This is a genomic window from Pseudomonas sp. BJa5, assembly GCF_030272875.2.
Lineage (GTDB): Bacteria > Pseudomonadota > Gammaproteobacteria > Pseudomonadales > Pseudomonadaceae > Aquipseudomonas.
Map to the genome: position 1 here is coordinate 166,540 of NZ_JALRNG020000002.1, position 55,644 is coordinate 222,183.

Annotated in this window: 53 protein-coding genes (1 of these 53 only partly in view); 28 read left to right on the forward strand and 25 right to left on the reverse strand. The window is 65.3% G+C overall.

The genetic code is table 11. The annotated features are described in order from the left end of the window. Positions 1-606 carry the 3' portion of a glutathione S-transferase family protein gene (locus tag M2D63_RS01985; RefSeq protein WP_285861073.1) on the forward strand. It extends 18 nt beyond the left edge of the window, so only the last 606 of its 624 coding nucleotides appear in the window; its start codon lies beyond the left edge, outside the window; its stop codon occupies positions 604-606. Positions 607-610: 4 nt separating this feature from the next. On the opposite strand, the gene ampC is transcribed toward M2D63_RS01985, so the two are convergent. Both ampC and M2D63_RS01995 read right to left on the reverse strand, forming a co-directional pair. After that, positions 611-1,744 carry a class C beta-lactamase gene (ampC, locus tag M2D63_RS01990; RefSeq protein ID WP_405308923.1) on the reverse strand — a complete coding sequence of 378 codons (1,134 nt, stop codon included), beginning with the start codon at positions 1,742-1,744 and terminating at the stop codon, positions 611-613. 19 nt (positions 1,745-1,763) lie between these two features. Beyond that, on the reverse strand, positions 1,764-2,606 hold the full coding sequence (locus M2D63_RS01995) for a helix-turn-helix domain-containing protein (protein WP_285861075.1): 843 nt from the start codon (positions 2,604-2,606) through the stop codon (positions 1,764-1,766). Positions 2,607-2,685: 79 nt separating this feature from the next. On the opposite strand from M2D63_RS01995, the gene M2D63_RS02000 reads away from it, so the two are divergent. After that, on the forward strand, positions 2,686-3,678 hold the full coding sequence (locus M2D63_RS02000; RefSeq protein ID WP_285861076.1) for a bile acid:sodium symporter family protein: 993 nt from the start codon (positions 2,686-2,688) through the stop codon (positions 3,676-3,678). A 96-nt stretch (positions 3,679-3,774) separates the two neighbouring features. Then, positions 3,775-4,917, forward strand: a complete 1,143-nt coding sequence (locus M2D63_RS02005; RefSeq protein WP_285861077.1) for a DUF1624 domain-containing protein — start codon at positions 3,775-3,777, stop codon at positions 4,915-4,917. 6 nt (positions 4,918-4,923) lie between these two features. Here the strand turns inward: M2D63_RS02005 and M2D63_RS02010 are convergent, their stop codons facing one another. Continuing rightward, positions 4,924-5,649, reverse strand: a complete 726-nt coding sequence (locus tag M2D63_RS02010; protein WP_285861078.1) for a thioredoxin family protein — start codon at positions 5,647-5,649, stop codon at positions 4,924-4,926. Positions 5,650-5,912: 263 nt separating this feature from the next. Here M2D63_RS02010 and galU point away from each other — a divergent pair, with 263 nt between their 5' ends. The 4 genes from galU (at position 5,913) to ahpF (ending at position 10,654) form a co-directional block, all read left to right on the forward strand. Next, on the forward strand, positions 5,913-6,752 hold the full coding sequence (gene galU, locus M2D63_RS02015; RefSeq protein ID WP_010223914.1) for a UTP--glucose-1-phosphate uridylyltransferase GalU: 840 nt from the start codon (positions 5,913-5,915) through the stop codon (positions 6,750-6,752). A gap of 95 nt (positions 6,753-6,847) precedes the next feature. After that, positions 6,848-8,203 carry a glutathione-disulfide reductase gene (gene gorA / locus M2D63_RS02020; protein ID WP_285861082.1) on the forward strand — a complete coding sequence of 452 codons (1,356 nt, stop codon included), beginning with the start codon at positions 6,848-6,850 and terminating at the stop codon, positions 8,201-8,203. 203 nt (positions 8,204-8,406) lie between these two features. Next, complete coding sequence (ahpC, locus tag M2D63_RS02025) at positions 8,407-8,970, forward strand: alkyl hydroperoxide reductase subunit C (RefSeq protein ID WP_038612379.1); 564 nt, start codon at positions 8,407-8,409, stop codon at positions 8,968-8,970. A gap of 121 nt (positions 8,971-9,091) precedes the next feature. Beyond that, positions 9,092-10,654, forward strand: a complete 1,563-nt coding sequence (gene ahpF, locus M2D63_RS02030) for an alkyl hydroperoxide reductase subunit F (protein ID WP_285861087.1) — start codon at positions 9,092-9,094, stop codon at positions 10,652-10,654. A gap of 74 nt (positions 10,655-10,728) precedes the next feature. Here ahpF and M2D63_RS02035 read toward each other — a convergent pair whose 3' ends face one another. The 5 genes from M2D63_RS02035 to M2D63_RS02055 all read right to left on the reverse strand — a co-directional run bounded on the left by M2D63_RS02035 (position 10,729) and on the right by M2D63_RS02055 (position 14,142). After that, positions 10,729-11,559: an AraC family transcriptional regulator gene (locus M2D63_RS02035; protein ID WP_285861088.1), complete on the reverse strand. Its 831-nt coding sequence runs from the start codon at positions 11,557-11,559 to the stop codon at positions 10,729-10,731. Continuing rightward, complete coding sequence (locus tag M2D63_RS02040; protein ID WP_285861089.1) at positions 11,556-11,879, reverse strand: AzlD domain-containing protein; 324 nt, start codon at positions 11,877-11,879, stop codon at positions 11,556-11,558. Before M2D63_RS02040 ends, M2D63_RS02035 begins: the two co-directional genes overlap by 4 nt. Beyond that, the gene (locus M2D63_RS02045) at positions 11,876-12,574 is read right to left on the reverse strand and encodes an AzlC family ABC transporter permease (protein WP_285861134.1); all 699 of its coding nucleotides are present in this window, start codon (positions 12,572-12,574) and stop codon (positions 11,876-11,878) included. Before M2D63_RS02045 ends, M2D63_RS02040 begins: the two co-directional genes overlap by 4 nt. A gap of 104 nt (positions 12,575-12,678) precedes the next feature. Then, positions 12,679-13,401, reverse strand: a complete 723-nt coding sequence (locus M2D63_RS02050) for a sel1 repeat family protein (RefSeq protein ID WP_405308925.1) — start codon at positions 13,399-13,401, stop codon at positions 12,679-12,681. Positions 13,402-13,524: 123 nt separating this feature from the next. Then, positions 13,525-14,142, reverse strand: coding sequence for a LysE family translocator (locus M2D63_RS02055; protein WP_285861090.1), 618 nt, complete (start codon positions 14,140-14,142; stop codon positions 13,525-13,527). 111 nt (positions 14,143-14,253) lie between these two features. Here M2D63_RS02055 and M2D63_RS02060 point away from each other — a divergent pair, with 111 nt between their 5' ends. Both M2D63_RS02060 and M2D63_RS02065 read left to right on the forward strand, forming a co-directional pair. Then, positions 14,254-15,174, forward strand: a complete 921-nt coding sequence (locus M2D63_RS02060; RefSeq protein ID WP_285861092.1) for a LysR substrate-binding domain-containing protein — start codon at positions 14,254-14,256, stop codon at positions 15,172-15,174. Next, complete coding sequence (locus tag M2D63_RS02065; protein WP_285861093.1) at positions 15,167-17,554, forward strand: DNA polymerase II; 2,388 nt, start codon at positions 15,167-15,169, stop codon at positions 17,552-17,554. The genes M2D63_RS02060 and M2D63_RS02065 overlap by 8 nt, the downstream gene beginning before the upstream one ends. Positions 17,555-17,658: 104 nt before the next feature. Here M2D63_RS02065 and M2D63_RS02070 read toward each other — a convergent pair whose 3' ends face one another. Then, positions 17,659-18,159, reverse strand: coding sequence for a DUF1772 domain-containing protein (locus M2D63_RS02070; protein WP_285861094.1), 501 nt, complete (start codon positions 18,157-18,159; stop codon positions 17,659-17,661). Between the two features lie 174 nt (positions 18,160-18,333). On the opposite strand from M2D63_RS02070, the gene M2D63_RS02075 reads away from it, so the two are divergent. After that, entirely contained in the window at positions 18,334-18,888 is a 555-nt protein-coding gene (locus M2D63_RS02075; protein ID WP_285861096.1) for a DUF4174 domain-containing protein, read from the forward strand. Between the two features lie 6 nt (positions 18,889-18,894). Here M2D63_RS02075 and M2D63_RS02080 read toward each other — a convergent pair whose 3' ends face one another. The 6 genes from M2D63_RS02080 to M2D63_RS02105 form a co-directional block, all read right to left on the reverse strand. Further along, complete coding sequence (locus tag M2D63_RS02080) at positions 18,895-19,998, reverse strand: polyamine ABC transporter substrate-binding protein (protein WP_285861097.1); 1,104 nt, start codon at positions 19,996-19,998, stop codon at positions 18,895-18,897. A gap of 34 nt (positions 19,999-20,032) precedes the next feature. Beyond that, on the reverse strand, positions 20,033-20,848 hold the full coding sequence (locus M2D63_RS02085) for a carbon-nitrogen hydrolase family protein (protein ID WP_285861099.1): 816 nt from the start codon (positions 20,846-20,848) through the stop codon (positions 20,033-20,035). Between the two features lie 97 nt (positions 20,849-20,945). Beyond that, the gene (locus M2D63_RS02090) at positions 20,946-22,109 is read right to left on the reverse strand and encodes a Gfo/Idh/MocA family protein (RefSeq protein ID WP_285861100.1); all 1,164 of its coding nucleotides are present in this window, start codon (positions 22,107-22,109) and stop codon (positions 20,946-20,948) included. Next, positions 22,106-22,561, reverse strand: a complete 456-nt coding sequence (gene aroQ / locus M2D63_RS02095; RefSeq protein ID WP_285861102.1) for a type II 3-dehydroquinate dehydratase — start codon at positions 22,559-22,561, stop codon at positions 22,106-22,108. Before aroQ ends, M2D63_RS02090 begins: the two co-directional genes overlap by 4 nt. Continuing rightward, a complete protein-coding gene (locus M2D63_RS02100) occupies positions 22,558-23,952 on the reverse strand; it encodes an MFS transporter (RefSeq protein WP_285861104.1) in 1,395 nt (464 codons plus the stop codon). Before M2D63_RS02100 ends, aroQ begins: the two co-directional genes overlap by 4 nt. Positions 23,953-23,994: 42 nt before the next feature. Beyond that, entirely contained in the window at positions 23,995-25,047 is a 1,053-nt protein-coding gene (locus M2D63_RS02105) for a Gfo/Idh/MocA family protein (RefSeq protein WP_285861105.1), read from the reverse strand. A 91-nt stretch (positions 25,048-25,138) separates the two neighbouring features. Between M2D63_RS02105 and M2D63_RS02110 the strand changes: the two genes are divergently transcribed. Continuing rightward, the gene (locus M2D63_RS02110; protein WP_285861106.1) at positions 25,139-26,083 is read left to right on the forward strand and encodes a LysR family transcriptional regulator; all 945 of its coding nucleotides are present in this window, start codon (positions 25,139-25,141) and stop codon (positions 26,081-26,083) included. Between the two features lie 129 nt (positions 26,084-26,212). Further along, on the forward strand, positions 26,213-26,977 hold the full coding sequence (gene tam / locus M2D63_RS02115; protein ID WP_285861107.1) for a trans-aconitate 2-methyltransferase: 765 nt from the start codon (positions 26,213-26,215) through the stop codon (positions 26,975-26,977). 3 nt (positions 26,978-26,980) lie between these two features. Here the strand turns inward: tam and M2D63_RS02120 are convergent, their stop codons facing one another. From M2D63_RS02120 to hydA, 4 genes are all read right to left on the reverse strand, one after another. Beyond that, a complete protein-coding gene (locus M2D63_RS02120; protein WP_285861136.1) occupies positions 26,981-27,358 on the reverse strand; it encodes a DUF2784 domain-containing protein in 378 nt (125 codons plus the stop codon). Between the two features lie 117 nt (positions 27,359-27,475). Next, the gene (gene preA / locus M2D63_RS02125; RefSeq protein ID WP_285861109.1) at positions 27,476-28,750 is read right to left on the reverse strand and encodes an NAD-dependent dihydropyrimidine dehydrogenase subunit PreA; all 1,275 of its coding nucleotides are present in this window, start codon (positions 28,748-28,750) and stop codon (positions 27,476-27,478) included. Beyond that, a complete protein-coding gene (locus tag M2D63_RS02130; protein ID WP_285861110.1) occupies positions 28,751-30,118 on the reverse strand; it encodes an NAD(P)-dependent oxidoreductase in 1,368 nt (455 codons plus the stop codon). Between the two features lie 93 nt (positions 30,119-30,211). Beyond that, positions 30,212-31,657, reverse strand: a complete 1,446-nt coding sequence (gene hydA, locus M2D63_RS02135; protein ID WP_285861111.1) for a dihydropyrimidinase — start codon at positions 31,655-31,657, stop codon at positions 30,212-30,214. A gap of 348 nt (positions 31,658-32,005) precedes the next feature. Between hydA and M2D63_RS02140 the strand changes: the two genes are divergently transcribed. Then, positions 32,006-33,493, forward strand: coding sequence for an NCS1 family nucleobase:cation symporter-1 (locus M2D63_RS02140; RefSeq protein ID WP_285861112.1), 1,488 nt, complete (start codon positions 32,006-32,008; stop codon positions 33,491-33,493). A 43-nt stretch (positions 33,494-33,536) separates the two neighbouring features. After that, entirely contained in the window at positions 33,537-34,820 is a 1,284-nt protein-coding gene (locus M2D63_RS02145) for a Zn-dependent hydrolase (protein ID WP_285861113.1), read from the forward strand. 85 nt (positions 34,821-34,905) lie between these two features. On the opposite strand, the gene M2D63_RS02150 is transcribed toward M2D63_RS02145, so the two are convergent. Then, complete coding sequence (locus tag M2D63_RS02150) at positions 34,906-35,775, reverse strand: LysR family transcriptional regulator (RefSeq protein ID WP_285861114.1); 870 nt, start codon at positions 35,773-35,775, stop codon at positions 34,906-34,908. Positions 35,776-36,055: 280 nt separating this feature from the next. On the opposite strand from M2D63_RS02150, the gene M2D63_RS02155 reads away from it, so the two are divergent. The 4 genes from M2D63_RS02155 (at position 36,056) to M2D63_RS02170 (ending at position 41,686) form a co-directional block, all read left to right on the forward strand. Further along, entirely contained in the window at positions 36,056-37,372 is a 1,317-nt protein-coding gene (locus tag M2D63_RS02155) for an MFS transporter (protein ID WP_285861115.1), read from the forward strand. Between the two features lie 22 nt (positions 37,373-37,394). Beyond that, entirely contained in the window at positions 37,395-38,786 is a 1,392-nt protein-coding gene (locus tag M2D63_RS02160; protein WP_285861116.1) for an FAD-dependent oxidoreductase, read from the forward strand. Positions 38,787-38,878: 92 nt separating this feature from the next. Then, positions 38,879-39,592 carry a YebC/PmpR family DNA-binding transcriptional regulator gene (locus M2D63_RS02165; RefSeq protein WP_285861117.1) on the forward strand — a complete coding sequence of 238 codons (714 nt, stop codon included), beginning with the start codon at positions 38,879-38,881 and terminating at the stop codon, positions 39,590-39,592. A gap of 204 nt (positions 39,593-39,796) precedes the next feature. Continuing rightward, a complete protein-coding gene (locus tag M2D63_RS02170) occupies positions 39,797-41,686 on the forward strand; it encodes a propionyl-CoA synthetase (RefSeq protein WP_285861118.1) in 1,890 nt (629 codons plus the stop codon). A 21-nt stretch (positions 41,687-41,707) separates the two neighbouring features. Here M2D63_RS02170 and zapE read toward each other — a convergent pair whose 3' ends face one another. Continuing rightward, positions 41,708-42,811 carry a cell division protein ZapE gene (gene zapE / locus M2D63_RS02175; RefSeq protein WP_405308927.1) on the reverse strand — a complete coding sequence of 368 codons (1,104 nt, stop codon included), beginning with the start codon at positions 42,809-42,811 and terminating at the stop codon, positions 41,708-41,710. A 238-nt stretch (positions 42,812-43,049) separates the two neighbouring features. Here zapE and M2D63_RS02180 point away from each other — a divergent pair, with 238 nt between their 5' ends. From M2D63_RS02180 to M2D63_RS02210, 7 genes are all read left to right on the forward strand, one after another. Beyond that, positions 43,050-43,538: a spore coat U domain-containing protein gene (locus tag M2D63_RS02180; protein WP_285861138.1), complete on the forward strand. Its 489-nt coding sequence runs from the start codon at positions 43,050-43,052 to the stop codon at positions 43,536-43,538. 36 nt (positions 43,539-43,574) lie between these two features. Beyond that, positions 43,575-44,105 carry a spore coat U domain-containing protein gene (locus M2D63_RS02185; RefSeq protein ID WP_285861119.1) on the forward strand — a complete coding sequence of 177 codons (531 nt, stop codon included), beginning with the start codon at positions 43,575-43,577 and terminating at the stop codon, positions 44,103-44,105. Between the two features lie 15 nt (positions 44,106-44,120). Further along, positions 44,121-44,654 (forward strand): spore coat U domain-containing protein, encoded by a 534-nt coding sequence (locus M2D63_RS02190; protein ID WP_285861120.1) that lies wholly within the window; start codon positions 44,121-44,123, stop codon positions 44,652-44,654. Positions 44,655-44,657: 3 nt separating this feature from the next. After that, the gene (locus M2D63_RS02195; RefSeq protein WP_285861121.1) at positions 44,658-45,161 is read left to right on the forward strand and encodes a spore coat U domain-containing protein; all 504 of its coding nucleotides are present in this window, start codon (positions 44,658-44,660) and stop codon (positions 45,159-45,161) included. A gap of 40 nt (positions 45,162-45,201) precedes the next feature. Continuing rightward, the gene (locus M2D63_RS02200; RefSeq protein ID WP_285861122.1) at positions 45,202-45,993 is read left to right on the forward strand and encodes a molecular chaperone; all 792 of its coding nucleotides are present in this window, start codon (positions 45,202-45,204) and stop codon (positions 45,991-45,993) included. A gap of 119 nt (positions 45,994-46,112) precedes the next feature. Next, complete coding sequence (locus tag M2D63_RS02205; RefSeq protein ID WP_285861139.1) at positions 46,113-48,407, forward strand: fimbria/pilus outer membrane usher protein; 2,295 nt, start codon at positions 46,113-46,115, stop codon at positions 48,405-48,407. Continuing rightward, positions 48,404-49,369 (forward strand): spore coat U domain-containing protein, encoded by a 966-nt coding sequence (locus M2D63_RS02210; protein WP_285861123.1) that lies wholly within the window; start codon positions 48,404-48,406, stop codon positions 49,367-49,369. The genes M2D63_RS02205 and M2D63_RS02210 overlap by 4 nt, the downstream gene beginning before the upstream one ends. An 87-nt stretch (positions 49,370-49,456) precedes the next feature. Here M2D63_RS02210 and M2D63_RS02215 read toward each other — a convergent pair whose 3' ends face one another. After that, entirely contained in the window at positions 49,457-49,909 is a 453-nt protein-coding gene (locus tag M2D63_RS02215; RefSeq protein WP_405308919.1) for a hypothetical protein, read from the reverse strand. Positions 49,910-49,983: 74 nt separating this feature from the next. On the opposite strand from M2D63_RS02215, the gene M2D63_RS02220 reads away from it, so the two are divergent. Next, positions 49,984-50,271 carry a hypothetical protein gene (locus M2D63_RS02220; protein WP_285861125.1) on the forward strand — a complete coding sequence of 96 codons (288 nt, stop codon included), beginning with the start codon at positions 49,984-49,986 and terminating at the stop codon, positions 50,269-50,271. Between the two features lie 15 nt (positions 50,272-50,286). Here M2D63_RS02220 and M2D63_RS02225 read toward each other — a convergent pair whose 3' ends face one another. Next, a complete protein-coding gene (locus tag M2D63_RS02225; RefSeq protein WP_285861126.1) occupies positions 50,287-50,778 on the reverse strand; it encodes a DUF2938 family protein in 492 nt (163 codons plus the stop codon). Between the two features lie 66 nt (positions 50,779-50,844). Between M2D63_RS02225 and M2D63_RS02230 the strand changes: the two genes are divergently transcribed. After that, positions 50,845-51,486 (forward strand): metalloregulator ArsR/SmtB family transcription factor, encoded by a 642-nt coding sequence (locus M2D63_RS02230; protein WP_285861127.1) that lies wholly within the window; start codon positions 50,845-50,847, stop codon positions 51,484-51,486. Between the two features lies 1 nt (position 51,487). Here the strand turns inward: M2D63_RS02230 and M2D63_RS02235 are convergent, their stop codons facing one another. Further along, positions 51,488-52,738, reverse strand: coding sequence for an aspartate aminotransferase family protein (locus M2D63_RS02235; RefSeq protein ID WP_285861128.1), 1,251 nt, complete (start codon positions 52,736-52,738; stop codon positions 51,488-51,490). A 101-nt stretch (positions 52,739-52,839) separates the two neighbouring features. Beyond that, complete coding sequence (locus M2D63_RS02240; RefSeq protein ID WP_285861129.1) at positions 52,840-53,736, reverse strand: LysR substrate-binding domain-containing protein; 897 nt, start codon at positions 53,734-53,736, stop codon at positions 52,840-52,842. A gap of 335 nt (positions 53,737-54,071) precedes the next feature. Here M2D63_RS02240 and M2D63_RS02245 point away from each other — a divergent pair, with 335 nt between their 5' ends. Continuing rightward, a complete protein-coding gene (locus tag M2D63_RS02245) occupies positions 54,072-55,484 on the forward strand; it encodes an amino acid permease (RefSeq protein WP_285861130.1) in 1,413 nt (470 codons plus the stop codon). The last annotated feature ends 160 nt before the right edge of the window (positions 55,485-55,644 follow it).

A 55,644-nucleotide genomic window follows, 5' to 3' on the forward strand; every position in this document is an offset into this window, starting at 1 on the left:
AAGGCTTCATCGATCAACGTGCGCAAGGTGCTGTGGACCTGCGCTGAACTGGACCTGCCATTTGCACGGGAAGACTGGGGCTCGGGCTTTCAGTCTACCCACAGCGAGGCCTTCCTGGCACTGAACCCCAATGCCATGGTGCCGGTGATCCAGGATGGCGACTTCGTGCTGTGGGAGTCCAACAGCATCATCCGCTACCTGGCCTCGCGCTATGGCGACGAGCAGCTCTACCCGTCGGCGCCTCAGGCCCGGGCACGGGTGGATCAATGGATGGACTGGCAGGCCACCGACCTCAACGATGCCTGGCGCTATGCGTTTCTTTCGCTGGTACGCCAGTCTCCTGCGCACCAGGACCCGCAAGCCCTGGCCGCCGCCTGTGCCAACTGGGCGCGGAACATGACCATCCTTGAGCGCCAGCTGGAGCGTACCGGCGCCTATGTCAGCGGCGCCGCCTTCTCGCTGTCCGACATTCCCATCGGCCTGTCGGTCAACCGCTGGATGCAGACACCGCTAAAGCGCCCCGAGCTGCCAGCGGTTCATGCCTACTACGAGCGCCTGAACGAACGCGAGGGCTACCGCCTGTACGGGCGCAACGGCACGCCGTAAGGCCTCACTGGTCGAGTGCGGTGAACAGCGCGTGGGCCGCTTTCACCCGCTCGTCATTGGGGTAGTTCTTGTTCGCCAGCAGCACGATGCCGATACGTTTGGACGGCACGAAGGCCACGTAGGCGCCAAAGCCATTGGTCGAGCCGGTCTTGTTCAGCAGGGTGTCCGGCGGCAGGCGGGTCGGCTTGAGCCAGGTCACCGGATGTGGCTTGAGGGCCATGGCGGTCGAGTTGCCCTTGAGCAGGTGTCGCAGGCTGGTCGGGTAGCGATAAGTTTCCCAGCCCAGGCCCTGGGTCATCTCGCCGACCCGGTAATAGCCGGTCTGGGTCAGGGCGATGGCGCGCTGCAGGTCGATGCTCAGCGACTGCGGCTGCATCTGCAGTTCCACGAAGTGCAGCAGGTCGCTGGCCGTGGTTTTCACCCCGTAGGCCTCGGCATCCAGCGGCCCGGGGCCGACCCGTACCGCCTGGTTACCCTTGGTATAGCCTTGGGCGTAGTGCCCTTCCTGCTCGGCCGGTACTTGCAGGTAGGTGTGTTGCAGGCCCAATTGCGGCAGCAACTCGTCGGTCATCACCTCGGTGAAGGGTTTACCCAGGCTCTTGGCCGCCAGGTAGCCGAACAGGCCGAGGCTCGGGTTGGAATACAGCCGGTGGGTGCCGGGGGCGTAGTCAGGTTTCCACTGGGCGTAATAACGGATGACGTCTTTCTCGTCCTTGACCTTGTCGGGGAACTGCAAGGGCAGGCCGCCGGCGCTGTAGGTGCCGAGGTTGAGCAGGGTGATGCCTTCGAACGCGCTGCCCTTGAGGGCCGGCCAGTGCTTGCTGGCCACATCGCCCAGGTTGAGCTTGCGGTGGGCCTGGGCGAAACCTGCCAGGGTGGCGGTGAAGGTCTTGCTCACCGAGCCGATCTCGAACAGGGTGTCGGCGTCCACCGGCTGGTTGGCCTGTATCGAGGCGACGCCGTAGTTGAACACATACTGCTTGCCGTCGACCGACAGGGCGACCGCCATGCCGGGAATGGCCTGCTGCTGCATCAGCGGACGGATCGTGGCCTCGACGCTGGCGGCGACCTGTTCGTCGGTGAGCGGGGCGGCCAGGCTCTGGCCGGCGCCGATCATCAGGGCGAGCCCCGCCACCATCGCGGGCGTGATGCTGCTGTCAGGGTGATTCATCAAACAAGCTTCCATGTGTATTGATCTGATTGAGCGGCTGGCGAAACAACGCCCCGGGCGGCACGCCGAACTGCTTACCGAACGCGGCGATGAAGGCCGACAGCGATTCGTAGCCGCAGGCCAGGGCTACGTCGGTGACACGCTCGCCACGCTCCAGCGCGGGCAGTGCGCTCAACAGGCGCATGCGCTGGCGCCAGAGGCGAAAGCTCAAGCCGGTTTCGCGCAGGAACAAACGGCTCAAGGTCTTTTCCGAGACGCCCTGCTGAGCGGCCCAGTCACTCAGGCGGGTGTCGGCGTCCGGTTGCGCCTGCAACTGCCGGCACAGTTCGCGCAGGCGCTCGTCGAGGGGCAGGGGCAGCATCAACTGCTGCTGCGCCGCCTGTGCCAGTTGGTCGAGCAGCACCTGCACCAGGCGCCCGTCGGCGCCCAGGGGATCGTAATGCACCGGCCCTTCGCTGAAGGTGCGGATCAGCTCGCGCAGCAGCGGGGTAATCGCGATCACCTGGCACTCGGCGGGCGACCAGAGGGCCGGCGGCCGTTCCAGGTAGAGGCTGCGCAGGCAGGTCTGGCCAGGGCAACTGACCCGGTGGCGGACCTGCGCCGGGATCCACACCGCGCGCTGCGGTGGCACCAGGTAGAAACCGGCGTCGGTATGCACCTCCAGCACCCCGTCGATGGCATAGGACAACTGCCCCCAGGGATGGGCGTGGCGGTAGCCCAGGACGATGTTGGGCAGGGCCTGGAGGTGGCCGTAGACCGGGCGCGGCAGCTGGGTCAACTGCTCCAGGGCCTGGGGCTCGGGCAGGGTGGGTTGTCCGTTTGGCGACACTGGCGGGGTGCTGGCGTTAGTGACAAAGGTGCGCAGACCTTATCGTCTGCCTCGCCACCTTAACAAGTCGGAATTGACCATGAAGTACCTGCGGATGCTGTTCGACAACTTCACCCTGGCCCTGCTCGGGGTGATCCTCGTCGCCACCGTGCTGCCCTGCGAAGGCGACGGCGCCCGGGTGTTCGGCGGGCTGACCAACCTGGCCATCGGCCTGTTGTTCTTCCTGCACGGCGCCAAGCTGTCGCGCGAGGCGGTGGTGGCCGGGGCCGGACACTGGCGCCTGCACCTGCTGGTGTTCACCTGCACCTTCGTGATGTTTCCGCTGCTGGGCCTGGCGCTCAAGCCGCTGTTCCTGCCACTGATCGGCGATGAGTTGTACCTGGGTGTGCTCTATCTCTGCGCCTTGCCGGCCACGGTGCAATCGGCCATTGCCTTCACCTCGCTAGCGCGCGGTAACGTGCCGGCGGCGATCTGCAGCGCGGCGGCGTCGAGCCTGCTGGGCATCGTCCTGACGCCCTTGCTGGTGGTGTTGCTGATGGGCGTGGAGGGCGACAGCGGCTCGAGCCTGGACGCGGTATTGAAAATTGTCCTGCAACTGCTGGTGCCCTTTGTCGCCGGGCAACTGGCGCGGCGCTGGATCGGCCACTGGGTGGCGCGCAATGCCCGCTGGCTGAAGTTCGTCGACCAGGGCTCGATCCTGCTGGTGGTCTACAGCGCCTTCAGCGATGCAGTGGTCAGCGGCCTGTGGCACGCGGTGGCGCCGCCGCGGCTGGCGGCCCTGGTGCTGGTCTGCTGTGTGTTGCTGGCGCTGGTGCTGGGAGGTACGGCGAGCCTGGGGCGACGATTGGGTTTCGACCTCGAAGACCGTATCACCATCCTGTTCGCCGGCTCGAAAAAGAGCATGGCCACCGGCGTGCCGATGGCCCAGGTGCTGTTCGTCGGCGGCGGCATCGGGGCGATGATCCTGCCGTTGATGATCTTCCACCAGATCCAGTTGATGGTCTGCGCGGTGCTGGCCCAGCGCTACGCGGCCCGTACGCAGGCGTCGGCGCTGGGAGCAGATCCCTTTTGAGCGGCAGTTGTGTGCGGGATTCGCCAGCCAATGCCTTGCGGGGATACGGCGGAACAACGGTATAATGTAATATTATATCGTAATAATAGGTGTTACATGCCGCCAGCCAGTGCCCGCCTGCAGTCCATCGACGCCCTGCGCGGGCTGGTGATGCTGTTCATGCTGCTCGACCATGTGCGCGAGACCTTCTTCCTCCATCGCCAGGTCGGCGACCCGATGGAGGCTGCGAACGTCGCTCCCGAGCTGTTCTTCACCCGGCTACTCAGCGCCCTGTGCGCGCCGGTATTCATCTTCCTGACCGGTTTGTCGGCCTGGCTCTACAGCCAGAAACACAGCCGCGCCGACACCTCGCGGTTCCTGCTGAAACGCGGCCTGTTCCTGGTGCTGCTGGAGCTGACCCTGGTCAACCTGGCCTGGAACGGCACCTTGTTAGCGCAAACGCTGTGGTTGCAGGTGATCTGGTGCATCGGCCTGTGCATGATCGTCCTGGCGGCGGCCCTGCACCTGCCGCGCGGGCTGTTGCTGGGGCTGGGGGCGTTGATCGTCGGCGGGCACAACCTGCTCGATCCGCTGGTGCTGGGCCCCGGTTCGCCCTGGTTCACTCCCTGGGCGATCCTGCACCAGCGCGATTTCATTGAACTGGGCGAGGTTACCCGGGCGCGCACCACCTACCCGGTGCTGCCGTGGATCGGGGTGATCCTGCTGGGCTGGGGCGTGGGGCCCTGGTTCGCCCAGGGCGTGCCGGCCAGGCGGCGTGTGCGGCGCTTGCTGGGCTGGGGCGGCGGCCTGCTGCTGGCGTTCGTCGGCCTGCGCTACCTCAATGGCTACGGCGAGCAACCCTGGGTGGCCATGGGCGATGCGCTGCGTACCACCATGAGTTTTCTCAGTGCGCGCAAATACCCACCCTCGCTGTTGTTCCTGCTGCCGACCCTGGGCCTGGGCCTGGTGTTGCTGGCCGTGCTCGAGCGCCAGCAGGCGCGGCGCTGGGTGCCGGTACTGGCGCTGTTCGGGGCGGCGCCGATGTTCTTCTACCTGCTGCACCTGTATGTGCTCAAGGCGCTGTACCTGGCGGCCGTGGCGGTGTGGGGCCTGAACCAGGGACAGTACTTCGGCTTTGAAGGGGTCGGCGGCGTATGGCTGTGCAGCCTGGCCCTGGCGTTGCTGCTGTATGTCCCGACGCGCTGGTTCGCGGCGCTGAAACAGCGGCGTCGGGATATCGCCTGGCTCAAGTACTTCTGAGCCGGGTCATTCGTGGCAGCAGTGCTTGGCGGCTTCGGCGCCCTCGTAGCGGTCGTGATGGCGAACCCAGTCCATGGTGCCTTCCTCGTTGCGGCCCTTGGGCATCAGGTCGAGGAAGTTGTAGGCGCCGACCAGGATGTCCAGGCCTCGGGCATAGCTTGAGTAGGTGTGGAAGATCGTGCCGCCCGCATCGCGATAGAACACGCTCAGGCCCGGCAGCTCGGTCTCGTTGCCGGCATAGGGCTCGTAGTTGTACTGGTTGATGCCCTCGGCGCCGGCGCTGACGCCGAACTCCTGGTTGAAGCTGCTGGCGTGGGACGAGACCCAGGGGAAGGTCCAGCCCATGCGTTGCTTGAACGCCTGGAACTGGGCGAAGGGCGCGTGGGACACGGCCACCAGCGAGACATCGTGATGGGCCAGGTGCAGGTTGGCGCCGTCGAAATGGTCGGCCAGGAACGAACAGCCGCTGCAGCCTTCGCTCCAGCCGTCGCCGAACATGAAGTGGTAGACCAGCAGTTGGCTGCGTCCGGCGAACAGGTCGGCCAGGCTCAGGCGGCCCTGGGGGCCTTCGAAGCTGTAGGCCTGGTCGATACGCACCCAGGGCAGGGCGCGGCGGGCCCTGGCGAGTTCGTCGCGCTGGTGGGTCAGGGCCTTTTCGTGCAGCAGCAACTGGCGGCGGGCGCTGAGCCATTCGCTGCGCGAGACCACCTGCGGGTTGTGATAGTTGTCCATGGGTACGCTCCGGTGGGGGGAATGTACGGATGGTCGATTGCCGGCGCAGGGTTTCGACAGCGCAGGTGAATCGGGCGATGAACGGTGCCGGTTTGCGCCTGCAGGCGGTCGCGCCGCCGGCATATTTTGCGATTCTGGGGAACTAACTACACTAGGATTTCTCTATGATGGCATCGGCCAGCCAGCGGGGGGCATTGTAAGGTGACCGCCGCCTGATTAGACTGCGCCGAATTTCGTACGCAAAGCCCTTGTTAAGGACGTATATGATCAAGAAATGCTTGTTCCCGGCTGCCGGTTACGGCACCCGCTTCCTGCCTGCAACCAAAGCCATGCCCAAGGAAATGCTGCCGGTGGTGAACAAGCCACTGATCCAGTACGGCGTTGAAGAAGCGCTGGATGCTGGGCTGAACGAGATTTCCATTGTTACCGGTCGCGGCAAACGCGCCCTGGAAGACCACTTCGACATCAGCTACGAGCTGGAAAACCAGATCAAGGGCACCGACAAGGAAAAATACCTGGTCGGTATCCGCCGTCTGCTCGACGAGTGCTCGTTCTCCTACACCCGCCAGACCGAAATGAAAGGCCTGGGCCACGCGATCCTGACCGGTCGCCCGCTGATCGGTGACGAGCCGTTCGCCGTGGTGCTGGCCGACGACCTGTGCGTCAACCTCGAAGGTGACGGCGTACTCAAGCAGATGGTCAAGCTGTACAAGCAGTACCGCTGCACCATCGTTGCCATCATGGAAGTCGACCCGCAGGAAACCAGCAAGTACGGCGTGATCGCCGGCGACCTGATCGGTGACGACCTGTACCGTGTACGCAACATGGTCGAGAAGCCAAAGCCGGAAGATGCACCGTCGAACCTGGCGATCATCGGTCGCTACATCATGACCCCGGACATCTTCAAGCTGATCGAAGAAACCGAGCCGGGCAAGGGCGGTGAAATCCAGATCACCGACGCACTGATGAAGCAGGCCCAGGACGGCTGCGTGATCGCCTACAAGTTCAAGGGCAAGCGTTTCGACTGCGGTGGCGCCGAAGGCTACATCGAGGCGACCAACTTCTGCTTCGAGAACTTCTACAAGACCGGCAAGGCTTACTGAGTCCTCGGTGTTGTCTGAAAAAGCCACCTTCGGGTGGCTTTTTTGTTCCCGGCTGGTGAGTCGGGGTATGCTGTCGGCCTGGCAAGGAGACTGAAATGGCCTACGATTTTGATCTGTTCGTGATTGGTGCCGGTTCCGGCGGTGTGCGTGCTGCGCGTTTTGCGGCGGGCTTCGGCGCGAAAGTGGCGGTGGCCGAAAGCCGTTACTTGGGCGGCACCTGTGTCAACGTCGGCTGCGTGCCGAAAAAGCTGCTGGTCTATGGTGCGCATTTTGCCGATGACTTCGAGCAGGCCGCAGGCTTTGGCTGGTCGCTGGAAGATGCCCAGTTCGAATGGGGCAAGCTGATCGCCAACAAGAACCGCGAGATCGAGCGGCTCAACGGCATCTACCGCAACCTTCTGGTCAACAGCGGCGTGACCTTGCTCGAAGGCCACGCCAAGCTGACCGGCGCCCATGAAGTGGAAGTCGAGGGCCAGCGCTACAGCGCCGAGCACATCCTCATCGCCACCGGCGGCTGGCCGCAGGTGCCGGACATTCCGGGCAAGGAACTGGCCATCAGTTCCAACGAAGCTTTCTTCCTCAAGGACCTGCCCAAGCGCGTGCTGGTGGTCGGTGGCGGTTATATCGCCGTCGAATTCGCTGGCATCTTCCAAGGACTGGGGGCGAAAACCACCTTGCTCTACCGCGGTGACATGTTCCTGCGCGGCTTCGATGGCGGGGTGCGCACGCACCTGAAGGAAGAGCTGGAAAAACGCGGCCTGAGCCTCAAGTTCAACAGCGACATCGCGCGTATCGAGCGCCAGGACGACGGCAGCCTCAAGGCCACCCTCAAGGACGGTCGCGAGCTGGTCGCCGACTGTGTGTTCTACGCCACCGGGCGGCGGCCGATGCTCGACAACCTGGGCCTGGAAAACACCGGTGTGGAGCTCGATGCCCGTGGCTTCATCCGTGTCGATGACCTGTACCAGACCACCGAGCCATCGATCCTGGCCGTTGGCGATGTGATCGGGCGGGTGCAACTGACCCCGGTCGCCCTGGCCGAAGGCATGGCCGTGGCCCGTCGCCTGTTCAAGCCCGAGCAGTACCGCCCGGTGGACTACCAGAACATCCCGACCGCGGTGTTCAGCCAGCCACCGATCGGCACGGTCGGCCTGACCGAGGAGCAGGCGCTGGAGCAGGGGTACAAGGTGCAGATCTTCGAAAGCCGTTTCCGGCCGATGAAGCTGACCCTGACCGAGGTCCAGGAAAAGACCCTGATGAAACTGGTGGTCGATGCCGACACCGACCGGGTGCTGGGTTGCCACATGGTCGGCCCGGATGCCGGCGAGATCATCCAGGGCCTGGGCATCGCCCTCAAGGCCGGGGCGACCAAGCAGCAGTTCGACGAGACCATCGGCGTGCACCCGACGGCGGCGGAAGAGTTCGTCACCCTGCGTACGCCTGCGCGTTAAGCTACCTCAATCGCGGGGCAAGCCCGCTCCTACGGATCTAGGTAGGAGCGGGCTTGCCCCGCGATAGCATCAAAACCGCTATCGACATCCCCACCTTATAGCCAAAACCAATCGGCAACATCAGCTTTGCCAATGAGCATTGATCCAATGTATTGGCTACGATTCTCCCATCAGTTTTTTCAACCCCTGAAGGAGAGTCACTCATGCCTATCATCAACAGCCAGGTTAAACCGTTCAAAGCCACAGCTTACCACCAGGGCAAGTTCGTCGAAGTGTCTGAAGCCGACCTGAAGGGCAAATGGTCCGTGGTCTTCTTCTACCCGGCCGACTTCACCTTCGTCTGCCCGACCGAGCTGGGCGACCTGGCCGACAACTACGCCGAGTTCAAAGACCTGGGCGTGGAAATCTACGGCGTGTCCACCGACACCCACTTCACCCACAAGGCCTGGCACGACACCTCGGACACCATCGGCAAGATCCAGTACCCACTGATCGGTGACCCGACCCACGTCATCTCGCGCAACTTCGACGTGCTGATCGAAGAAGCCGGTATCGCCGACCGTGGCACCTTCGTGATCAACCCGGAAGGCCAGATCAAGATCGTCGAACTGAACGACGGTGGCGTAGGCCGCGACGCCAGCGAACTGCTGCGCAAGATCAAGGCTGCCCAGTACGTCGCTGCCCACCCAGGCGAAGTCTGCCCGGCCAAGTGGAAAGAAGGCGAAGCCACCCTGGCGCCATCGCTGGACCTGGTCGGCAAGATCTAAGACCGTGAGCCAGCCGAGGGCGGTGGCCGCCCGCACCTGACGTTGTCACCGCCCCGCAAGACGCCCGGGCGCTTTCGCCCGGGCGTTGTTATTTCTACCGTTTGAAAAAGGAATCGCCCGTATGTTGGACGCCACGCTTAAAACTCAGTTGAAAGCCTACCTGGAGCGGGTCACTCAGCCGATCGAGATCGTCGCTTCCCTCGATGACGGCGCGAAATCCCGCGAATTGCGCGACCTGCTGGTGGAAATTGCCAGCCTGTCGACCCTCATTACCTTGCGCGAGGACGGCAACGACGCCCGTCGCCCGTCGTTCTCGCTCAATCGCCCGGGAGCCGATATCAGCCTGCGCTTTGCCGGCATCCCCATGGGCCACGAATTCACCTCGCTGGTGCTCGCCCTGCTGCAGGTCGGCGGTCATCCGTCCAAGGCCAGCGCGGAAGTGATCGAGCAGATCAGCGCACTCAAGGGTGAGTTCAACTTCGAAACCTACTTCTCGCTGTCGTGCCAGAACTGCCCGGACGTGGTCCAGGCGCTGAACCTGATGGCGGTGCTCAACCCCAATGTGCGGCATGTCGCCATCGACGGTGCGCTGTTCCAGGCCGAAGTCGAGTCGCGCAAGGTCATGGCCGTGCCGAGCGTCTACCTCAATGGCGAAGTGTTCGGCCAGGGGCGCATGGGCCTGGAAGAGATCCTCGGCAAGCTGGACACCAGCGCCGGCGAACGCCAGGCAGAGAAAATCAACGCCAAGGACGCCTTCGATGTGCTGGTGGTCGGCGGTGGCCCGGCCGGCGCCGCGGCGGCCATCTATGCGGCCCGTAAAGGCATCCGCACCGGCGTGGCTGCCGAGCGCTTCGGCGGCCAGGTGCTCGACACCATGGCTATCGAGAACTTCATCTCGGTCCAGGAAACCGAAGGGCCGAAACTGGCCATGGCCCTGGAAGAACACGTCAAGCAGTACGACGTCGACATCATGAACCTGCAGCGCGGTGAAGCGCTGATCCCGGCTACCGACGGCGGTCTGCACGAAGTGCGCCTGGCCAGTGGCGCCTCGCTCAAGGCCAAGACCGTGATCCTGGCCACCGGTGCCCGCTGGCGCGAAATGAACGTGCCGGGCGAGAAGGAATACCGCAGCCGTGGCGTGGCCTACTGCCCGCACTGCGATGGCCCGCTATTCAAGGGCAAGCGCGTGGCGGTGATCGGCGGTGGCAACTCCGGCGTGGAAGCGGCCATTGACCTGGCGGGCATCGTCGCCCAGGTGACCCTGATCGAGTTCGACAGCCAGCTGCGTGCCGACGCCGTGTTGCAACGCAAGCTGCACAGCCTGCCCAACGTCAAGGTGATCACCGGCGCGCTGACCACCGAAGTGCTGGGCGATGGCGAGAAGGTCAACGGCTTGCGCTACAAGGACCGCAACAGCGACGAGCTGCACGACCTGCAACTGGAAGGCATCTTCGTGCAGATCGGCCTGCTGCCCAACACCGACTGGCTCAAGGGCACGGTCGAGCTGTCGCCGCGGGGCGAGATCATCGTCGACTCCCGTGGCCAGACCAACCTGCCGGGCGTGTTTGCCGCCGGTGACGTGACCACGGTGCCGTACAAGCAGATCGTGATTGCCGTGGGCGAGGGGGCCAAGGCTTCCCTGGCGGCCTTCGATCATCTGATCCGGACGTCGGCGCCGGCCTGACGAGCCTTATCGCGGGGCAAGCCCGCTCCCACAGGGCATGTGGGAGCGGGCTTGCCCCGCGATGCTGTATTCCTCTATCCCAGACAAGCACGCCGGTACTCTCCCGGCGTCACCCCATAAGCCTGCTTGAACTGCCGGTTCAAATGACTCTGGTCGGAAAACCCCAGGGCAAAGGCCACATTGAACGGCAGGCAATCATTGCGCAACAACGCCCGGGCACGGCTCAGGCGCCGCTGCTTGAGCCAGGCGTGGGGCGGCAGGCCGGTGGCCTGGCGAAACACCCGGGCGAAGTGAAACGGCGACAGGTTGACCGCCTCGGCCAGTTCCTGCAGCGAAGGCGGGTAGGCCAGGCGACTGTCCATCAACTCCTTGGCCCGGGCCACGGCGCAGGGTTCATTACCCGGTTCACGTGCGCTACCGACACGGGCATGACGCTGCACCAGCAGCAATACCGCCTCGCGCCAGGCGGTCTGCTGTTCCAGGGCGCTGGCGTCGTGCTCGGCCGAGCAGTGCAGGCCGCTGAAGGCCCTGGCCAGTTGAGGATCGTGCAGCACGCTGGCGTCGAAGCTGGGCAGGCCGTCGCGCTTGAGTTCCAGCTCATCGAGCACACCGGTAATGCGTTCTATCTGCGGGTAGAAACCGCGATAGCGCCAGCCGTGTTCGTGAGCCTTGGCGCCAGTGTGCAACTCGTCCGGGTGGATCAGCACCATGCTGCCCACCGGTGCCAGGTGCTCGCTGCCACGGTGCCAGAAGCGCTGGGCACCGGACTCGATGATAGTGATCACGTAGCCTTCATGCACATGGGGGGCGAAACGCTGCTGGACATACTGTGCATGCAGCATCTCGATATCGCCCAAGGCCTGGGCTTGCCAGAAGCGGGTCTGTTCCCGTGTCGCTGCACTCATGGGCTGCCGTTCAACCACCAGCGGAAAATAAAGAAGCACACCATGCTCACCAGCATGCTGATCAGGGTGCTGCGGGTCAACAGCACCAGCACCACGGCCACCACCGAACCCAGCAGGTAGGGGTTGGCCAGGCTCAGGTCGAGCTGGTGTCCGGGCAGGAAGATGATCGGCCCGCAGATCGCGGTGAGCATGCCCGGTACGGCAAAGCCCAGGAACTGCCGCGCATTGGAGCTCAGGCGCAGGGGCAGGCGTGGTTCGAGGAAGGCGTAGCGGTTGAGGAACACCAGCACGCCCATGCCGATGATCAAGGCAAAAATCATGAGCGTGCTCCGCTGAATTTCTGGCAGATGAAGCCGGCACTCATGCCCAGCAGGCCGGCGGCCACCAGGCCGGTTTCCCACTGCCAGAAACTGAACAGCACCGAACTGAACAACGCCACCGCGACGCAGACCACCGTGGGCAGGTTGCGCACCAGCGGGGTGATCAGCGCGACGAAGGTGGCGACGATGGAAAAGTCCAGGCCCAGCTGGTCCAGGTGCGGGATGTTCTGGCCCAGGATGATCCCGGCCAGGGTGAACAGGTTCCAGGCAATGTAGAACGTCAGGCCCACCCCCAGGGCGTACCAGCGGTTGAACTGCTGCTGGTCGTACTGGCTGGTCAGGGCGAAGAATTCATCGGTGAGCAAGAAGCCCAGGCCCAGCCGCCAGCGGGTCGGCAGACCGGAGATCGCCGGGCGCATCGACAGGCCGTAGAGCAGGTGTTGGGAGGTCAGCAGCAGGGTGGTCAACAGGATCGAGAACAGGTTCGCTCCGCCCTTGATCATGCCGATGGCCACCAGTTGGGCGGCGCCGGCGAAGACGATGGCCGACAGGCCCTGGCCTTCCCACGGGGTAAGGTCGGCCTCGATGGCCATGGAACCGGCCAGCAGGCCCCAGGGCGCGACGGCCAGCGACAGCGGCAGGATGGCAACGGCGCCCTGGATGAACGCCTGGCGGGCAAAGGGTGGACTGGACATGGACATCTGCAACAACGGGAAAAGGTTGTACAGCATGCCAGAGCCGCACGCGGGTGACTTGAACGATCTTGCTGTCGGTCATCACCCGTCGGGGTTGGCGTGCCTCAGTGATGACTGCTGAGCAAGCGTTGTTGCGCGGCGTAGCAGCCATTGAGGTCCACGGCCTTCTGCCAGTACGTCTCGCGCTGCTGCGGGTCGAGATTGCCCTGCAGCCGATAGATCTCGGCCTGGTAATCGCGCTGCCGGCCCCACTGCATCGCCAGGCCCTGGGGCTGTTCGCGGTTGCATTGCAAGCGCAGGGCGGGTTGCGGGTAGTAGGGCGCGAAGCGATTGTTGCGGCTCTGCAGGCTTTCGAGGTCGCGGCGAAACGCGTTGCTCTGGCGGTAGTCGGCGCACCAGCTTTCGATACCCAGGGCCGCAGGGGCAAAGCCCTGGTTCAGGCTGGTCTGCAACAGCGGGCAGGCCGCCGCCGGGATCTGCGCGGCCGGCAGGTAGGTCATGTAGTACAGGGCCAGGCGATAGCGTGCAACCGGATGGTCCAGTTCCACGGCCTTTTCCAGCAGGTTCACCGCCGGCGCCAGGGTGCGTCCCAGGGCCTGGCCTTGTCGAGCCAGGTCCTGGTCGGTGCTGCCGGCCTTGAGGCTGAAGCCGCTGTTCGGGCTGTCGGCCTGTTCCAGCATTTGCACGGCCTGGCGGTACAACAAGTCGGCGTGGGGGGCGATTTGTGCGCTATCGGCCAGGGCGCTGGCCGGTACCAGTACGGCCATCAGGCCACGCAACAGGTGCGTGCGTAGCGAGGTGAAACGCGAGGGCGGGCGACTGGGCATGAAAATACAGGTGCGGCGGTAATATTCAGGGTTCAATCCGACTGTCCATAGTGGGGTTCGAGGGGCCTGGAATTAAGTCGGACATTCTAACCATTGTAGGACCTGGTCGAAACCTGATTAGGGTCAAGGCAACAGAATGTTGAGATTGTAGATCAGGCCGACGGTGGCGATCACCAGTAGCAGTGCACCGCTGGTCAGGCTGATCAGGCGCCGATGGCGTGGGCTCACCAGCCGTGCGGTAAGGAAAATGTATAGACCGAGGATGCTCAGGTCGATGGCGATCCAGACCAGCGAGAGCAGTACCAGGCTGTGATTGATATAGGCAGTGACTTGTATGAACTGAGGAAAAAAGGCCACAAAGAACAGGATGTCCTTGGGGTTCGACAGCCCGACCACGAAACCTTGCCACAGGCCGCTGCGCTGTGTCGGGGCCACGGCGGCAACCGGGATGTCGCTCAGGGCCTCGGGCAGGCTGGCGATCGCCAGGTAACCGATGAACAGGCAGCCAAGCAGGCTCAAGGCGGCCAGCCAGCGCGGGTCGATGACCGCACTGGTGAGAATCACGCTGGCGGCCACGGCGATCAGTACCAGCGAGGCCGCATTGGTGCCCAGGGCGGTCAGCAAGGCCCGGCGGCGACCGGCGCTGGCCGTGGTGTTGATGACCAGGGCCACCACCGGACCGGGGGTGGCGATCAAGAGCAAAACGGTCAGGGCGTAGGTCAACAGCAGGGCGGTGTTCATGGCAGGGCTCGTGGCGAAAGGGCAGGCGGGCATTCTCGGCAGCCCCCTGAAGCTTGTAAAACGCCTGTTGCTGTGGCCTTCTATTAGTTTGACTCATGCTTGAGGCCGGCCATGTCCGAACGAATTCCTGCCCTGCAGGCCCTGCGGGCCTTCGAGGTGGCGGCGCGCTATGGCTCGTTCACCCGTGCCGCCGAGGAACTGGTGCTCACCCAGGGCGCCATCAGCCACCACATCAAGACCCTCGAGGGCCTGTTCGACTGCGCCTTGTTCGAGCGTCGCGGGCCCAAGCTGTCACTGACCGAGCCTGGGCGCCTGCTGGCCCAGGAGTTGAAGGTCGGCTTCAAGATCATTGAAAACGCCTGCGGCCTGCTGAAGAAGGACCGCCAGGACATTCGCCTCAAGGCCCCCTCGACCCTGACCGTGCGCTGGCTGCTCAAGGTGCTGGGCGAGTTTCGCCAGACGCCTTCACCCAGCCGCGTGCAACTGTCCAGCGTGTGGATGGACGTCGATCGCGTGGACTTCTACAGCGAACCCTTCGATGCCGCGATCCTGCTGGCCGATGGACGCTTTGCCGCCGATGTCGACAGCCTCAAGCTGTTTGACGAGTGGCTGGTGCCGGTCTGCAGCCCGGCCCATGGCGTTGCGAGCGCGCAGGGCCTCGATGCGCTCAACCGCCATGAACTGCTGCACCCCTCACCGGACCGGCGCGACTGGCGGCGCTGGCTGACCCGCTTGCAGGCCACCCAGGTGGCACTGGACCGTGGCCAGGTGTTCGACTCCCTCGACCAGGGCATGTCCGCGGCCCAGCAAGGAGCGGGTGTGGCGGTGGTCGACCTGCTGCTGGCCCACGGCGAACTCGATGGCGGCCAGTTGGTGATGCCGTTTCCCCAGGCCGTGGCGACCGGCGAAGGTTATTACCTGGTCTGGCCAAGGACAGCGCCCCAGGCCCACCAGGTACGGGCACTGGGTGAATTCCTGGCCAGTCGGGTGCCTTGCCTGCCGCAGCAGGGCGTTGACTATTTGTATGACTAATAGCACCCAGGCAGATGCGCCGCAGGTCCAGCAGGGCTTTGTCCTGACCCGGCACTGGCGCGATACCCCGAGCGGCACCTGCGTCGAGTTCTGGCTGGCCACCGACCAGGGCCCCCGGCGTCTGCGCCTGCCTGTGCAGACCTCGGTGGCGTTCATTCCCGCTGCCCATGGCGAGCAGGCCCGGGCATTGCTGCGCGGTGAGCGCGGTGTAGCGCTGCGTGCGCTTGAGTTGCGTGACTTCGAGCAACGTCCGGTGCTGGGGCTGTACTGCCGCCAGCACCGGCAACTGATACAACTCGACAAGCGCTTGCGCGCCGCCGGGGTGCAGGTCTATGAGGCCGATGTGCGGCCACCCGAGCGCTACCTGATGGAGCGGTTCATCACCGCGCCGGTCAGTTTCACCGGCACGCCGGACAACGACGGCGTGCTGTGCGAGGCCCAGCTCAAGCCGGCCCCCGACTATCGTCCGACCCTGAAGCTGGTGTCGCTGGACATCGAGACCACCGAACGCGGCGAGCTGTATTCCATTGCCCTGGAGGGGTGCGGGCAGCGCCAGGTGTACATGCTCGGCCCGGCCAACGGCGACCCTGGAGGGATCGATTTCGACCTGGACTACTGCGACAGCCGCGCGCAACTGCTCGAACGCCTGAACGACTGGCTGGCCCTGCACGACCCCGATGCAATCATCGGCTGGAACCTGGTGCAGTTCGACCTGCGCATTCTGCAGGCCCACGCCCAGCAGTTGCAGGTGCCGCTTCGCCTGGGGCGTGGTGGCGAGACGATGGAGTGGCGCGAGCACGGCAGCCGTGCGCATTTCTTTGCCGGTGCCGCCGGCCGCCTGATCATCGACGGCATCGAGGCCCTGCGCTCGGCGACCTGGAGCTTTCCCTCGTTCAGCCTGGAAAATGTCGCCCAGACCCTGCTGGGCGAAGGCAAGTCGATCGACACGCCGTACCAGCGCATGGATGAAATCAACCGCATGTTCGCCGAAGACAAACCGGCGCTGGCCCGCTACAACCTCAAGGACTGCGAACTGGTTACGCGGATTTTCGCCCGTACCGAGATCCTCGATTTCTTGCTGGAGCGGGCCACGGTCACCGGCTTGCCGGCCGATCGCAGCGGTGGCTCGGTGGCGGCGTTCTGTCACCTGTACATGCCCTTGATGCATCGCCAGGGCTTCGTTGCGCCAAACCAGGGCGAGCGCCCGGAAGAGGCCAGCCCGGGTGGCTTCGTCATGGACTCGCGGCCGGGCTTGTACGAGTCGGTGCTGGTGCTCGACTACAAGAGCCTGTACCCCTCGATCATCCGCACCTTCCTGATCGACCCGCTGGGCCTGGTCGAAGGCTTGCGCGAACCGGGTGACGACACCTCGGTGGCGGGCTTTCGCGGGGCGCGCTTCTCGCGCACCCGGCATTGCCTGCCGGCGATCGTCGAGCGGGTCTGGCAGGGCCGCGAGGCGGCCAAGCGCGAGCACAATGCGCCCTTGTCCCAGGCGCTGAAGATCATCATGAATGCCTTCTACGGCGTGCTCGGTTCCAGTGGCTGCCGGTTCTTCGATCCACGCCTGGCGTCGTCCATCACCCTGCGTGGGCACCAGATCATGCGCCAGACCCGCGAACTGATCGAGGCCCAAGGCTATGCGGTGATCTACGGCGACACCGACTCCACCTTCGTCTGGTTGAAGAGCGCCCACGACGAAGCAGATGCCGCCGCCATCGGCCGGCGCCTGGTTGCGCAGGTCAACCAATGGTGGCGCGAGCACCTGGGCGACACCTTCGCGCTGGAGAGCGCCTTGGAGCTGCAGTACGAGACCCACTACAAACGCTTCCTGATGCCGACCATCCGCGGTGCCGAGGAGGGCAGCAAGAAGCGCTATGCCGGGTTGGTCCAGCGCGACGACGGGCGAGAGGAGATGGTCTTCAAGGGGCTCGAAAGCGTGCGCACCGACTGGTCGCCGCTGGCCCGGCAGTTCCAGCAGGACCTGTACGAGCGCATCTTCCGGCGCCAGCCCTACCAGGCCTACCTGCGCGAGTACGTTCGCAAGACCCTGGCCGGCGAGCAGGATGAACTGCTGATCTACCGCAAGCGCCTGCGCAGGCCTCTGGCCGACTACCAGCGCAACGTCCCGCCCCATGTACGGGCGGCGCGCCTGGCCGATGAGTTCAACGATCGCCAGGGCCGTCCACGGCAATACCAGAACGGTGGCTGGATCAGCTACGTGATCACCGTGGCCGGCCCCGAACCATTGGAGACCCGGCATTCGGCGATCGACTACGACCACTACCTGACCCGGCAATTGCAGCCGGTGGCCGATGCGATCCTGCCCTTCGTGCAGGACGACTTCACCGCCCTGATCGACCGGCAGCTCGGGTTGTTCTGAGCCTGTAGGAGCGGGCTTGACCCGCGATCGCGGTTCGTCAGTGACCTGGTCATCGCGGGACAAGCCCGCTCCTACGAACAGCGTTAAGCGATGGCTTCCAGCCGTTACGCCTCGCGGACCAACCACAACGCCAGCATCAGCCACGCGGCCGCCGCCAGGGCTGTCACCGTGCGCACGTGGTTCCAGCGGTTCCAGCCCGGCACATAGCGATGCCAGGCCGCTGCCGCTTCCGGGCTTACCGGGTCGAGGCGGGCCAGGGCCTGGTTCTTCGGCACGTTGAACAGCATCGTCACCACAATATTGCCGGCCAGGTACAAGGCACTGCCGATCGCCATGCACAGGCTGCCCGGCAACGGCCAGCGCTGGTAGGCCCAGGCCAGCAGCGCCACGCTGGTGAGTGCGGTACCCAGGAACAACGCCAGGAACAGCCGGTTGAGCACCACCTTGTTGATCGACTGCATGGCCGCGACCGCACTGTGTTCCGGGATGCGTTCAAGGGCGGTCATGACGAAGTTGGAGAAGGCGAAGAACAGCCCGCCCATCAATCCGCAGCCCAGCGCCGTGGCCAGGATCAGCAGCAACAGCAGGGTATCGATGACACTCATGGTCTATCCTCAGATTCAGATGTCAGCCTGTTCTGGATGCCTCAAAGGCCTTACATGGAAATCGGAAGTTACCTTTGACTTGTCCACGGAATTCGTCCTGTAGTTTAGGCTCGCACCTCGGATCTTTCGTCGCGATCTGTAGTCTTTGATGCATGGAATTTGAAGGAGATGCGCATGCTCGTCCGGTCATTGACCCTCGCCACCTTGCTGGCCATTGCCGGCCCCGTCCTCGCCGACGACGCCCCCCTGACCCAGGACCTGTACAAGTCCCGCCCCTTGATCATCATCGCCCCCAGTACCGCCGACCCGACCTTGCGCGGCCTCAACGAAGCCCTGAAAGATCCGGCCACCAAGAAGGCCTTCGATGAACGCAACCTGGTGCTCTACAGCGTGGCCGGGATGGTCGGCAAGCGTGACGACAAGAACCTCGAGCAGCAGACCACCATGGCCCTGATCCGCGAACTCAAGCTGGGCGCGCGTACCGGCACCCAGGTGATCCTGGTGGGCAAGGATGGCGAGCGGCATGAAATCAAACATGACGGCACGGTGGAACCCGAGTCGATCTTCAAGGCCGTGGATGAGCTGCCGGCCGCCGAAAAAGCGGTGACTCCACCCCCGGTAGTCACCGCCGCGCCGGTAGCGGAGGCCAAGCCGGGCAAGGATGGCAAACCGGCCAAGCCGGCCAAACCCGCCAAGCCGGCTGCGCCCCCCAAGCCGCTGGAAGACTGACCCGGCTCAGCCACCGGTCCTGACCGTGCTCCACACCCGGGTACGCAGCCGCTCCAGCTTCAGGGGCAGCGGTTCGAGGGCAAACAGGGTGTCGAGCACCGCCTGCGGCGGGTACACCATGGGGTTGTCGCGAATCCGCGCCTCGACCAGTCCGGTCGCATCCTTGTTGGCATTGGGGTAGCCCAGGTAGTTGCTCGACGCGGCGATCACCTCGGGCTTGAGCATGTAGTTGATGAAGGCAAGGCCCTGTTGCGGGTTGGGTGCATCCTTGAGCAGTACCATGTTCTCCTGCCACAACGGCGCCCCTTCGCGGGGAATGCTGTAGCGGATCTGCCGGCCATTGCCGGCGTTCTCGGCACTGAGCCTGGCCTCGAATACGCCACCCGACCAGCCCAGCACGACGCAGACGTTGCCATTGGCAAGGTCGGAGATGAAGCGCGAGGAGTCGAAGTAGCGAATGTGCGGGCGCAGCTTGAGCAGCAACGCTTCGGCCTTGCGGTAGTCGTCCGGGTTCTTGCTGTTGTACGGCAGGCCCAGGTAGTGCAGGGCGATGGGGATGATCTCGTTGGGCGCATCGAGCATCGCCACCCCGCATTCGCTCAACCTGGCCAGGTTGGCCTCGTCGAAGATCAGCGCCCAGGAGTCCACCGGTGCCTGCTCGCCCAGCAGCGCCTTGACCTTGTCCTGGTCATAGCCGATGCCGGTGGTGCCCCACAGGTAGGGCGCGGCGTAGCGGTTGCCGGGGTCATTGCCCTGCAGCTTGGCGAGCATCTGCGGGTCCAGGTGGGGGAAGTTGGGCAACTGGCTGCGATCGAGCTCGGCCAGCACCCCGGCCTTGATCAGGTTGGGCAGCAGGTCGCCGCTGGCGAACACCACGTCGTAGCCACTGCGCCCGGCCATCAGCTTGCTCTGCATCACGTCGCTGTTGTCGAACACGTCATACACCGGAGCGATGCCCGATGCCTGCTGGAACTGCCGGGGGGTGTCCGGGGCGATGTAGTCGTACCAGTTGTAGATATGCACGCTGGCGGTGGCACTTTCACCGGCCTCAAGGCCTGTAGTGCCCAGCAATGCAGCCAGGGCCAGGGGTAAGCAGCGGATCGACTTCATGGGCGCACTCCGGTTCTTGTCGTTGTAGGTGCCGCTAGGGGATCAACAGTTCGCGCAGGCCATTGCCGTGGTCGATTTGTGTGCCCGGCAAGTGCAGGCGCCGATCCTGCAGGTAGTCGTAGTCGCGGCGAGCCAGGGCGAGCTGTCCAGGGTCCAGTTCGACCTGCTGGCGGCACGGCTCGCGTCCGGCTTCGAACAGCATCCGTCCGCAGGGATCGACCACGGCGCTGCCGCCGGCGAACACCAGCCCGTCGCTGCCTGCACCGACGCGATTGACCATCAGGGCAAAGGCCTGGTTCTCCTGGGCGCGGGCCATGATCGCGGTGCGGTGTACCGGGCCGTAGGGGTCCATGTTGCCGTTGCTGACGATGATCAGGTCGACGCCCAGTTGCGCCAGCGCCCGACTGGTTTCCGGCAGTTCGATGTCGTAGCAGATCAGCAGGCCGATGCGCAGGCCTTTCCAGGTCGTGGTGGCGAAGCGATCGCCGGCCTGGAACAGGCCGCGCTCCGATGGCCACAGGTGGGTCTTGCGGTAGCGCAGGGCGATGCCGTCCGGGGTGAGCAGCACCGAGGTGTTGTAGAAGTGCTCGCCGTCCCGTTCGGCCAGGCCGACCACCACCGCCACATCCTGTTCGCGCACGGCTTGCCGGACCGCCTCAAGGCTGGGGCCGTGGAGGGGTTCGGCGACATGGGGCAATTGTTCGGCATTGGCAAAACCCATCAGCTGGGTTTCCGGAAACACCAGCAGGTCGGTGTCGGCCTTGCAGGTGGCAATGGCATCCAGGGTGCGCTGGAGGTTGTAGGCGGTATCGCCGTCGCGGCCCTCCAGCTGTACGAGTTCGATCTTCATCGCGGCTCCTTGTGCAGGTGTGGAACCGAGTATGCGCGGCCCGGGGCGGGCCGCACATCACAGCGATGGAGTAACCCTCAATGGGTAATGACGCTGGTCACACCGGGGTCCAGCGGCCCTGGTCCCGGTCCGAGCGTACGCAGGCATCGATGAAGGCCATGCCGCGCAGGCCGTCTTCTGCCGTCGGGCATTGCTGGGCCAGTGGTGCGGCCGGGCGTTGCTCGCGGCGTGCGCGGATCAGTTCGGCGGCGTCGCTGTAGAGGTTGGCGAAGGCTTCGAGCAGACCTTCGGGCTGGCCGGCCTTGATCCGCGTCGCCTGTTTTGCCGCCTCGCCGAGCCAGGCTTCGCCCCGGCGCAGGCACTGATGCGGCTGGTCCTGATGACGCAGCTCCAGGCGTTCCGGTTCTTCCTGATGCCAGTACAGCGAGCCAGTGGAGCCGAACACGCGGATCTGCAAGCCATGGCGATGACCCGCGGCCACGAAGCTGGCCCACAGCATGCCCCGTGCGCCGCCGTTCAGGCGCAGGTTGACGTGGGCGTTGTCGTCCGAACGGCGGCCCGGCACCAGGGTGCTCAGTTCCGCCGAGACTTCGCTGACCTCAAGGCCGGTGACAAAGCGCAGCAGTTGATGCGCATGCACCCCGACGTCGGCCAGTACCGACGAGGTGCCGGCCTGCTCGGGGTCGGTGCGCCAGGCCAGGCTCTTGACCCCTTGCTGCTCCAGCGGATGGGTGCCGAAGGCGCTGGCGTGCTCGACCTGCACCAGGCGCACCTCGCCAATGGCGCCGCGGGCGATCAGCTCGCGGGCCTCGCGGACCATCGGGTAGCCGCTGTAGTTGTGGGTCAGCAGTTGCAGCGCCGGACCCTGGCGGACCCGGTCAAGCAGGATCCGGGCCTCGTCCAGGCTGGTAGCCAGGGGCTTGTCGCAGATCACATCGATGCCCTGTTCGAGGAACGCCAGGCTGGCCGGCACATGCACAGCATTGGGCGCCATGATCGCCACCGCCTGGATGCCATCGGGACGATCGGCCTCGGCCCGGGCCATCTGCTGGAAGTCGGCATAGGCGCGCTCGGGGGCTACGCCATAGGCCTGGGCCGCCGCCAGGTTGCGCTGCGGATCGCGGGCAAACACCCCGGCCACCAGTTCGAAGTGACCGTCCAGGTGGGCGGCGTAGCGGTGGGTGGCGCCGATCGACGACTCCAGCCCGCCGCCGACGAAGCCCAGGCGCAGGCGCTGCGCCGGGTTGGCCAGGGTCTTCATGCCGCACCTCCTTGTCGCGCGCCCAGTTCGCGGGCGAAATGTTCGATCGCCAGCACATAGCCGTGGGTGCCGAAGCCGGCCAGCACCGCCTTGGCCACCAGCGACACGTAGGAGTGGTGGCGGAAGGCTTCGCGGCGATGCACGTTGGAGATGTGCACTTCGATCACCGGTACCTCGGCGGCGATCAGCGCGTCGTGGATGGCCACCGAGGTATGGGTCCAGGCGCCGGGGTTGATGACAATGCCGGCGACCCGGCCGCGGGCCTGGTGAATCCAGTCGATCATCTGGCCTTCGTGGTTGGTCTGCTGGAACTCCAGGGTCAGGTCCAGGTGGCTGGCGGCCGACTGGCACAGGGCCTGGACATCGGCCAGGGTCTCGCGGCCATAGACCTCGGGTTGGCGCAGGCCGAGCATGTTGAGGTTGGGGCCGTTGAGTACGAGCAGGGTGGTCATGGGTGCAGGTTTCCAGTCAGTGAAGTGGCGCGCAGGGCGTCATAGGTAGGTTTGTCCAGGGCCACGGCGTCATGCCGGCCGAGCTGGTCCAGGGGGGTGCGGTAGGTTTCCGGGGCGCTCCAGGCGGCGATGGCCGAGATCGCGGTGACCAGGCAGGTGATGCTGCCGATCAAAAGCGGCACGTTGCCCGAACCCGGTGGCGCCACGGCGGTGAACAGCGCCGGCAGCAGGGCGGTGAACATGTAGCCGACGTTCTGGGCGATGGCCATGGCCGACACCCGGTAGTGGGTCTGGAACTGTTCGGGGAAGAAGCTCGGGAAGATCGCGTTGTAGCCCTGGTAGATCATCCCCCACATCAGCAGCGAGGCGGCGAAGGCCAGGGGCAGGTTGTGCAGGCTGATGGCGTACAGGTAGAGGAACGACATCAACCCGCAGCCCAGGGCAGCGCCGATGATCAAGGGGCGGCGACCGATACGGTCGGAGAGGTTGCCGACAAAGGGAATCACCAGCACCGCGACGATATTGCCGACCACCGGAATCCACAGGTACACGCTCTTGTCGAAGCCCACGCCATAGGCCGGCTGCACCGCGTAGGCAGCGCCGAACACGGTGGTCACCACCGGAATCACGTTCATCAGCGACACCCCCAGCACCACCAGCATGCCGCGCCAGCTGTACTTGAAGGCGTCCTTGATCGGCGAGCGTTGGCGCTGGGTATGGCCGGCCTTGCGGGTGAAGGCTTCGGGTTCCTCGACTTCGCGGCGGATGATGAAGGCGGCGATCAGCACGGCGGCGCTGAGCAGGAAGGGAATCCGCCAGCCCCAGCTGTTGAACGCGTCTTCGGGCATGAAGTAGGCCAGCGGCAGGAAGATTGCCGCGGCCAGCACCTGGCCGGCCTGCACCCCTTGCAGGGTGAAGCTGGCGAAGAAGCCGCGGCGCCCCGGTGGCGCATGTTCGAGGATCATCGAGCTGGCCCCGGCAATTTCCCCGGCCACGGCAAAGCCCTGGATCAGGCGCAGCACCACCAGCAGGGCCGGGGCCCAGTAGCCGATCTGGCTGTAGGTGGGCAGCAGGCCCACGGCGACCGTGGCCAGGCCCATGAGGAACATGCACAGCAGCAGTACGTTCTTGCGCCCGCGGGTGTCGCCCCAGTGGCCGAGGAAGAAGGCCCCGACCGGGCGCGCCAGGTAGCCCACGCCGTAGGTGGCCAGCGAAGCGATGATCGCCACCCGCGGGTCAGTAGACGGAAAGAACACCTGGGGAAAGATCAGCGCGGCGGCCTGGGCGTAGATAAAGAAGTCGTAGTACTCGAGCGCCGAACCGACCCAACCGCTGGCGGTGGCTTTTTTCGTTTGCCGGGTGGCATGCAGCCCATCGGGATGGATGGCCATGGGGTGTCTCCGTTTGTTGTTGTTATGGAGGTGAAGCGGGTGTCACAGCGATTCGGTGAGCACGATCTCGCCACTCTGCGCGGCCTGGCTGATAGCCTCGACGATCTGCAGGTTGCGCAGGCCGTCGCGGACCGTGACCAGCGGCTCGGCACGGCCCTGGATCACGTCGCAGAAATGCGCCAGCTGGCGTTGCAGCGGGTCGGCCTGGTCCAGGGGGGCGACGGCGGTGTTGAAGGGTTTCCACCAGGAGCGGTCCTGGTCCTGCTCGTAGTACTTCAGGCGCATGCTCGGGATCGACAAGGAGCCGCGGGTGCCGGCGATCACGTAGCAGTCCTCGTCGGCATAGCTGGGGTAGTCGAGGTTCTCCCGGGCGGTCTGCTCCCAGCTGCGGGCGCAGGCGGCGGTGTCCGAGAGCAGGAAGGTACCCAGGGCGCCGCTGGCGAAGCGCAGGCTGATGGCCACGCTGTCTTCCACGGCAAAGCCACGGGTGGCGCTGGAGGCCTGGGCCTGTACGGCGACGATTTCGCCGCACAGTGAACGCAGGTTGCCGATCTCGTGGATCATGTTGATCAGCACCGGTCCGCCACCGGCCTGGCGGCGCCAGGGTGCGGCGTCGAAATAATCATTGGGCTTGTAGAACAGGGCGCTGCCCATCACCGCCACCAGATTGCCCAGCAGGCCTTCGGCGATCAGTTCGCGGGCTTTTTCAAGGATCGCACTGTGGGCCCGGTGATGCCCCACCAGCAGCCGTGCGCCGCGTTGCTCGGCGATGGCCAGCAGGCGCTTGCCTTCCTCCAGCGTGTGGGCCACCGGCTTTTCGATCAGCGCCGCAACGCCTTGCTCCACGCAGGCCAGGGCACCTTCGACATGCAACTGGTTGGGGGTGGCGAGGATCACCCCGTCCACTTGCCGGGCGGCGAACAACTGCGCCAGCGAGGTGTACAACGGCACACCGGCTGCGGCGGCGAGCGCTGCGGCAGCAGGGGCCGGGTCGACCAGGGCGCAGAGTTGGCAGGCGTTGCTGGCCTGGATCAGTTCGATGTGCCGGCGGCCGATCAGGCCGGCACCGGCGACGGCGATGCGTAGGGTAGTCATGGCGCTCTCATTGTTCTTGTTGGACAAGGCAGACCGCGACGGCGGTTTTGTGAGAGGCTAATAAAAAACCCAGGGGAGATAATCGGGCCAAATGAAGAATCAGAATGCGCTCGTAGCGAATAATGAGCCCCTGCTGCGCGACCTGCAGCTGTTCTGCGAAGTGGCCCGGCGTTCGAGCTTCATCGCCGCGGCCAGCGAGACCGGGCTGTCGCCGGCCCATGTCAGCAAGCGCATCGCCACCCTGGAAACCCTGCTGGGGGTCAAGTTGTTCAACCGCACCACGCGACGGGTGAACATCACCAGCGATGGCGAGGCGGCGTTCATCTGGGCGCAGAAAATCCTCGAGAACGTCGAGTCGATGTTCGAGTCATTGTCCGGCGCGCAGAGCGAGCCCCGCGGCACCTTGCGCATCAGCACCAGCCTGCGCCTGGGCCGGGAGCACATCGCGCCGATCCTGTCGCTGCTGCGCCGGCGGCATCCGACCCTGGATATCTGGCTGGAGCTGTTGGACCGGCGGGTGGACCTGATCGGCGAGAACTTCGATATCGATATCCGCGTCGGCGAAGTGCAGGAGAAGCACCTGATCGCCCACCGCATTGCCGAGAGCAAGCGGGTGCTGGCCGCCGCCCCCGACTACCTGGCCCGGCGCGGCCCGGTGCGGGTGCCGGCGGAACTCGCGCAGCAGGATTGCCTGCTGTTTCGCAGCCGTGACGATCGCTTCGGGGTCTGGCGCCTGGTCGGGCCCGGGGGCGCCGAAACGGTAAAAGTCACCGGGCCCATGGCCGCCAACCACAGCGATATCGTCCGTCAGTGGGCGCTGGACGGCCACGGCATCATCATGGCCTCGTACTGGGACGTCTACGGCAATCTGGCCGATGGCTCGCTGGTGCGGGTGCTGCCGGCCTATCACCAGCCGGCGGATGTCTGGGCGGTGACGGCAGCGCGTTCGGCAAGTTCGGCCAAGGTGCGCAGTTGCGTAGCGTTCCTGCGCGAGCAACTGGCCCAGGGGCCCTATGCACTGGCGGTGGGCGGCTAGCCCCTGTAGGAGCGGGCTTGTCCCGCGATGCGAAGGGACGGGTAACTCGCAATCGCGGGGCAAGCCCGCTCCTACCACGACAGCAATGGATCTATAGTTAGCCTCTCACTGGCAAACAAGGACCCCGCCATGACCTGGTCAGCGGCGCAGTACAGCACCTTCGAGAACGAACGCACCCGGCCGGTGCGCGACCTGCTGGCGGCGTTGCCGCCGGGGTCGATTACCTGCGCCGTCGACCTGGGCTGTGGCCCGGGCAACTCCACCCAGGCGCTGGCCGAGCGTTATCCGCAGGCTTTGGTACGCGGCCTCGACAGCTCCCAGGACATGCTCGACGCCGCGCGCCAGCGCCTGCCGGACATCGACTTCAGCCTGGCGGACATCGGCGCCTGGTCCGCTCCCCAGGGCGTCGACGTAATCCTGGCCAATGCCTCGCTGCAGTGGGTGCCCGATCACGCGCTGTTGTTCCCGCACCTGGTCCGGCAGTTGAACCAGGGCGGTAGCCTGGCGGTGCAGATGCCCGACAACCTCGACGAGCCGGCCCACCGCCAGGCCCGCGAAATCGCCAGCAAGGGCCCCTGGGCCGACAAGATCGGCGCGGTCCGCCACCCGCCACGGCACACCGCCAGCTACTACTACGATGTGCTCAGCCCCCATTGCCGCCAGGTCGATATCTGGCGCACCACCTATTACCACCCGTTGATGGGCGGGGCGCAGGCGGTGGTGGAATGGTTCAAGGGCTCGGCGCTGCGCCCCTTCCTGGCGGCGCTGGACGCCGATGAGCAGGCAGACTTCCTGCAGCATTACCTGCAGGCCATGGCACAGGCCTACCCGCCGGCCGCCGATGGCAGGGTGCTGCTGCCGTTCCCGCGCCTGTTCATCGTCGCCAGCCGTTGAGGGTCAACCGCTGGCCGGGTGATGCGGGCGCTGGCGCAGCACCCGCAGGTAAACCACGGCGTTGACCAGCACCACCACTGACCCCAGCAGCCACTGGATGCCCGGGGTCAGCCCGGCAGGGTAGATGATCGGCCAGACGTAGTGCTCGATGAAACCGCCCTGGTAGCCGGCAAGGCCTGCGGCATGACGCAGGTGGTTTTCCCAGTCGGTGAGCGGGCAGGGCAGGTGCAGGAACTCCACGGCGATGCCCCAGCACAGCGCCGGCAGATGCCACCACAGGGCGGCGCGCCACTTGAGCGTCAACAGCCCGCCCAGCAGCACGAAGACAATGAACAGCAAGTGAAACAGCACCAGGCCGTCGGCACCCAGGCGATAGAGCATGTCGACCTCGTTCCCGTGGTTGCGCACGATCGCTACGCACCATGATAGAGGTGTTCGCCCAGGCGTCGGGGGCCAGGCGACGAGGGAGGGCGCCCTCGTCGCCTGGCCAGGCTTGGCTCAGGACGCTTCGCGGTAGGGGTTGCGCGGATCGTGCTGCCAGTCGAGGAACGGCTTGCCGGTGTCCTGGGGCACCATCTCGATGCAGTCCTGGACCGGGCAGGTGATCTGGCACAGGTTGCAGCCCACGCACTCGGCATCGATCACCTCGTAGCGGTGGCTGCCGTCGGCCTGCTTGAGGCTGGCGATGGCCTGGTGCGAGGTGTCTTCGCAGGCGATATGGCAGCGACCGCAGCCGATGCAGGCGTCCTGGTCGATTTTGGCGATGACCTGGTAGTTGATGTCCAGATACTTCCAGTCGGTGGTGTGGCCCACCGCGCGACCGCTGAAGTCGGCAATGCTGCGGTAGCCCTGGCTGTCCATCCAGCGCGAGAGGCCGTCCTTCATGTCCTCGACGATGCGAAAGCCATGCAGCATGGCGGCGGTGCACACCTGCACGGCGCCGCAGCCCAGGGCGATGAACTCGGCGGCATCGCGCCAGCTGCCGATGCCGCCGATGCCGCTGATGGGCAGGCCACGGGTGGCCGGGTCGCGGGCGATTTCGGCGACCATGTTCAGGGCGATCGGCTTGACCGCCGAGCCGCAGTAGCCGCCATGGGTGCTCATGTCGCCGACGATGGGCAGGGCGACCATGCGTTCGAGGTCGACGCTGGTGATCGAGTTGATGGTGTTGATCAGCGACACCGCATCGGCGCCACCGCGGTGGGCGGCGCGGGCGGACTGGCGGATATCGGTGATGTTGGGGGTCAGCTTGACGATCACCGGCAGCGAGCAGTGGGTCTTGCACCAGCGGGTGACCTGCTCGACATACTCCGGCACCTGGCCGACCGCTGCGCCCATGCCGCGCTCGGGCATGCCGTGGGGGCAGCCGAAGTTCAGTTCGATGCCGTCGGCCCCGGTGGCTTCCACCAGCGGCAGGATGGCTTTCCAGGATTCCTCGACGCAGGGCACCATCAACGACACGATCAGCGCCCGGTCCGGCCAGTCCTTCTTCACCTGGGTGATTTCCCGCAGGTTGATCTCCAGCGAGCGGTCGGTGATCAGCTCGATGTTGTTGATGCCCATGACCTCGCGGTTGACCCCGTAGTGGGCCGAGTAGCGCGACGACACGTTGACCGCGGCAGGGTCTTCACCCAGGGTTTTCCAGACCACGCCGCCCCAGCCGGCCTGGAAGGCGCGGACCACGTTGTAGGCCTTGTCGGTGGGCGGCGCGGAGGCCAGCCAGAACGGGTTGGGCGCCTTGATGCCGGCAAATTCGATCGACAGGTCAGCCATTTATGCAGCCTCCACATTGAGGGTGAGTTGGGCATGGATGGCCTCGGCGGCCAGCTTGCCGTGCTGCACGGCCTGGACGGTGAGGTCCTGGCCCAGGTGGGTACAGTCGCCCCCGGCGTACACCCCGGGCAGGCTGGTGCGCATCTGCTCGTCGACGCGAATGCGCTCGCCGTCGCGGGCCAGGGCCTGGGCGCTGCTGTCGCTCAGGGCCTGGTCGTCGAAGGCCTGGCCGATGGCCTTGAAGATCGCATCGGCGGCCAGTTCTAACTGCTCGCCGGTGCTCTGCAGGCGGTCGTCGACCATCGCCGTGCGGGCAAAGCGCATGCCCCGGACCCGGCCCTGGTCGTCGAGCAGTACCTGCTCGGGCTGGGCCCAGGTCAGCAGGCGTACCTGGTTCTCCTTGGCGATGTGCTGTTCATGCTCGGTGGCGCCCATGTCCTCCACGCCGCGGCGGTACACCAGGTTGACGTCGCGGGCACCAAGGCGGGCCATCTGCACGGCCATGTCGATGGCGGTGTTGCCGGCGCCCAGGACGATGCAGCGATCGGCCAGGGGCAGGGCGGTGAGGTCGTCGGCCTGGCGCAGTTCGCGGATGTAGTCGGTGGCGGCCAAGAGGCCCGGGGCACTTTCGTCGGCCAGGCCCAGCTGGCGGCTGGCGTTCAGGCCAAGGCCGAGGAACACCGCATCGAACTGCTGTTGCAGCTCGCCCAGGGTCAGGTTCTGGCCCAGCACCTGACCATGGCGGATTTCGATGCCACCGATCTGCAGGACGAAGTCCACCTCGCGCTGGGCGAAGTCGTCGACCACCTTGTACTTGGCGATGCCGTATTCGTTGAGGCCGCCGGCCTTGGGCCGGGCTTCGAAGATCACCACGTCATGGCCGTGCCAGGCCAGGCGGTGGGCGCAGGACAAGCCGGCAGGTCCGGCGCCGACCACGGCAATGCGCTTGCCGGTGCTGGCCGCGCGCTGGAACGGATGCTCGCTGAAGCCGGCGTTGTCCAGGGCATAGCGTTGCAGCAGGCCGATCAGCACCGGTGCGCATTCCTGGTGGTGGTTGCGCACGCAGGCCTGCTGGCAGAGGATCTCGGTCGGGCAGACCCGCGCGCAACTGCCGCCGAGGATGTTCGCCGAGAGGATTTTCTCCGCTGCGCCCTGGACGTTCTCCTGGTGGATATTGCGGATGAACGAGGGGATGTCGATGTCGCTGGGGCAGGCATTGACGCATGGGGCGTCGTAGCAGTACAGGCAGCGCGAGGCTTCCTGGGCGGCCTGGCGGGCGTTGAGCGGTGGCGCCAGGTCGCTGAAGTGCTCGGCCAGGGTCGGGTTGTCGGCGCTCGGTCGGGGGAGGTGGTTGAGGGACTCGATCACGGTGGTGTCCTCTTTTTTCTTTTTTATTAGCGTTCATCGCGGGGCAAGCCCGCTCCTACGGTCTGTGGGAGCGGGCTTGCCCCGCGATGTGATTCAGCGCTTGACCGCAGTCGGCTGCGAATGCTCGGCGCGCTTGCTCAGCAGGTCGAACACCGCCGGGTACGCCGGCCGCTCGATGTAGCGCCCGGCTCCACGTTCGGCGCGCAGGTCGCCATTGGCCCAGACCAGCTTGCCCTGGCTGATGGTATGGCTGGGAATGCCGCGCACGGTCTTGCCTTCGAAGATGTTGAAGTCCACCTGCTGGTGGTGGGTGGCGGCGGAGATGGTGCGGGTGCCGTGTGGGTCCCAGAGCACCAGGTCGGCATCGGCGCCCACGCGCAGGGCGCCCTTGCGCGGGAACAGGTTGAAGATCTTGGCGGTGTTGGTGGAGGTCAGGGCGACGAACTCCTGCATCGACAGCCTGCCGGTGTTGACCCCTTCGTCCCAGAGCACCGCCATGCGGTCCTCGATACCCGCCGTGCCGTTGGGGATGCGGCTGAAATCATCGCGGCCGGCAGCCTTCTGCTCGGCGCAGAAGCAGCAGTGGTCGGTGGCGGTGGTGTGCAGGTTGCCCGATTGCAGGCCACCCCACAGCGCTTCCTGGTGCCCTTCGTGGCGTGGCCGGAAGGGCGGGCTCATCACGTAGCCGGCAGCGGTCTGCCAGTCGGGATGACGGTAGACGTCCTCGTCCAGCAGCAGGTGCCCGGCCAGCACCTCGCCGTAGACCTTCTGCCCGTGCTGGCGGGCGTAGGTGATCTCGTCCAGGGCCTGGCGGGTGGAGACATGTACCAGGTACACCGGCGTGCCCAGGGTTTCGGCGATGCGGATGGCGCGGCTGGCCGCCTCACCTTCGACCTGGGACGGACGCGACAGCGGATGCGCCTCGGGGCCGGTGATGCCCTGGGCCAGCAGCTTGCGTTGCAGGTGATAGACCAGCTCGCCGTTCTCGGCATGCACGGTGGGCACCGCGCCCAGTTCCAGGCAGCGCTCGAAACTGGCGACCAGGGTGTCGTCGGCGGCCATGATCGCGTTCTTGTAGGCCATGAAATGCTTGAAGCTGTTGACCCCGTGCTGGCTGACCAGCTCGCCCATCTCGGCGCTCACCTGCTCGCTCCACCAGGTGATGGCCACGTGGAAGCCATAGTCGGCGGCGGACTTCTCGGCCCAGCCACGCCACTGGTGAAAGGCTTCGAGCAAGGATTGCTGCGGGTTGGGAATGACGAAGTCGATGATCGAGGTGGTGCCACCGGCCAGGCCCGCAGCGGTGCCGCTGTAGAAATCCTCGCTGGCCACGGTGCCCATGAAGGGCAGCTGCATATGGGTGTGCGGGTCGATGCCGCCGGGCATCAGGTACTGGCCGCTGCCGTCGAGCACTTCGCAGCCTGTGGGAACGTCGAGGTCGGTGCCGATGGCCTTGATCACACCGTCGGCGCAGAGCACGTCGGCACGATAACTTTCCTCATGGGTAATCAGGGTGGCGCCACGAATCAAAAGCGTCATCAGATGCTCCTCGCAGGCTTGACCGACTGCTGCCGGTTCTAGGTTTTGTACTTAAGCTGCAGCGTAGATCAGAAACCTGTCAGCGCTGACAGGATTTGAATCTAGTAGGGGATCCGGGAGAGGGCAAATAAATTGTTTATAAGCTTATATTCAATATAAATAATTGAAATATAAGGGATAAATGATTTGTCCGGCGTTTGAGGAAAACGACCGGCGGTCCTGTCGTTCTTGACAGGTTGTGGAAATGGTCAAGATTTCACATGGGCACCCGTGATTGCCCGAAATGCCCGTGCACGTACTCCAGCCATTGGCACGATGAGCCAAAAACACAACAACAGCGGAGCGGCCATGCAGCAGACCAGATCGCAGGTGAGCGAACGCGACGGCTTGTTTGAGCTCGACGCCGGCAACGACGTCCTCGACAGCCCCCGGTACAACCACGACATCGCCCCGACCAAGGTGCAGGAGCGAACCTGGAACAAATGGCACATCACCGCGCTTTGGGTCGGCATGTCGATCTGCGTGCCGACCTACACCCTGGGCGGGGTGCTGACCGCTTATTTCGGCCTGACGGTGGGCGAGGCGCTGCTGGCGATCCTGCTGGCCAACACCGTGGTGCTGATTCCCCTGACCCTCAACGCCTTTCCCGGCACCAAGTACGGCATCCCGTTTCCGGTGTTGCTGCGCTCGTCGTTCGGCATCATCGGCTCCAACGTGCCGTGCCTGATCCGCGCCCTGGTGGCGTGCGGCTGGTTCGGCATCCAGACCATGTTCGGCGGCCTGGCCATCCACCTGTTCCTGGGCTCCCTGTCGGCGGATTGGAAGGCCCTGGGCGGTACGGGCGAGGTGATCGGCTTCATGCTGTTCTGGTGCCTGAACCTGTGGGTGGTGCTGCGCGGCGCCGAGTCGATCAAGTGGCTGGAAACCCTGTCGGCGCCCTTGCTGGTGCTGGTTGGCGCCGGGCTGCTGGTGTGGGCCTTGCCCAACGTGTCGATCAGCGAGCTGATGGCCCAGCCACCGAAACGCCCCGAAGGGGCGAGCGTCTATGGCTACTTCTTTGCCGGGCTGACGGCCATGGTCGGCTTCTGGGCCACCCTGTCGCTGAACATTCCCGACTTCAGCCGCTACGCCAGGAGCCAGAAGGACCAGATCCTCGGGCAGATCCTCGGCCTGCCGCTGACCATGTTCCTGTTCGCCGCCCTGGGCGTGGTGCTCACCGCCGCCTCGGCGTCGCTGGTGGGCGAAACCGTGTCCGACCCGGTGAGCCTGATCGGGCATATCCAGAGCCCGGTGTGGGTGGCCCTGGCCATGGCCCTGATCATCATCGCCACGCTGTCGACCAACACCGCGGCGAACATCGTCTCGCCCACCAACGACTTCCAGAACCTGGCGCCCAAGTGGATCGGACGCACCACCGCGGTGCTGCTCACCGGCGTGGTCGGCCTGCTGCTGATGGGCCATGAGCTGTTGAAAAAGCTCGGCCTGATCGTCAGCGACGTCAGCCTGGAAAGCGTCTACTCCAACTGGCTGCTGGGCTATTCGAGCCTGCTGGGGCCGATCGCCGGGATCATGGTGGTGGACTACTTCCTGATCCGCAAACAGACCCTGGACCTGGCCGGCCTGTACCGAGACGACGTGTACCCGGCCTGGAACGCTGCCGGCTTCATCGCCTTCGGCGTACCGGTGGTGCTGACCCTGCTGTCGCTGCAAAGCCAGGCCTTCAGCTGGTTCTACGACTTTGGCTGGTTCACCGGCTCCGCCCTGGGCGGCCTGATCTACTACGCCCTGGGCAGCCTCAAGGCCGCCCGCACGGCAAGCCTCAAACCTACCGTGTAACGCCAGGGCCCCCAGAGGCCCGGCACCTGATGAGGAGATGCGCATGCAAAGTACACAGGACGTTCTGCAATCGAGCTTGCGCCATATCAATGGCGAACGGCTCTGGCAATCGCTGATGGACCTGGCCCGGCTCGGCGCCACGGCCAAGGGCGGGGTGTGCCGCCTGGCGTTGACCGACCTCGATCGCCAGGCCCGCGACCTGTTCGTCAAATGGAGCAAGGATGCGGGCTGCAGCGTGAGCATCGATGGCGTGGGCAACATCTTCGCCCGGCGCCCCGGGCGCAACCCGCAGCTGCCACCGGTGATGACCGGCAGCCATATCGACACCCAGCCGACCGGGGGCAAGTTCGACGGCTGCTACGGGGTGCTGGCCGGGCTGGAAGTCATGCGCACCCTCAATGACCTGAAGATCGAAACCGAGGCGCCGCTGGAGGTGGTGGTCTGGACCAACGAAGAAGGTTCGCGCTTTGCCCCGTGCATGATGGGCTCGGGGGTGTTCGCCGAGAAATTCACCTTGCAGGAAACCCTGGCCAAGACCGATGCCGAAGGCATCAGCGTCGGCGAGGCGCTCAATGCCATTGGCTACGCCGGGCCGCGCGCGGTCAGCGGACACCCGGTGGGCGCCTATTTCGAGGCCCATATCGAGCAGGGGCCGATCCTTGAAGACCAGAAAAAAACCATCGGCGTGGTGCTCGGCGCCCTGGGGCAGAAGTGGTTCGACCTGACCCTGCGCGGCGTCGAGGCCCATGCCGGGCCGACGCCGATGCACCTGCGCAAGGACGCCCTGGTCGGTGCCAGCGTGGTGGTGGCGGCGGTCAACCGCGTGGCCCTGGAGCACCAGCCCCATGCCTGTGGCACCGTAGGCTGCCTGCAGGCCTACCCGGGCTCGCGCAACGTGATCCCCGGCGAAGTGCGCATGACCCTGGACTTCCGTCACCTGGAACCGGCGCGGCTGGACTCGATGATCGCCCAGGTGCGCGATGTGATCAGCAGCACCTGCCAGCAGCACGGCTTGAGCCATACCCTGACGCCGACGGCGGATTTCCCGCCGCTGTATTTCGACCAGGGCTGTGTCGAGGCGGTGCGGGGGGCGGCCCAGGGGTTGGGGCTGTCGCACATGGACATTGTCAGTGGTGCCGGGCATGACGCGATCTTCCTTGCCGAACTGGGGCCGGCGGGAATGATCTTTGTGCCGTGCGAAGGCGGGATCAGCCACAACGAAATCGAGAACGCCGCGCCCGAGGATCTGGCCGATGGCTGCGCGGTGCTGTTGCGCGCCATGCTGGCGGCGGCGCAGGCGGTGGCGCGGGGCAGGGAGGCGGCGTAGGATTTGAGGGCCTCATCGCGGGGCAAGCCCGCTCCTACAGGTTTTGTTGTTATCCCTGTGGGAGCGGGCTTGCCCCGCGATGGTGTCAAAGACTGTCCTGCACCATCTGCAAAAAGGTCGCCACCAGACGTCGTGAACTCTGCTCGCGCAAACACACCAGGGTCTCGGTCAAGCGCCGCTGGCAGTCGACGATCGGCAGCGCACACACCCGCGCATCGGCGCCGAACTCGGCGGCCGACACCACCCCCACGCCAATCCCCACCACCACCGCTTCGCGCGCCGCTTCCCGGCCTTCGACCTGGATCGCCGGGCGAATGCGCAGGCCCGCGCGCTGCATTTCCTCTTCCAGGGTCTGGCGGGTCACCGAGCCCGGTTCGCGCAAGACGATCGGGGTGTCATCGAGGTCGGCCAGGCTGATCGAGCCACGGCTGGCCCAGGGGTGCTGGTGGGAAACGAAGGCCACCATCGGGTCGCTGCGTATCGGCACGCAGAGCAGGCGCTCGTCATCGACGTCGCGGCCGAGCAGGGCCAGGTCGGCCTGGTAGTTGTACAGGCGCAGCAGCGATTCGTCGGTGTTGCCGGTCTCGATCTTGACGCTGATGCCCGGGTATTGCTCGCAGAACCTGGCGATCTGCGGCAACACGTGCACCGGCGCATCCACCGCCAGCACCAGGGTGCCGGTCTGCAGGGCGCGCGAGTCCTGCAGCAGCTCATGGGCCTCGGCCTCGCAGGCGAACAGGCGCTGGGTGATGCCCAGCAGGCGCTCGCCCACATCGGTCAGTTGCACCGAACGCTTGTTGCGATGGAACAGCAAGACACCAAAACGCTCCTCGAGCTTGCGCACCTGGTCGGAAATCGCTGGCTGGGTCAGGAACAGCCGTTCGGCGGCGCGGGTGAAGCTGCCGTGCAGGGCAACGGCATGAAAAGCTTTCAACTGGGCATGGGAAACCGACATCGCAGTACCTGCTACAAGCTGGGCTTATTTGTGAAATACGATAAATCGATTTTATTTATCAGTCAGTAATTGTTTCTATCTCTTTCAGCCCGTCACGTCACCTGCAGTGACCGACGGGTCATGGACCTGGCTGACACGGCATAACAAGATCCCATGCTCCCGGTTCCATCTGACCAGGTGACGGCTTTGACCGGCCGTCACGCAGTGCGCAACACAAGAACAAAACAGGCGTTTTTTGAAAATTCTGCCGGCACACTCAAGCCCCGAGGTCAGATTCACCATGAATAAACACATTGCAGATATAAAGCGTTGGCGCGTGCAGATCTTTGCTGTCACCTGGATCGCCTACGCCGCGTTCTACTTCACCCGCAAAGCCTTTTCCGTGGCCAAGCTGGGCATCGGCGAAGACCCAAGCTTCACCCTCGATAAAATGGCCATGGCCAACCTCGACGCCATCTACCTGGCGGCCTATGCCGTGGGGCAGTTCACCTGGGGCATGCTGGCCGACCGCTTCGGCCCGCGGGTGGTGGTACTGGGCGGCCTGGTGATTTCCGCCGCCGCCGCCCTGGTGATGGGTAGCTACGCAACCTTCCCGATCTTCGCCACCTGCATGCTGGTCCAGGGCCTGGCCCAGTCAACCGGCTGGGCGGGGCTGTGCAAGAACATCGGCAGCTTCTTTCCCAGCTCCCAGCGTGGGCGGGTGCTGGGGCTGTGGAGTTCCTGCTATGCCTTCGGCGGCCTGGTGGCTTCGCCGTTCGCCGGCTGGTGGGCCTACACCCTGATCGGCACCTGGCATGCTGCGTTCTTCTCCAGCGCCGCGGTGGTGGCGATCGTGGCGGTGCTGTTCTTCATCTTCCAGCGCAACAAGCCCGAAGACGTCGGCCTGCCCGCAGTGGAGCCGGAGCCGGAAAGCATGGTGCCGGGCTCCAACCTGTGCAGCATCTGGGCGCCGCTGCGCGAGATCCTGCGCAACCGCACGGTGCTGACCCTGGGCCTGGCCTACTTCCTGTTGAAACCTGCGCGCTACGCCATCCTGCTGTGGGGGCCGGTGATCGTCTTCGAACAGATGCCGTCGGTCGGCAAGGTCGGTGCGGCAATCATCCCCACCGCCTTCGAACTGGCCGGATTGCTCGGCCCGATCATGATCGGCCTTGCCTCGGACAAACTCTTCGGAGCCCGGCGCATGCCGGCCTGCGTGATCAGCCTGGTGGTGCTGACCGTGGTGCTGGCCTTGTTCATGGGGGCGATGCAAAGCGGTAGCGTGGCGCTGGTGGTGGCGTTGTTGTTCGTCATGGGCCTGACCCTGTACGGGCCGGACTCGATGATCAGCGGCGCCGCCGCTATCGATTTCGGCACCGCCAAGGCCGGTGCCACGGCGGCCGGCTTCGTCAACGGCTGCGGCTCGGTGGGCGCGATCCTGGGCGGGCTGCTGCCGGGGTATTTCGACGGTGTCACCGTGTTCATCGTCTTTGCCGGCTGCGCGCTGTTTTCGGCGCTGGTGCTGGTGCCGCACTGGAACAGCCGGCCGGCGACGGCCGAGCATACCCCGGCCGTTGCGCCGAATACCGCCATGGCGATCAAACCGCTGCGTACTTGAACCCAAACCAAGGAAACCGACCATGAGACCCTTCTGGCTGCAACAGGCGCTGGACCAGGACGTCGCACGCCCATGCCCACCGCTGGCCGCTGACAGCCGTTGCGATGTGTGCATCGTCGGCGGTGGCTACACGGGCCTGTGGACCGCGCTGATGCTCAAGGCGCAGCAGCCCGAGCTGGATGTGCTGCTGATCGAGGCCGACATCTGCGGCGCCGGCGCCAGCGGCCGCAACGGCGGGTGTGCGTTGTCATGGTCGGCCAAGTACTTCACCCTCGAACGCCTGTTCGGGCTGCAGGAGGCGGTGCGCCTGGTCAAGGCGTCGGAGCAGAGCATCCATGCCATCGGTGACTTCTGCCGCGCGCATGGCATCGACGCCGATTACCGCCTGGATGGCACCCTCTACACGGCCACCAACCGTGCCCAGATGGGCGCCACCGACGGCGTGATCGCCGCCCTGGAACGCCAGGGTATCAACTCCTTCCGGCGCTTGCCGGTGGAGCAGGTACAGCGCCTGGCGGGTTCGAGCAAGCACCTGGAAGGCTGGTTCTCGCCGGCGGCGGCTACGGTGCAGCCTGGCAAGCTGGTCCGTGGCCTGCGGCGGGTCGCCCTGGAACACGGCGTAAGGATTCATGAAGGCACGGCCATGACCGGCCTTCAGCACGGGCCGCAAGCGCTGGTGCAGACCCCAGGCGGCACCATTCGCGCCGATCGCGTGGTGCTCGGCCTCAATGCCTGGATGGCGCGGGCCTTCCCGCAGTTCGAGCGCAGCGTGGCAATCGTCTCCAGCGACATGATCATCACCGAACCGCGGCCCGAGCTGATGCGCCAGATCGGCTTGACCAGCGGCGTCAGCGTGCTCGATTCGCGAATTTTCGTGCACTACTACCACAACACCAGCGACGGCCGGCTGATGCTCGGCAAGGGTGGCAACACCTTTGCCTATGGCGGTCGCATGCTGCCGGTATTCGACCAGCCGTCGCCCTATGCGACGCTGCTGCGGCGCAGCCTGGGCGAATTCTTTCCGGCCCTTGCCCAGGTGCCGGTGGCGGCCACCTGGAACGGCCCGTCGGACCGCTCGGTGACCGGCTTGCCGTTCTTCGGTCGGTTGGGCGAGCAGGGCAATGTGTTCTATGGCTTCGGCTACTCGGGCAGCGGCGTCGGGCCTTGCCACATGGGTGGGCAGATCCTGTCGTCGCTGGCCCTGGGGCTGGATAACGAATGGACCCGCTCGCCACTGGTCAACGGCCCGCTGGGTTACTTCCCGCCCGAACCGATCCGCTACCTGGGCTCATTGATGGTGCGCAACGCCATTCGTCGCAAGGAACAGGCCGAAGACCACGGCCATCGGCCGCGCCGCCTGGATGTGCGACTGGCCCGCTTCGCGGCGGCGGCAGGCAAGGCCGACAAGGCCTGAGCAGTTTTTTTGTCGATTGCCACGAGGATGTATAAACTGCTCCCACTTTGCCGGTCGCTACCTGAACCGGCGCTTGAAACAAGAGAGTCGAGATGGGCGCACAGTGGAAAGCCAAGCATAGAGAAGCAGCAGCCAACGCCAAGGGCAAGATCATGGGCAAGTTGGCCAAGGAGATCCAGATCGCGGCGAAATCCGGCGCCGATCCGGACATGAACCCGCGCCTGCGCCTGGCGGTCGAGCAGGCCAAGAAGGCCTCGATGACCCGCGAGACCCTGGAACGCGCGATCCGCAAGGGCGCAGGCCTGGATGGCGACGCCGTGCAGTACCACGCGGTGACTTATGAAGGCTTCGCCCCACACCAGGTGCCGCTGATCGTCGAGTGCCTGACCGACAACGTCAACCGCACCGTGGCGGCCGTTCGCGTGCTGTTCCGCAAGGGCCAGCTGGGTGCTTCGGGCTCGGTGGCCTGGGACTTCAACCATGTCGGCCTGATCGAAGCCAGCCCGGCCAGCGCCGATGCCGATCCGGAAATGGCCGCGATCGAAGCCGGTGCCCAGGATTTCGAAGAAGGCGAAGAAGAGGGCTCGACCCTGTTCATCACCGACACCACCGACCTGGACGCCGTGCAGAAAGCCCTGCCGGGCCAGGGTTTCACGGTCATTTCGGCGAAGATCGGCTACACCCCGAAAAACCCGGTGAGCGCGGCGAGCCTGAGCGCCGAGGCCCTGGCTGAAGTCGAGGCTTTCCTCGAGGCGATCGATGAAAACGATGACGTACAGAACGTCTATGTTGGCCTGACTGCCTGATTTCACCCCGACGTCCACATCGCGGGGCAAGCCCGCTCCCACAGGGTTTTGATGATCCCTGTAGGAGCGGGCTTGCCCCGCGATGCGTTTGGCCCTGCATTTCTGCACATCCGATAAGACTTAAGTCAAATGGCGGCCCGGCCACAGGGGTCCATACTCGATATTCGCCCTTTTCAATAACAACAAACCCAGGGTTCAGTATCGATGACTTACCAGCACAGCTACGCCCGCTCCATTGCCGATCCCGCTGCTTTCTGGGCCGAACAGGCCAATGATCTCGCCTGGTATCGAAAACCCCTGCAGACCCTCACCGAGAACCCTGACGGCACCCACCAGTGGTTTGCCGACGGCCGCCTGAACAGTTGCTACCTGGCCCTGGATCACCAGATCGAGCAGGGCCGTGGCGAGCAGACGGCGCTGATCTACGACTCCCCGGTGACCGGCAGCCAGCAGCAGTTCACCTATGTGCAATTGCGCGATGAAGTGGCGCGCCTGGCCGGGCTGTTGCGTTCGATGGGCGTCGGCAAGGGCGACGGGGTGATCATCTACATGCCCATGGTGCCGCAGGCGGCCATGGCCATGCTGGCCTGTGCGCGTATCGGCGCGGTGCATTCGGTGGTGTTCGGTGGCTTTGCCGCCAACGAACTGGCCCTGCGTATCGACGATGCCCGGCCGTCGGTGCTGCTGACCGCGTCCTGCGGCCTGGAGTTCGACCGGGTCATCGAGTACAAGCCGCTGGTCGATCGCGCCCTGGAGCTGGCCCGCCATCAACCGCGCAATGTCCTGGTGCTGCAACGTCCGCAAGCGCGGGCGAGCATGGTCGAAGGCCGCGACCTGGACTGGCAGGCCGCCGTGGCCGGAGCCGCGCCGGTGGCACCGGTGGAACTGGACGCCGCCGACCCGATGTACATCATGTACACCTCCGGCACCACCGGCAAACCCAAGGGGATCGTCCGCGAAAACGGCGGCAACGCCGTGGCCCTGCGCTTTGCCATGCGCCATATCTATGGCATGCAGGCCGGCGACATCTGGTGGGGCATTTCCGATGTCGGCTGGGTGGTCGGCCATTCCCTGATCGTCTACGGGCCGTTGATGAACGGTTGCACCACGGTGTTCTACGAAGGCAAGCCGATCCGCACCCCGGATGCCGGCGCCTACTGGCGGGTGGTCGAGCAGTACCGGGTCAACGGCCTGTTCTGCGCCCCCACCGCCATGCGCGCGATCCGCAAGGAAGACCCCGAGGGCGCCTTGCTGCGCCGCTATGACCTGAGCTCCCTGCGCCAGTTGTTCCTGGCCGGCGAAAAGCTCGACTCCAGCACCCACCAGTGGCTGGAAGCGACCAGCGGCAAGCCGGTCCACGACCACTGGTGGCAGACCGAAACCGGTTGGCCTGTGACCGCACCCTGCGTCGGCCTGGACGGCAGCGCGGCGCGGCCGGGTTCGAGCAACCGGGCAGTGCCGGGCTACAACGTGCAGGTGCTGGACGATGACGGCCATTTGCTCGGCGCCAACCAGCAAGGCTCCATCGTCATTGCCCTGCCATTGCCGCCCGGCTGCAGCCAGACCCTCTGGGGCGATCACCAGCGCTACCTGGATGCCTACCTGAAAACCTACCCGGGCTACTACCACACCGGTGACGGCGGCTACCTGGACGACGACGGTTTCGTCTACATCATGGGGCGCACCGATGACGTCATCAACGTCTCGGGCCATCGCCTGTCCACCGGCGAGATGGAAGACCTGGTCGCCCGCCACCCGGCCGTGGCCGAGTGTGCGGTGATCGGCGTGCATGACGATATCAAGGGCCAGGTACCGCTGGCGCTGGTGGTGCTCAAGGATGGCGAGGGCATCAGCGAGGCGGTGTTGCAGCGCGAGCTGATGGCCAGTGTGCGCGAGCAGATCGGCGCCCTGGCGTGCTTCAACCAGGTACGCCTGGTCAAGCGCCTGCCCAAGACCCGTTCGGGCAAGATCCTGCGTGCGGTGCTGCGCAAGATCGCCGACCAGCAGGCCTACACGCCGCCTTCGACCCTGGACGATCCAGCGGTGCTGGGCGAAATTGAGGCGGTGCTGGCCAGCTTCGCCCGCGCCGGTTGAGACGCGCGGCCTGCCCGGCACTCAGGCCGGGCAGGCCGCCGCGTGCGATTGGCGCAACTGACCCAGGCGGCTGCGGGTGCGCGACAGGTCGGTGGCGCTACCGCCCAGGCTGGCATCGAGCGAGGCGCTGCCGATCAGCACCAGGTGCTTGTCCTGGTCGTAGAGCACGTCGATCAGGTTGATAAAGCGCTGTTGCGCGGCGATCGAGCAATCCTCCAGCCGGGGCAGGCGCTCGATGATCCAGTGATCGTAACGCCCGGCCAGTTCCAGGTAATCCATCACCGCCGTGGGCTGCTCGCAGATATCGGCGAAGTCGAAGCCGACCGTGCGCTGCTCGCTGAAGCGGGCCCGTAGCGGGTGCTTGCCCACCGGCAGGTCGAACGTCCCGTCGCTCAATGCCGGCAGCTCAAGCGCCTGGCGCTGCTCGGCACTGCCCGGCCAGAGGTAGTGGCCGCGGGTGAAGCGCTGCTGGCTGCTGGCCGTGGACAGGCTGCGGTAGTCCTGCTCGCCGCCGACTTCCAGCACCTGCATCTGCCGCTTGATCAACTCGATCACCGGCTTGAAACGCTGGTGGTAGAGCGGATTGGGCAACAGCCCCTCGGGGGCGTAGTTGGACGTCACCAGCAGGAAGATGCGCCGGGCGAACAGGGCCTGGAACAGGCGGGTGATCAGCATCGCATCGCCGATGTCATGCACATGGAACTCATCGAAACACAGCACCTGGCAGCCTTCGAGCAGTTCATCGAGGCTGTGGGCCAGGGCGTCGTCCTGGTGGCGATGCTCGTGCATGCCCCGGTGCAGGCGGGCGAAGAAGTCGTGAAAGTGCACGCGGCGCTTGTGGGGATGGGGCAGGGCCTGGAAAAAGCCGTCGAGCAACCAGCTCTTGCCGCGCCCGACCGCGCCATGCAGGTACAGGCTGCGGGCCTTGCCGCTGTCGAGCTGGCCGGCCTGGGTGGCCAGCTGCTCGATCACCCGCGCCTGGCCCTGGCTCAGGGTGTAGCCTTGGGCGGCAGCCTTGTGGCGAAAATGCTGACGAACGGTAACGGCCAAACCATCGGGGGCAGGGCGGGCGCCGTTCAGGCGCTGACGCAAGGCATTCAGGGGGGCGTGTATCCAGGCGGGCAGGGCAGGCAAACCGGGCTCCTCAAGGGCAACGGGACTCAAGGGCCAGCTTGAGCGAGCGCGGCTAATTTAACCAAATTGATCCCGCGCCGCCAGCGACGGCACGCTGTACCCGGGCTGTACATTCCCCCACGAGCTGGCAGGTTTTATCGGCACTGCTACCCTCAAGCGCAGACCAATCCCCCATCGTAAGGAAGCGAAGGTGAAAGGATGCGCTCTGGTCGTATTGCTGGCTGCGGTCATGATGACCCCGGCAGCGGCCACCGACTTCATGGTTGAAGTCAAAATGGAAGTCCAGCGTGGCTGTGTGTTGATCCACTCGCCCCGCGACGCCGGTGCCCAGGCGCTGGGCGTGCTGGACTTCGGCGTGACCGCGCGCCTGGACGACCCCGCCGGGCCGCGCAGCAGCGCGCTGCTCAGCCAGCGACCGCCACGCCTTGAATGCAACCCCGACACCAGCTACCAGGTGCAGGTCGATGGCGGCCAGCACGGCGGAGTGGGTGAAGTGCGCTATCTGGCCAGCAACCAGCCTGCGACGCGACCGATTCCCTATCGCCTGTTTCAGGACCCGGCCTGGCGCACGCCGCTGCCGGTCAATGTCGCGCACGCGGCCCGGGTGCCTTCCACCGGCTCGGTGGAACTTCCCCTGTACGCCCGCATCGACCGCCTGGCCCAAGTGCCGGCGGTCGGTCGTTATTCGGACCTGCTCAAGGTGACCGTCATCTGGTGATGGCCTCGCCTTGAGCCTGCTAAAGGAACTGGCAGCATGAAAAATGTCCTGCTGTTGGGCATCGGCCCGCTGTTGCTGGTCAACCCCGATGCCTTCGCGGCCATGAGCGGGCATATCCAGGCGCGCCTGGTGATCAGTGCGGCCTGCCAGATCAGTGGTGATCCGGGCTCGGCCATCGACGACCCGGGGGCAGGGGTGCTGGACTTCGGCAGCCGCGGCCCGAGCTGGACCGATGCGCTGCACGCGCGCCTGGATGAAAGCACCGGCGACGGCACGCTACAGGTGCGCTGCAACCCTTCGGTCCGCGCCTTCACCGTGAGCATCAATGGCGGCGCCAACGGCGACGGTGCCACGCGCCGGCTGAGCAACGGCCGCGAGCTGATTCCCTATCAACTGTCCGCCGATCCTGGCGGCAGCGCCCGCTATGGCATCGGCCAGCAGCGCACCTTCTCGGTCAGCAGCGCGGCGCAGATCCCCATACCCATCTACGGCGCGGTGGTGGCCCACCCCAGGGCGCTGCCGGCCGGTATCTACCGCGACACCCTGATGGTGACCCTGGACTGGTAACACAAGGAGTGACTCATGCAGCCGAACATTTTCCCCATCCTCTTCGCCGGCATCGGCCTGGCGCTTTGTGGCCAGGCCCAGGCCGGCACCGTCACCGGGCAGATCAATGCCAGCCTGACGCTGATCGCCAGCTGCCAGGTCAACGGCGCCACCGGCAGCACCGGGGTGGACTTCGGTGCGCTGAACTTCGGCACCCTCGACGCGCTGTTCACCCAGGCCCCGGGGCAAGTGCTCGGTGGTGGCGGCGGGGCCCTGAGCATCCTCTGTTCCAGCGGCACGGTGCCGGCGGTGAAGATCGGCGCCGGCAGCCATGACAACCAGTCCGCCGGCGGCACCCGGGCGCTGGCCGACGGCGCCGGCAACTTCGTGCCCTACGACTTCTACACCGACGCCGGGCACACCCAGGTGCTGGCCATCAACGGCGTGATCACCCTGCCGACCAGCAGTGGCGTGGCCCAGACCGTCAACCTCTACGGCCTGGCCAAGGGCAAGGCGGGCCTGCCGGCCGGGACGTACAGCGACACGGTGGCGGTCGAGCTGAGCTTCTGAGCCGTGCGCCCCGGGCTGTCGCTGCTGCTGGCTGTGATCGGCGGCAGTGTCGCGCTGCCACTGGATGCGGCCACCACCAGCACCTTCCAGGTCAGCGCCACCGTGACGGCGGGCTGCCTGGTGGTGGGTGGGGTGAGCACCTGGGGCACCCTGGATTTCGGCAGCCATTCGGCGTTGTCGACCGGCAACGTCAGCACGGCGCTGGGCGGCACCACGGTGACCCTGCAGTGCACCCCGGGGGTGAGCCTGAGCATGCGTCTGAACGGCGGCCAGAACAGTGCTGCCGGCCTGCGCAACCTCAAGCGCGGCAGCGGTACGGCGCTGGTGGCCTATCAACTGTTCGCCGATGCCGGCCTGAGCCAGGTGCTGGGTATCGACCAGAACGTGGCGGTGGCCTACGGCGATGCCACGGCTATCAAGCTGCCGGTCTACGCCCGCGCACAATTGACCGGCAACCTGCCCGCCGGCAGCTACACCGATGTGGTGCAGGTAGTAGTGAGTTTCTGAAGGGCAATCAATGCAATATTCGACCATAAGGACATCACCCATGGGCTCAAGCGCTGGCACCAAGGGCGCACGCTTCAACCTCCTGGCCTGCCTGCTTGCCCTGTTCGGCAGTGCAGGCGTGCAGGCCGCCACCTCGGTGCTGATCTGGCCGATCGACCCGGTATTAGAGGCCGACCAGAAGGCCGGCGCCCTGTGGCTGGAAAACCGCGGCACGACCCCGGCCAACCTGCAGGTGCGGGTGTTCGCCTGGCGCCAGGGCGACTTCGACGACCAGTACCAGGCCCAGCGCGAGATCATCGGCAGCCCGCCGGTGGCCAACATCGCCCCGGGGCAGAAACAACTGATCCGCCTGACCCGCACCGGCGCCTCGCCTGTAGGCCAGGAGCAGGCCTACCGGATCATCATCGACGAGATTCCCCAGGCCTTGCCCGCCACGGCCAGTGCTGACACGGCGCAGGCGGCGATCCGCTTCCAGATGCGCTACTCGGTGCCCCTGTTCGTCTACGGCCAGGGCCTGTGGGGCAAGCCGGATGCCAGTGGCCAGCGCGATCCGGGCGGGGTCGGCAAGCCGGCGCTGAGTTGGCGCCAGGTGTCGGTACAGGGCCGCCCCTACGTCGAGATCCGCAACACCGGGCCGGTGCATGCGCGCCTGACCGATGTGGTGCTGCACCAGGGCGGGCAGCAAAAGCCGCTGGTCGAAGGCCTGCTCGGCTACGTACTGCCGGGCGCCAGCATGCGCTGGCCGGCGCCGCAGGCACTGACGGCAGCGACGGTGCTCAAGGGCCGGGTCAACGGCCAGGAGGCGGCACAGACCCTGAGCCAGGGGCAGTGATGCGAGGCTAAGGACGCAACAACAGGGGCCAGGGAGGACCCGGTGATGGTGGGATACGGTGAGTGAACAAGGCTCGGGCCTATCGCTGCGCGCTGGCGCTGACGGCCTGTGCGCTGCAGGTGCTGGACGGTGGCCCGCTGCTGGCCGGGCAACTGCCGCCTGCGCCCACCCGCCTGGAGGCGCTGGGCGATGCCCAGTTGTACCTGGAGCTGGTGGTCAATCAGATGAGCAGCCCTGAGCCGGTGCCGGTGCAGCAGCGGGGCGGACGCCTGTTCCTGGCCACGGCGGACCTGCTGGCGGCGGGCGTCCAGGTGCCGGGGCTGACGGCCGGCGAGGTGGCGCTGGATTCTGTCCCCGGGTTGCACAGCGACTATGACAGCCAGGGCCAGCGCCTGCTGCTGCAGGTGCCCGCCGCCTGGCTGCCGACCCAGCGCCTCGGTGACGCCCGGCTGTACCCGGCCAGCGACGCGCGCAGCAGCTTTGGCGCGTTGCTCAACTACGACCTGTACCTGAACGACACCGACGATGGCGGCACCTACCTCGCCGCCTGGAACGAGCTGCGCCTGTTCGACAGCTGGGGCACGCTGTCGACCACCGGACAATGGCGCCAGGCCCTGGGCGGCAATCGGTTCGACGACAGCCAGGAGGGCTTTCGTCGCTACGACACCACCTGGCGCTACACCGACGAGGTGCGGCTGCTGACCCTGGAAGTCGGTGATGTACTCAGCGGCGCCTTGCCCTGGACCGGCTCGGTGCGCCTGGGCGGCGTGCAGCTGTCGCGGGACTTTGCCGTGCGTCCGGACCTGGTCACCTATCCCTTGCCGGCCTTTGCCGGCGAAGCGGCGGTGCCGTCGTCGCTGGACCTGTTCATCAACGGCTACAAGAGTTCCAGCGCCGAACTGCAGCCGGGGCCCTACACCCTGACCAACATCCCGTTCATCAACGGTGCCGGTGAAGCGGTGGTGGTGACCACCGATGCCCTGGGCCGGCAGGTGTCCACCACCTTGCCGTTCTATGTGACCAGCAGCCTGCTGCAACAGGGCCTGAGCGACTTCTCCCTGGCCGCCGGCAGCCTGCGCCGCGACTATGCCTTGCGCGACTTCGCCTACGGGCCGGGGGTGGCCAGTGCCAGCCTGCGTCATGGCCTGAGTGACAGCTTCACTCTGGAAAGCCACGCTGAAGCCGCCGAATCGCTGACCCTGGGCGGTGTCGGCGGCAACCTGCAGGTGGGCAACTGGGGGGTGGTCAATGCCGCCGTCAGCCAGAGCCGCTTCGACAGCCGCAGCGGCCAGCAACTGAGCCTGGGCTACCAGTACAACAGCCCGCGCCTGGGTTTCAATTACCAGCGCCTGCAACGGCATGGCGACTACGCCGACCTGTCGCTGGTCGACAGCCCCTACACGCGCCTGAGCCAGCGCAGCGAGCAGCTCACCCTGAGCCTGAACCTGGACCGCTACGGCAGCCTGGGCGCCGGTTACTTCGACGTCCGCGCCGGCGACGGCAGCCGTACCCGCCTGCTCAACCTGAGCTGGAGCAAGCCGCTGTGGGGCAACAGCAGCCTGTACCTGTCGGCCAACCGCGAGATCGGCGACAGCCAGTGGGCACTGCAGGCGCAACTGGTGATCCCGTTCGACCTGCACGGCACCTTGAGCCTGGGCCTGGAACGCAATCAGCAGGGCGAGCACCTGCAGAGGGTCAACTACAGCCGCGCCGTGCCGGTGGAAGGGGGCGCAGGTTTCAATCTTGGCTATGCCGATGGTGACCGCGAGGCCTATCGCCAGGCCGACCTGACCTGGCGCCTGCAGGCCGTGCAGCTGCAGGTCGGTGCCTACGGCAGCCGCGACGACACCACGCGCTGGGCCGATGCCAGCGGCTCGCTGGTGTGGATGGACGCCGGGGTGTTCGCCGCCAACCGTATCGATGACGCTTTCGTGGTGGTCAGCACCGACGGTTTCGCCGACGTGCCGGTGCGTTACGAAAACCAGCTGGTCGGCCGCACCGACCGCAACGGTCACCTGCTGGTGCCCTGGAGCAGTGGCTACTACCGGGGCAAATACGAGATCGACCCGATGGAACTGCCCAGCACCGTGCAGGTGCCCGAGGTGGAGCTGCGGGTGGCGGTGCGGCGTGGCACCGGGTATTTGCTGGAGTTTCCACTACGCACAGTGGTGGCGGCCAGCCTGCGCCTGGTCGATGCTGCCGGGCAGGACCTGGCCGTGGGTAGCCAGGTGCTGCACGAACAAAGCGGCCAGCGCACGGTGGTGGGCTGGGACGGGCTGGTGTACCTGGAGGGCCTGGCCGCGCACAACAGCCTGGTGGTGGAGCCGGTTGGCGGTGGTGGTTGCCGGGTGAGTTTCAGTGCCTCCGGCGATCAGGCCCAGGTGCCGCTGATCGGGCCGCTGGTGTGCCAATGAAGCGCGGCTGGGCAAGCCTTATGCTGCTAGCCTGTACCCGGGCGCAGGCACTGTGCGACGTGGTGAGCACCACGCCGGCCAGCTTCGGTACGGTGACTTCGACCCTGGTCAATACCGTGGTGCAATCGGCCTCCACCGGCAATGCCGGGCTGCGCTGCACCGGGTCGCTGGTGAGCCTGCTGGCCGCCGACGACCACTTCTATGCGACCTTCACGCCCACCGGTGGCACCACCGGGCTGGTCGGGCCCACCGGCGATGTCATCAACTACACCCTGTATGCCAACAACACCAGCAACTTTGCCATCGCCCGCAACACCCGCTACGACTTTGCCCGCAACGGCATCATCGACGCCCTCGGGCTGCTCAACGGCACCACGCCCAAGACCGTGCCGATCTACCTGAAGACCCAGATCGGCAGCACGGTCGCGGCCGGTCTGTACCAGGAAACCTTCGCCGTGGAATGGGACATCAACTACTGCTACGGCATTGGTGTGGGCAACATCTGCCTGGGCCGCCAGGTGCTGAAGCAGAGCACCAGCCTGACCGTCAGCCTGACCGTCAGCAACGACTGCCAGATCACCAGCCCCAATATCAGTTTCGGCAGCGCGCCGGTGGTGGCTGGCTTCAGCACGGTCAACAGCAACGTCAACATCGCCTGTACCAAAGGCAGCAACTACACCGTCGGCCTGGACGACGGGCAGAATGGCGCGGGTGGGCGCCGGCGGATGAAGTCGGCGGCCAACAATTATCTGGCCTACGACATCTTCAAAAGTGCCGGCAACCTGCGCTGGGGCAAACTGAACAGCGAGCGCCGGGCCAGCAGCGATGCCGACATCAACCCGGGTGCGGGGACCGGCAGCGGCAGTCAGGTGTTCAATTACAACGCCCGGGTCTACACCGACCAGGCCACGCCGCCGGCCGGTACCTACCTGGACAGCGTGATCCTCGACGTGCAGTTCTGAAACCTTGTGGGAGCGGGCTTGCCCCGCGATTGCGTGTTATCAGTCACATCGCATCGCGGGGCAAGCCCGCTCCTACGGTCCCGTGTTTCAATCCCCGGCCTGGGCCTGCAGCAGCAACTGCCCCTCGACCTCCCTGGCCAGCCCGCTGGCCAGCAGCAGGGGCACCAGGCGTTTGTGCAAGCCCGGCTCGACGAAGGCGCGCAGGGTGTCCAGGTCGAGTGCGCCCAGTGGCGGCAGCTCGGCCTTGGTGTACGACAGCCAGGCCTTCTTCAGGACCATCAGCACGTCGCTGCCCGAGGTGGTGGCAAAGCGCCGATGCACGACCTGGCCCTGCAGGGAGAAACTGTGCGCGTGCTCATAGCCCGACTCGTCGCCTGCACTGGCCAGGCAACGGCTGCAACGGCAAGGACCGTCGCCGAAGGCCTTGTCCAGGTAGGTGTTGAAATCCACCACAGGCTTGAGGCCCAGGCGCTTGTCGACTTCGAACAGGTCCGAGGTGAGGTGTTGTTCAGCGGTCAATGTCTTTTCCTGATTGATCATGGCGGTCGCGCACAATACCCTAGGCGCCCCCGCGCGTCAGTAGACGCCGATCTATCCGCCGTTGGAGTTCAAGCATGTACGACTACCTAGCCACCGTCACCGTCAGCAACGAAGGAGGCAATGATGTCGAGGCCGCTGAGAACGCTCGTGTTCGCGTCGGCCTGGAGGCGGTCACCGAGACGTTGAAAAAGGTCCACTTCGTCGGCACCCTGGCCGCGCCTGAGGGGGCCACGCATATCTGTGTGACCCTGGAGAATGGCCTGACCTACTACGGCCCGATCGTCAATGGTCACGCCGAGCTCGAAGGCGGCTGGATCGCGTTCGAGAGTGACATGCTCACGCCCAAGGAACTGGGTCTGTAACAAGCGTCCATCCCTTCAGGCCAGCACCGCGGACCACAGCAGCCCGGCCAGGTACAAGGCCACGCCGAACACGCTGTGGGCCAGCAGGCTGCGGGCCCGGGCCGCCGCGGGGTTCGGCGCCTTCGAGGCGAACAGGCCGGCGCCCATGCCTGGCTGCATGACCAGGTAGGGCGCCAGCACCGTAGCCACGCCCAGTGCCAGCGCCGGCAACAAGGTCGGCTGGCGCACCCACTGCACCCCGTTCAACACCAGCAGCAGCGCGGCGAAGCCGATGCCGATCAGGTAGTGGGTAGACCAACCCAGTAGCCGCTCCGCCGGCAGGGCCTGGGTCTTGGCGATGCTGGCGTGCATGAACTGCCCCCGGGGCATGTGCCCGACCCAGCGACCGACCAGGGCCCAGTTCGGCCCGGGCATCCCCAGCACACGTTGCTGGAACAACGCCCACAGGTCGGCCAGGGCGGTGGCCGTAAGGCCGATCAACACGGCCAGAATGAGTCCTTCAAGCATGGGCCATCTCCTCTAATAACATTCAATTAATTGATTGAATGATTGGCCAATGCTACCGTGCTGTCAATGACCGACCTGAACCTGCAATACCATCACGACATCGCCGACCTGGCCCGCACCCTGGGCCATGCCCATCGCCTGAGCCTGCTGCAAGCCATCGCCCAGGGCGAGCGCGCCGTGGAACAGCTGGCGCAACAGTGCGAGCTCTCGGTGGCCAACACCTCCCAGCACCTGCAGCATCTGCGTCGGGCCGGTTTCGTGCAGACCCGCCGTGACGGCAAGCGGGTGCTCTATCGATTGAGTGGCGGCCCGGTGCAGGGCCTGCTGGCAGCGCTCGGGCAATTCGCCGAATACAACCGCGCGGCCATGCGCGCGCTGCTCGACGATAGCCGGCAAACGCCCGATCAGCTCGAAGGCATCAGCCGCGAAGAGTTGCTCGAACGCCTGCGCGAGCACAGCGTGACTTTGCTCGATGTGCGCCCGGCCGATGAGTTCGCCCAGGGGCATCTACCGGGTGCGATCAATATCCCGTTCCAGGAGTTGCAGCAGCGCCTGGGCGAGTTACCGCCCAGCCAGGAAGTGATCGCCTACTGCCGGGGGCCCTGGTGCGTGTTTTCCCGCGATGCGGTAGCCGCCCTGCGGGCGGGCGGCTTGCAGGCGCGTCACTTCGCCAATGGCGTCGAGCACTGGCCGGACGCGCTGCACTGAATCAGGCCAGGGCCGCCAGGCACTGCTCGAGGATATCCAGGCCTTCTTCCAGCACCCCAGGCTCGATGGTCAGTGGTGCCAGCAGGCGCACGATATGCCGTGCCTTGTCGCTGGGCATCAGCAACAGGCCGGCGGCCCGGGCCGCTTCGAGCAACTGTGCCAGTTGCGCCGGTGCCGGTGCGCCCCCGGCATCGACCAGCTCGATACCGCGCATCGCGCCCGTACCGGTCAGGCGGCCCAGGTAGGGCGAGAGTTTCTGCGCCTGCCAGCGCTGGTGGCGGCTGACAATCGCGCTTTCCTGCAACTCGCCCCAGGTGGCCAGGTTGGCGTCGGTCATTTGCTCCAGGGTCGCCAGGGCCGCCGCGCAGGCCATGGGGTTGCCCGAATAGGTGCCGCCCAGGCCGCCCTTGGGCAGGCTGTCGAGCAGGTCCTTACGGCCGAGCACCGCACCCAGCGGCATCCCGCCGGCAATGCTCTTGGCCACCAGTAACAGGTCCGGTTCGATGCCCAGGCGCGGGAAGGCGAAGCGCTGGCCGGTGCGACCGAAGCCGGACTGGATCTCGTCGGCAATGATCAGGATCCCGTGGTTGTCACAGAAACGGCGCAGTGCCTGGGCAAACGCCGGGTCCATGGCCAGGAAGCCGCCTTCGCCCTGAACCGGCTCGAAGATCACCGCCGCCACTTCATTGACATCGATCTCGACGCTGAACAGGCGCTCAAGGGCCTGTAGTGCCTGCTCGCCGCTGACGCCGGTGTCGGCGCTGGGGAAGGGCAGGTGATACACCGGCCCTGGCAGCACACCGACCCGCTGCTTGTAGGGCGCGACCTTGCCGTTGAGGTTGAGGGTGGCCAGGGTGCGGCCATGAAAGCCGCCGTCAAAGGCGATGATCGCGGTCCTGCCGGTGGCGCCGCGGGCAATCTTCAGGGCGTTTTCGGCAGCCTCCGCGCCACTGTTGGTGAGCATGCCACTGAGCGGGTAGGACACCGGAACAAAGGCGGCCAGGCGCTTCATCAGGTCGATGTAAGGCTCATGTCCGGCGGCATTGAAGGCGTAGTGGGTCAGGCGCGTCGCCTGCTGTTGAATGGCGGCGACAATCGCCGGGTTGCAGTGCCCAAGATTGAGCACGCCAATGCCGCCGACAAAATCAATATAACGTTTGCCGTGAGTGTCCCAGACTTCTGCATTCTTGCCATGGGAAAGTGTAATCGGGTGTACGACGGAAATGGACTGGCTGATATGTTCGTGGCTCATGTGCACGCGCTCTATGGCAAGTTATGCGCGTATCTAAGCGAGACAGACAGACCGAACACAAACGAATTAAAGGATTGCAATCATTCCTGTAGTTCTTGAAGTTATGCCTGCATCGCTACCCGCTCGCGTATCCATTGCACAAACGCCTGCACCTTGGGCACCTCGGCGGCATGTTCGGCATGGGCGATGAAATGCGAGCCTTCGCTGCTCCTGGCATGGTCCCAGGCGATCGCCAGCTTGCCCTCGGCCAGCTCCTCGGCCACCAGGTACTGCGGGATCAGGGCGATGCCGCAACCGGCCTGGGCGGCGCGAATGCACATGGAAAAGGTGTCGAAGCGCGGGCCGTGGTAGCTGTTCTCGCTGTGCAGGCCCAGGTCCTGGAACCAGTCGTGCCAGGCCTCCGGGCGCGAGGTGCATTGCAGCAGGCGCTGGCCGGTGAGGGCGCTGGCGCTGGCGAAGCGCTGCGCTGCCAGAAGCTGCGGCGCGCACACCGGCACCACGTTTTCGTTGAACAGCTCGATGCAGGTGGCGCCCGGCCAGGTGCCCTGGCCGAAGAAAAAGGCGATGTCAGCCTTGGCCTGGATCAGGTCGAAAGGCTCCAGGTCGTTGCGCACATCCAGGTGGATGCGCGGATGGCGCTCGCCAAAACCCTTGAGGTTGGGCACCAGCCAGCGCTCACCGAAGGTCGGCTGGGTAGCGATGCGCAGCACCTCGGTTTCGCCGCCGTAGCTGAGGATGTAGCGGCTGGACATGTCCAGCTGGACCAGGATCTTGTTCACCTCGGCCAGGTACAGGGCGCCGGCCGGGGTCAGGTGCAGGCGCCGGCGAATGCGCTGGAACAGCGGATGGCTGAGCATGTCCTCGAGCTGGGCGACCTGCTTGCTCACCGCGCTCTGGGTCAGGTGCAGCTCTTGCGCGGCGCGGGTGAAGCTCAGGTGCCGGGCGGCGGCTTCAAAGCACTGCAAGGCGGTGGTCGAGGGCATCAGGCGTTTGGACATGGGCGGGTCGATCCGGCGAAAAAGGCGTAAGGTCATTCCGATACGGAATCATATGCTTCTAAAAGGTCGTTTGTGGCTGTCGGCCTTGAAGATTAATACTGATCCGCATCAAGGATTTCAACCGGAATTCGCAGTAGCCAGAACCCATTCGTCAGTACAACTAACTGAGCGATAACTACTGCCTGAAAGTTTAATTATCGATTAACGGGAGACTCTGTAATCCGGCTTGGGACGGGCCACTGAAAACAACAAGCGTCACCACTTTATAACTCTTTCTGCTCTAACCCTGTCGGCTGCGCGAGCTGTGCAGCGACATACCCAGTTGAGGGTTGAACATGGCATCGCAACAACAAAACAAACAGCGCTCGCTGCAACACGGTCTGACATCGCGCCAGGTATCGATGATCTCCATTGCCGGGATCATCGGTGCGGGGCTTTTCATCGGCTCTTCCACCGCCATCGCCACCGCCGGCCCGGCCATTCTCATTTCCTATGCCATGACCGGCCTGCTGGTGCTGCTGGTCATGCGCATGCTCGGTGAAATGGCCATCGCCAACCCGGACAGCGGTTCGTTCTCCACTTATGCCAGCCAGGCCATCGGTCCCTGGGCCGGGTTTACCATCGGCTGGCTGTACTGGTGGTTCTGGGTGCTGATCATTCCGGTGGAAGCCATTGCCGGGGCGGACATCCTCCACGCCTATTTCCCCGCGGTGCCGTCCTGGTTGTTCGCCTTCCTGATCATGATCGTGCTGTCGGGTACCAACCTGATCAGCGTGAAGAACTTCGGCGAGTTCGAGTATTGGTTCGCCCTGATCAAGGTAGTGGCGATCCTGGCCTTTATCGTCGTTTGCACCCTGGCGGTATTCGGCGTCTGGCCGCTGGCAGCGCAGGCCTCCGGAGTCAGCCAGCTGTGGGCCAATGGTGGCTTCATGCCCAATGGCTTCGGTGCGGTGCTCGGGGGCGTGCTGGTGACCATCTTTTCGTTCTTCGGGGCCGAGATCGTCACCATTGCCGCCGACGAAACCGCCAATCCCAAGGACAAGATCCGCAAGGCCACCAACCTGGTGGTCTACCGCATCGCCATCTTCTACATCGTGTCGATCTTCTTCATCGTCTCGCTGGTGGCCTGGAACGATCCGCAGCTCAAGGCGGTGGGTTCCTTCCAGCGCGTGCTGGAAGTGCTGAACGTGCCCGGGGCCAAGCTGCTGGTCGACCTGGTGGTGCTGGTGGCGGTCACCAGTTGCATGAACTCGGGCCTGTACACGGCCTCGCGGATGCTCTATTCGCTGGGTGCCCGGGGCGAGGCATTGCCGATGACCCGGCGTATTTCCGGTAACGGCGTGCCCACCGTGGCGGTGATCCTCTCGACCTTCGCCGGATTCGCCGGTTGCCTGGTCAACTATGTATTCCCCGGCAAGGTCTTTGGTTTCCTGCTCTCGACCACCGGTGCCATCGCCCTGCTTGTGTACCTGGTGATTGCCGTGTCGCAGTTGCGCATGCGCGCCAGGAACGAACGTGAAGGTACCGAGCTTGCGTTCAAGATGTGGCTGTTCCCCTGGCTGACCTGGCTGGTGATTGGGCTGATCGTCTCGGTGCTGGGCTATATGCTGATCAGCCCGGCCTACCGTTACGAAACCCTGATGACGGGCGGAGTGACGGCGGCGATCCTGCTGATTTCTCTGAGCCGGCGCAAGTCGACTGCCAGTGCTCCGGCAGGTCAGCCGTCGCTATCGGGCAAAGGGGCTTAGCCTGCAGCATTGGGCAGGAAAACAGTTCTTCACGGAGTTCCGGGGGCAGCGATCCTTGGGTTGGGTTTGGATGCTGAGGGTTTGAGCTTATCCATTCCATGCAGCGACGCTGCCGGCCCCTTCCGCCTTTACGGCGGGTCCCTTTTGTCTTGGCAAAAGG

Bases quoted from the DNA above. Each gene is read 5' to 3' on its own strand.
- M2D63_RS02235 (WP_285861128.1), bottom strand. From the start codon at position 52,738: ATGAGCCACGAACATATCAGCCAGTCCATTTCCGTCGTACACCCGATT.
- M2D63_RS02065 (WP_285861093.1), top strand. From the start codon at position 15,167: ATGACTAATAGCACCCAGGCAGATGCGCCGCAGGTCCAGCAGGGCTTT.
- M2D63_RS02080 (WP_285861097.1), bottom strand. From the start codon at position 19,998: ATGAAGTCGATCCGCTGCTTACCCCTGGCCCTGGCTGCATTGCTGGGC.
- M2D63_RS02075 (WP_285861096.1), top strand. From the start codon at position 18,334: ATGCTCGTCCGGTCATTGACCCTCGCCACCTTGCTGGCCATTGCCGGC.
- M2D63_RS02145 (WP_285861113.1), top strand. From the start codon at position 33,537: ATGCAAAGTACACAGGACGTTCTGCAATCGAGCTTGCGCCATATCAAT.
- ampC (WP_405308923.1), bottom strand. From the start codon at position 1,744: ATGGTGGCGGGGCTCGCCCTGATGATCGGCGCCGGCCAGAGCCTGGCC.
- aroQ (WP_285861102.1), bottom strand. From the start codon at position 22,561: ATGACCACCCTGCTCGTACTCAACGGCCCCAACCTCAACATGCTCGGC.
- M2D63_RS02160 (WP_285861116.1), top strand. From the start codon at position 37,395: ATGAGACCCTTCTGGCTGCAACAGGCGCTGGACCAGGACGTCGCACGC.
- M2D63_RS02035 (WP_285861088.1), bottom strand. From the start codon at position 11,559: ATGAGTGCAGCGACACGGGAACAGACCCGCTTCTGGCAAGCCCAGGCC.
- M2D63_RS02165 (WP_285861117.1), top strand. From the start codon at position 38,879: ATGGGCGCACAGTGGAAAGCCAAGCATAGAGAAGCAGCAGCCAACGCC.
- M2D63_RS02230 (WP_285861127.1), top strand. From the start codon at position 50,845: ATGACCGACCTGAACCTGCAATACCATCACGACATCGCCGACCTGGCC.
- M2D63_RS02070 (WP_285861094.1), bottom strand. From the start codon at position 18,159: ATGAGTGTCATCGATACCCTGCTGTTGCTGCTGATCCTGGCCACGGCG.
- M2D63_RS02010 (WP_285861078.1), bottom strand. From the start codon at position 5,649: ATGGACAACTATCACAACCCGCAGGTGGTCTCGCGCAGCGAATGGCTC.
- M2D63_RS02105 (WP_285861105.1), bottom strand. From the start codon at position 25,047: ATGACTACCCTACGCATCGCCGTCGCCGGTGCCGGCCTGATCGGCCGC.
- M2D63_RS02000 (WP_285861076.1), top strand. From the start codon at position 2,686: ATGAAGTACCTGCGGATGCTGTTCGACAACTTCACCCTGGCCCTGCTC.
- M2D63_RS02200 (WP_285861122.1), top strand. From the start codon at position 45,202: ATGGGCTCAAGCGCTGGCACCAAGGGCGCACGCTTCAACCTCCTGGCC.
- M2D63_RS02215 (WP_405308919.1), bottom strand. From the start codon at position 49,909: ATGATCAATCAGGAAAAGACATTGACCGCTGAACAACACCTCACCTCG.
- M2D63_RS02085 (WP_285861099.1), bottom strand. From the start codon at position 20,848: ATGAAGATCGAACTCGTACAGCTGGAGGGCCGCGACGGCGATACCGCC.
- M2D63_RS02060 (WP_285861092.1), top strand. From the start codon at position 14,254: ATGTCCGAACGAATTCCTGCCCTGCAGGCCCTGCGGGCCTTCGAGGTG.
- ahpC (WP_038612379.1), top strand. From the start codon at position 8,407: ATGCCTATCATCAACAGCCAGGTTAAACCGTTCAAAGCCACAGCTTAC.
- M2D63_RS02245 (WP_285861130.1), top strand. From the start codon at position 54,072: ATGGCATCGCAACAACAAAACAAACAGCGCTCGCTGCAACACGGTCTG.
- M2D63_RS02150 (WP_285861114.1), bottom strand. From the start codon at position 35,775: ATGTCGGTTTCCCATGCCCAGTTGAAAGCTTTTCATGCCGTTGCCCTG.
- gorA (WP_285861082.1), top strand. From the start codon at position 6,848: ATGGCCTACGATTTTGATCTGTTCGTGATTGGTGCCGGTTCCGGCGGT.
- M2D63_RS02055 (WP_285861090.1), bottom strand. From the start codon at position 14,142: ATGAACACCGCCCTGCTGTTGACCTACGCCCTGACCGTTTTGCTCTTG.
- galU (WP_010223914.1), top strand. From the start codon at position 5,913: ATGATCAAGAAATGCTTGTTCCCGGCTGCCGGTTACGGCACCCGCTTC.
- M2D63_RS02040 (WP_285861089.1), bottom strand. From the start codon at position 11,879: ATGATTTTTGCCTTGATCATCGGCATGGGCGTGCTGGTGTTCCTCAAC.
- tam (WP_285861107.1), top strand. From the start codon at position 26,213: ATGACCTGGTCAGCGGCGCAGTACAGCACCTTCGAGAACGAACGCACC.
- M2D63_RS02100 (WP_285861104.1), bottom strand. From the start codon at position 23,952: ATGGCCATCCATCCCGATGGGCTGCATGCCACCCGGCAAACGAAAAAA.
- hydA (WP_285861111.1), bottom strand. From the start codon at position 31,657: ATGACGCTTTTGATTCGTGGCGCCACCCTGATTACCCATGAGGAAAGT.
- M2D63_RS02120 (WP_285861136.1), bottom strand. From the start codon at position 27,358: ATGCTCTATCGCCTGGGTGCCGACGGCCTGGTGCTGTTTCACTTGCTG.
- M2D63_RS02240 (WP_285861129.1), bottom strand. From the start codon at position 53,736: ATGTCCAAACGCCTGATGCCCTCGACCACCGCCTTGCAGTGCTTTGAA.
- M2D63_RS02155 (WP_285861115.1), top strand. From the start codon at position 36,056: ATGAATAAACACATTGCAGATATAAAGCGTTGGCGCGTGCAGATCTTT.
- preA (WP_285861109.1), bottom strand. From the start codon at position 28,750: ATGGCTGACCTGTCGATCGAATTTGCCGGCATCAAGGCGCCCAACCCG.
- M2D63_RS02140 (WP_285861112.1), top strand. From the start codon at position 32,006: ATGCAGCAGACCAGATCGCAGGTGAGCGAACGCGACGGCTTGTTTGAG.
- M2D63_RS02110 (WP_285861106.1), top strand. From the start codon at position 25,139: ATGAAGAATCAGAATGCGCTCGTAGCGAATAATGAGCCCCTGCTGCGC.
- M2D63_RS02090 (WP_285861100.1), bottom strand. From the start codon at position 22,109: ATGAAGACCCTGGCCAACCCGGCGCAGCGCCTGCGCCTGGGCTTCGTC.
- M2D63_RS02180 (WP_285861138.1), top strand. From the start codon at position 43,050: ATGATGACCCCGGCAGCGGCCACCGACTTCATGGTTGAAGTCAAAATG.
- M2D63_RS02225 (WP_285861126.1), bottom strand. From the start codon at position 50,778: ATGCTTGAAGGACTCATTCTGGCCGTGTTGATCGGCCTTACGGCCACC.
- M2D63_RS02220 (WP_285861125.1), top strand. From the start codon at position 49,984: ATGTACGACTACCTAGCCACCGTCACCGTCAGCAACGAAGGAGGCAAT.
- ahpF (WP_285861087.1), top strand. From the start codon at position 9,092: ATGTTGGACGCCACGCTTAAAACTCAGTTGAAAGCCTACCTGGAGCGG.
- M2D63_RS02170 (WP_285861118.1), top strand. From the start codon at position 39,797: ATGACTTACCAGCACAGCTACGCCCGCTCCATTGCCGATCCCGCTGCT.
- M2D63_RS02045 (WP_285861134.1), bottom strand. From the start codon at position 12,574: ATGTCCAGTCCACCCTTTGCCCGCCAGGCGTTCATCCAGGGCGCCGTT.
- M2D63_RS02005 (WP_285861077.1), top strand. From the start codon at position 3,775: ATGCCGCCAGCCAGTGCCCGCCTGCAGTCCATCGACGCCCTGCGCGGG.
- M2D63_RS02190 (WP_285861120.1), top strand. From the start codon at position 44,121: ATGCAGCCGAACATTTTCCCCATCCTCTTCGCCGGCATCGGCCTGGCG.
- M2D63_RS02185 (WP_285861119.1), top strand. From the start codon at position 43,575: ATGAAAAATGTCCTGCTGTTGGGCATCGGCCCGCTGTTGCTGGTCAAC.
- M2D63_RS02050 (WP_405308925.1), bottom strand. From the start codon at position 13,401: ATGCCCAGTCGCCCGCCCTCGCGTTTCACCTCGCTACGCACGCACCTG.
- M2D63_RS02210 (WP_285861123.1), top strand. From the start codon at position 48,404: ATGAAGCGCGGCTGGGCAAGCCTTATGCTGCTAGCCTGTACCCGGGCG.